Below are 54,843 nucleotides of genomic sequence, written 5' to 3'. Positions count from 1 at the left end.
TTCAAGAAACTCTCCCACCTGGATGGCCTGACCGCCATCTTCAACCGCCAGCATTTCATGGGCGAGGTCGGGCGTACCTTGCACCTGCTGGAGCGGCGTGCCGGTACGGCCTGCCTGGTTTTCATCGACCTGGACCACTTCAAGCGCATCAACGACACCTACGGCCACGCCATGGGCGACGAGGTGTTGCGCCAGGTGGTGGTGGCCAGCAGGCAGCACCTGCGCCAAGTCGACTTGTTCGGGCGGTTGGGCGGCGAGGAGTTCGGCATCCTGCTGGTCGAGTGCTCGCGCGGGCAGGGCATGGCCATTGCCGAGCGCATCCGGCTCGCGGTGGAGGCAATGGTGGTGGAGTGCGAAGGCGCCGTTATTGCGATATCCGCCAGCGTAGGCCTGGCTTTCACCGATGCCTGCGGCCACGACCTGCAGCGCCTGTGCCGCGAGGCTGACGCCGCGCTTTACCGGGCCAAGCGCAGCGGTCGTAACCGCGTTGTGGCTGACATTGAGAACAATGGCCTCATCGAAGCGTGAAGCGCATGGCTTGCCTGGAAGCGCATGATGCGCGCTCAGTGCACCCCGACCAGCTCCACGTCGAACACCAGCGTGGCGTTCGGTGGGATGTCGTCACCGGCGCCGCGGCCGCCGTAGGCAAGCCGGGCGGGGATGACCAGGGTGCGCTTGCCGCCCACGCGCATGCCGCCGATGCCCTGGTCCCAGCCGGCGATCACCTCGCCCGCGCCCAGCGTGAAGCTGATCGGCTCGCCACTGTCCACCGAGCTGTCGAATTCCTTGCCGTGGTGGTTCTTCGTGTTCGCGTCGTACAGCCAGCCGGTGTAGTTCACCTGCACCACGTCACCGTCGTTCGCCACCGTGCCGCTGCCGACCACGTGATCGATCTTCTGCAGCTGGGTGATTTTGTCCGCCGCCCATGCCGGCGACGTTGCAACGAAAGCGCCCAGCAGGATGGCGGCGAATGCGACGGAAAGATGGCGCATGCGGTGGGGTTCCCGGCAACGAGGTGCGCGCAGTCTAGGAGCCAGGGCGGCAGAAACCAAGCGAGCGAGGCGTAGCCGTCTGGGCATCTTCCGCGTCGCTTGGGTTTCGACCGCGCAGGCTCCCGGAACCTGCCATGCAGCTCAGTGATCCTGGTGGTCGTTCTTGTTCTTGGGTGCGGGCTTGCCATGCGCGGCCGCCGGCTTGCCGGCACCCTGACGGGCGGCGGGGGTGTGCGGCGGTGCGGCCGGACGCGCCGCGGCTGGCGACGCCATGTGCGGCCGCTGCGGCGTGGGCTGTGGGTTGCGGTTCGGCAGCGGGCGCGCCGGCCGTTGCGGCATGCCGCCGTGCGGCGGTGCCGGACGATGCGGTGGTGCCGGACGATGCGGCAGATTGCCATGCTGCGGTGGCCTCGGGCGTTGCGCGGGCGGCGGCGGCGGCCGGTGCGGCATGGGGCGTGCGTACCAGCGGGTCCGCTCGCGGTAGAACGGGCGATTGCGGTAGTAGGTATCCCAGTAGGTGCCGATCACGAAGGTGACGATGGGAATGCCTATCTGCGCACCGTACTGGGGCACCAGCACGTATTGGTTGTTGTAGTCGTACTGGATGAAGTTGCCGGCGATCCAGCCACGATTGCCCTGGAAAATCACGTCGCACCATTCCCAGCCGCTGGTGCAGCCCTGGACGCTAAGCGGTGCGCCGGCAGGAAGGGTCTCGATGAGCGGGTAACCGGTATCCGGGCCGGCGCGGAGGTTGACGTTGCCGGTGGTGTAGCCGTCCGCGGCCAGCGCGAGCGCGGACAAGGCAAGCAGCGGCAGCGTGGCGAGCCAGGCGATGCGTTTCATCGGAACTCCTCCTGTGATGTGGGGGCGTACCGCCCCGGGCGAAAGCCTGCGCCGGCCTGGGTGAACCCGGCGAGACGGGCGGGGTGCGTCAACCCGGCGGCGCGAGCTGTGCCTGCACCTCGTTGATCGAGTCGCGGATGCGCTTGGAGAACACCGAGTCGAGATGATGGATCAGCACCAGCCGCTCGGTGGCGCGGGTCATCGCCACGTAGAGCAGGCGGGCCTCGTCGACCTCGCGCTGGCCCTCGCGCGGCAGCGAGCCCAAGCCGGGCACGATCACGAACGGGAATTCCAGGCCTTTGCAGGAGTGCATGGTGAGCAGCTTCACGCTGTCCTTGACCACGAACAGCGCCTGCTTGCCGCGCTCGTCGGCGAGGCTGGAGGGGATGTCGAGGCGCTCCAGCACATCGTGCAGCTTCTCGCCTTCCCAGTTGGCGCGGTAGATCACCGCCATGTCGTCCCAGGGACGGCCGTTGGCGTGTTCTTCGCGCAGTTGTGCGATCAGCACGTCGAGCTGGTCGGCGGCGGTGTCGGTGCGGATCAGCTCGGGCAGCGGGCCGCGCCGGCCCGCGCTTTCCGGCGCCACCAGCGGCACGCCATCGTCATCATCGCCGCGCGCGGCGAGCAGCTCGCTGGCGAAGTTGCGCGCCACGGCGAGGATCTCCAGCGTGTTGCGGTAGTTGAGCCTGAGGATGGTGGTGCGGCCTTGCGCCTGCACGCCCAGGCTCTTCCAGCTCAGCTTGCGGCGACTGGCCTGCCCGTAGATGTTCTGCGCGTCGTCGTACAGCACCAGCAGCGAGTTGGTGGCCGGGTCGATCATCTGCACGATCAGCTTGTACCAGTCCGGCTCGAAGTCGTGGCCTTCGTCGATGAGCACGGCGCCGTACTGGAAGCGCGGGATCTGCCCCTTGTCGACGCCCTCGATCACCCTTTCCACCATCGCCTCGAAAAAATGCTCGCCCTTGGGCGGCAGTTCCACGTGGTAGCTGTCCAGCATGCGCCGGCACCAGCGATGGAAGTTGTAGACCTGCACCTTGTCGCTGAGGCCGCGCTCGCCGATCAGCTGTTCCAGCCGCGCCGCCAGCGTCTTGTTGTAGCAGAGCACCAGGATCGGCCGGCTCATCGCGCGCGCCAGCTGCATCGCGCGGAAGCCCAGGATCATGGTTTTCCCGGAGCCGGCCACGCCGTGGATGACGCGGTGCTCGTCGCCCAGCGAGCGCGCCAGCTGCTCCTGCTGGGCGTCCATCACCTTCACCAGATCGGGGATTTCCAGCGTGCGCGCATCCTTGCCCTCGGCGGCAAACAGGCCGAACTGGCCGCTGCCCGGTTCCACGCGGATCTCGGGAAACAGATGCCAGCGCACACGGTCGATCTGGGGCAGGGTGAGCGCCACCGGAAACACCTGCGGGAACATCGCCCACAGCCGTTCCTGGAATTCCCCGGCGTCCACCGTCTCGTACAGCTCGTCGCGGCAGATCACGAGATGGCCCGGGATCACTGCCTCCAATCCGCCTTCGTCGAACTGCCTGCGGGTGATGTTGGCCAGCACCACGCCCCAGGCCCAGGGCATCACCAGCTTGCCCGCATGACGGCTGCCCTCGGGCTGGCGCAGGGCCGGGTCGCGCTCCAGCACCACGCCGATTTCCAGCGCATAGGCGCGCGCCTGCAGCAGCGGGTTGGTTTCCTTGGCCAGGCCGCGTTCGGTGACCAGGGTGAACTGGGTCCTGTCGGCGTGGCGGATGGTGTCGGCCTTCCAGTCCTTCACCTCCAGCACCAGCAGGCCGCGGCGCGGGTGGAACACCACGAAATCCGGTTGGCGCTGCTTCAAGCCGACAGGCACGTCGTACCAGAGCAGGTAGTCGTCCTCCAGTTTCTGCTCCAATCGTTCGGAGACGCGCTTCTCGCCACCGGTCATCCGCGGCAGGCATTGGTTGCGTGTCGGAATGAGGGTGGCCATGCGGGGTCCGGGCAGTCGTATCGGGCGAAAGTAGCGGAACGCGGCCGGCTGTCAACGTTCAAGTCCCGGCCGCAATGGCCGATACTTCCCGGTCGACCGCCCGACTTGCCGACCGGTCCGCCTCAACCGGGGCGCCCCGGGCAGCGTGGAGTGCACTGATGTCCATCGACATGGCCACCCTGGCATTGATGGGGGCCGCGCAGGCCCTGCTGATGGCAGTGGTGCTGTGGACTTCCACCGGCAGCTATGCCGGCGTGGCGCGTGCCAGCCTGCGCCTGCGCGCCGGTGCGCAGGCGCTCGAGGCGGCGGCCTGGGGCCTGCTCGGCCTGCGCGGCCATGTGGCCGACTGGCTTTCGATCCCCGTGGCGAACGCGGTCATGCTGGTGTCCTACGCCATGACCGTGCACGCGTTGCGCATGCTGCTCGGCGCGCCGTCGCGGCTGCGAATGGTGGCGGTCGCCAGCGTGGCGGGCTGGCTGGCCATCGTCTGGTACACGTGGGGAGCGACGAGTTTCCAGGCCCGGATGGTGTGCGCCTCGCTGGTCATCATGCTGGACCTGGCGCTATTGATCGCGCCGTTGCTTGACAGCCTGCGCCGGGACGGTTCGGCGGCCAAGCGGGTCCTGCTGGCCACCCTGGCCATCGCGGTGGCGATCGTGCTCTGGCGCAACGCCGAGCCACTGCTTTCCAGCCGGCCGGCGACAGGTCTGCTCGTGCCCACGCCGATCAACGCGATCTACATGATGTTTTCCGCGATGCAACCCCTGTTCACCAGCGTCGGATTCCTGCTGCTCTACAACGAGACGATGCAGGCCGAGCTGAGGCTGCTGGCGCGAACCGATCCGCTGACCGGCGTGAACAACCGGCTGGCGCTCATCGAGACCATCGGGCGCCTGCTGGATGCCGCCGGGAGCAGTGGCCGGCCGCTCGGCGTGCTGATGCTCGATGTCGACCATTTCAAGGCGGTGAACGACCGCTTCGGGCACGGTGGCGGCGACCGCGTGCTGCTCTCGCTGGTGGAGCGCATCCAGCGTGCGCTGAGCCACGGCGACGTGATCGGCCGGGTCGGTGGAGAAGAGTTCGTGGTGCTGTCGCCTGGCAATGACCTGTGCCGGACGCGGGCGCTGGGCGAGCGGATCCGCACCGAGGTCGAGCGCGCGCAGCTGGTGTTCGACGGTCATGTGCTCGGCATGACCGTGTCGGTCGGCGTCACGGAAGCGGCGCCCGGCGAGAACGACGTGACGGCATTGCTGCAACGTGCCGATGCGGCGTTGTACGCAGCCAAGCATGCCGGCCGCAACCGCGTGGTGACGACCGGTGATGTCGCAGGAGTACCGCCGGCGTCGGCTTGAGCCGGGTCGCGGAATAGTCGACGGCTAGATGACGCTGCCCCATTGCCGCAGCTGCCCCGCTGTCACATCCATGCGCCGGCAGGCGCGGCTGGCGATGCCGTCCTTCAGGGCGGCGTGGAATATCGGTGCGATCGACCACAGCGCGTGTGCTGCCAGCCGGGCCTGGCGCTGCTGCCATGGCGTGTGGCCCAGCAACGCGAGCGCCCAGTCCGGCAGCAGGGCTTGGCCGGCGGACAGGAACAGGTCGCGCGACAGTCCGGCCACCGGCACCGGCAGGCGTACCTTTGCCAGCAGGTCGAGCACCACGCGCGAGCGCCCGGTGTACGCCAGTTCCGGCTGGATGCGGCGAAAGTATTCGGTCACCGCGCGCTCGGACGAAGGCACTTCGCGTGCGCCCAGCGCCTCGGCGATCCGCCGCACCTCGCCGTAGTAGCGGTCGGCGGCGCCGGCCGGCATCGACACGTGGCCGTAGCGGCGGTAGCCCTGCAGGAAGCAGTACGCCTCGCTGACGTGCACCCAGGTCAGCAGGCCGGGGTCGTTCGCCGCATAGGGGCGCCCGTCCTCGCCGTGCCCGGTGATCTGCAGGTGGATCAGCCGCACGCGCTCGATCAGGGCCTCGGCCTGCGCGCGCGGCGCGTAGGTGGTGCCGCCCACGAAGGCGGTGGTGCGGCGCAGCCGGCCGACCAGGTCGTCGCGGAAGCCGGAGTGGTCCCATACCCCGGCCAGCGCCAGCGGATGCAGGGTCTGCAGGGTCAGCGCGGCGAGGCCGCCGGCCAGCATGCCGGGGAAGTCCGCGTGCACCCGCCAGGTGGCGCTGTGCGGCCCGAACAGGCCCGGATCGCCATGCGGATGGTCGTAGTCGAGGCTGCCGGTATCGGCGCGGGGGAAGGCGCGCAACACCCAGTGGCGGATCGGCTGGCACAACAGATCGAGGGGCGAAGGCATGCGTGCAGTCTATCGCCGGCCGAGCGAGGGGTTTGATTTGGACGTCCATTGTGCTATCAATGGCGCCATGACCCTTGCCGCCGCCCGCCAGTATTTTTGGTTTTATGGCTATCCGAAGCCGCTGGCGGAGGCATGGGTGCGATCGTCCTGACGAAACACTGAAACCCCATCCCGAAAGCCGCCAGCAACACCGAGGCGGCTTTTTTCATGGCCGCCGCACCCCACACGAGGAGCCGCCGCCATGCCCCAGTCAGCCACCGACGATCTGCGCATCCGCACGATCAACCCGCTCGCCACGCCCGCCGAAGTGATGGACGAGTGCCCTGCCATGCCCGCCGCGCTCGCCACCGTGGGCAACGCGCGCGCGGCCTTGCATCGCATCCTTGAGGGCATGGACGACCGTCTCGCGGTGGTGATCGGTCCGTGCTCCATCCACGACCCCCGCGCCGCGCTGGAGTATGCGCAGCGGCTGGTGGCGCAGCGCGAACGCTTCGGCGGCGAACTGGAGATCGTGATGCGGGTGTATTTCGAGAAGCCGCGCACGACGGTGGGCTGGAAGGGGCTGATCAACGACCCGGATCTGGATGGCAGCTTCCGCATCAACCAGGGCCTGCGCATCGCGCGCGGCCTGCTGCGCGACATCAACGAGCTGGGCGTGCCGGCCGGCAGCGAATTCCTCGACATCATTTCGCCGCAGTACCTCGCCGACCTGGTGGCCTGGGGCGCGATCGGCGCGCGCACCACCGAGAGCCAGGTGCATCGCGAGCTGGCCTCGGGACTGTCCTGCCCGGTGGGTTTCAAGAACGGCACCGACGGCAACGTGAAGCTGGCGGTGGACGCGGTGCAGGCGGCCTCGCATCCGCACCACTTCCTCGCGGTGACCAAGCAGGGCCAGGCCGCCATCGCCGCCACCAGCGGCAACCGCGACTGCCACGTGATCCTGCGTGGCGGCAAGGTGCCGAACTACGACGCGGCCAGCGTCGAGGCCGCCTGTGCCGCGATCGGCAAGGCCGGCCTGCCGCCGCGGGTGATGATCGACGCCAGCCATGCCAACAGCGGCAAGAACCCGGAGAACCAGCCGCACGTGATCGCCGACATCGCCGCCCAGCTCGAAGCGGGCGAGTCGCGCATCGTGGGCGCGATGGTGGAAAGCCATCTCGTCGGCGGCCGCCAGGAGCTGCTGCCCGATCGCCCGCTGGTCTACGGCCAGAGCATCACCGACGGCTGCATCGGCTGGGACGATTCGGTGCGCGTGCTGGAGCGGCTGGCCGCGGCGGTGCGCCGGCGCCGCGAAGTGGCGCGGGACGAGCTGGCGGCCTGAGCATCGACGGCTGCTGCGCCGTATGCTTGGCGGCATCGTCCATGGAGACCGCCATGTCGCTCGACATCCAGCACAACCGCGCCGCGCAACGTTTCGAGGTGGAGGCGGAAGGCACGCTGTGCGTGCTCGACTACACACTCGCGGAGGGCGGCATGGCGATCACCCGCACCCTGGTGCCGCCGCCGGCGGGCGGCCGCGGTGTGGCCGGTGAACTGGTGCGCACGGCGCTGGATTTCGCCCGCGCGAAAGGCTGGAAGGTGGCGCCGCTCTGCTCGTACGCCGAGGCCTGGATGGCGCGGCACCCCGACTACGCGGACCTGCGCGCTTGAACAGCGGCACGACGAAACAGCGGCGCTGGCGGCCATTCCGCTACGTGACGGCGCGACCGCGGCTCAGCGTGTCGTTCGCGATCTTCGTGGTCACCGGCGCCGTGCTGATGGCGCTGGGCCTGCGCGTGGCCACCGCGATCCTGCTCGGTTTCGACCTGGCCGCGGTGGTCTACCTGATCGCGTTGGCGCGGCTGTTCAACCAATCCACGCCCGCGCACATGCGCCTGCAGGCGAAGGCACAGGACACCGGGCGCTGGGGCGTCCTGTGGAGCGCGGTGGTGCTCTCCGGGGTAGTGCTGGTGGCACTGGGTACCGAGCTGCACGCGGCCAAGGGCGGCGGCCTGCCCGCGCTGGGCGTGGGCGCGCTCAGCGTGGTGCTGAGCTGGCTGTTCCTCAACATCATGTTCGCGCTGCACTACGCGCATGGTTTCTACGGCGATTTCGGCGAGAAGCATTCCGGGCTGGAGTTTCCCGACACCCCCAAGCCCGACTACTGGGATTTCGCCTATTTCGCCATCGTGATCGGCATGACCTTCCAGGTCTCCGACGTGCAGATCAGCAGCCGCTACCTGCGCCGCGTGGCGCTGCTGCACAGCGTGATCGCGTTCTTCTTCAACGTGTTCATCATCGCGATCACGGTGAACATCGTGGCTGGTATGAGCGGCTGACGGTTCGCCGCGTAGGAGCGCACCCTGTGCGCGAATGCTCTGGCGCATGATCGAAGCCAAAAGCCATCGCGCACAGGGTGCGCTCCTACGCGTGCCCGGTAGCGTCAATCGCGCAGGTTGTCGAACTGCAGCGGCAGTTCCACGTCGGCCTTGCGCAGCACCGCCATCGCGGCCTGGAGGCCGTCGCGCTTCTTGCTGGTGACGCGCAGCTTGTCGCCGTTGATCTGCGCCTCGACCTTGAGCTTGGCTTCCTTCAGCGTGGCCACCAGCTTCTTGGCGATCGGCTGCTCGATGCCCTGTTTCACGGTGATCTTCTGGCGCGCGCCGGCGAGGTTGGTCTCGACCTCGCCGATGTCCAGCGCGCGGGCGTCGATCTTCCGCGAGATGAGCCGGCCGCGCAGGATGTCCAGCATCTGCTGCAACTGGAAATCGCTGGGCGCGCTCTGCGTGATCACGAACTCGTCCAGCTCGAACTTCGCATCCGTGCCCTTGAAGTCGAAGCGGTTAGCCAGCTCGCGGTTGGCCTGATCCACGGCATTGGTCAGTTCGTGCTTGTCGACTTCGGAGACTACGTCGAAGGAGGGCATGGCGGCGGCTCGCGGATGAATGGGACGAAAAGTGTAAGCGATGCAGCTGGGCGATAATGCGCACTTTCACGCTCGTCATCCCGGCGCAGGCCGGGATCCAGTGACTTTTGCGCAGGTGGCACTGAATGACCAGACATTCGTCTGTTAGAAACCCGGCTTTCGCCGGAATGACGTTGCTGGCGAGACGTCGATCGATGGTGAGACCTTGAAGACGGATGTACTGATCATCGGCGCAGGCGCCGCGGGTCTGATGTGCGCGATCACGGCGGGCCGGCGTGGCCGCAGCGTGCTGGTGGTCGACCATGCGAACCGGGTCGGCAAGAAGATCCTGATGTCCGGCGGCGGCCGCTGCAACTTCACCAACCTTGGCGCGACGCCGGCGAACTACCTCAGCGCGAATCCGCATTTCGCCAAATCTGCGCTGGCACGCTACACGCCGGCGGATTTCATCGCGCTGGTGGAGAAGCACGGCATCGCATACCACGAGAAGGAGCTGGGCCAGCTGTTCTGCGACGACTCGTCGAAGCAGATCGTGCGCATGCTGCTGGACGAGTGCGCCGCCGCCGGCGTACGCATCGAGACCGGTTGCGGCATCGAACGCGTGCGCAGGACCGACGAGGGTTTCGCCGTGCTCACCGCGCATGGCGAGGTGCATGCCGAATCGCTGGTGGTGGCCAGCGGCGGGCTGTCGATCCCCAGCATGGGTGCCAGCGGCTTCGGCTACGAACTGGCGCGCCAGTTCGGGCATGCGGTGTTGCCTGTGCGCGCGGCACTGGTGCCGCTGACCCTGAGCGGCAAGCATCAGGAGCATTATCAGGATCTTGCCGGCGTGGCCTTGCCGCAAGCGGAGGCAAGGGCAGGCAAGCGTGCATTCCGTGCGGGTCTGCTGTTCACCCATCGCGGGCTCAGCGGGCCGGCGATCCTGCAGATTTCCTCGTACTGGCAACCGGGCGACGAACTGCGCCTCGACCTCGCACCGGATGCGGAGCTGGGCGACTGGTTGCTGGCGCAGCGCGCAGCGCGCCCGGCGGCCGAGCTGAAGAACGTGCTGGCCGATGCCTTGCCCAAGCGCCTCGCCCACCGCCTGTGCGAATTGTGGTTCCAGAGCCGTCCCATGCGCCAGTACCGTGACGCCGAGTTGCGCGAGGTCGGCCGGCAACTGCACGACTGGCCCATGGTTGCCAGCGGTACCGAGGGCTATCGCACGGCCGAGGTCACCCTGGGCGGGGTGGACACCGACGGTCTTTCCTCCAGCACGATGCAGTCGAAACTGGTGCCCGGCCTGTACTTCATCGGCGAAGTGGTCGACGTCACCGGCTGGCTGGGTGGCTACAACTTCCAGTGGGCCTGGGCCTCGGGGCATGCGGCGGGCGGAGTGGCGTGATGCCGCGGTTTCGCGGCAGCTGAACGCCGGGAATGCTTCACTGCGCGAATTGGATCCATCCCGGGAGTGCAGCACATGAAAGTCGGTTTCCTCGGTCTCGGCGCGATGGGCGCCGCGATGGCGACGAACCTGCTCAAGGCAGGCCATGAAGTGACGGTATGGAACCGTTCGCCGGCAGCGGCGCAGCCGCTGGCGGCGCTGGGTGCCGTGGTTGCGCCGGTACCTGCCGATGCAGCGCACGGCGACGCCGTGCTGAGCATGCTGGCGAACGATGATGTGGTGCGCGGGGTGATCCTCGACGGCGGCGTGCTCGGCACCATGGCACCCGGCACGGTGCATGTGAACCACGCCACGGTGTCGGTGGCGCTGGCGAAGGAGCTGGCGCAAAGGCATGCCGCACGCGGCGTGGACTACGTCGCCGCGCCGGTGTTCGGCCGACCGGACGTGGCCGCCGCCGGCAAGCTCAATATCCTCGTCGCGGGCGAAGTTCGGGCGATCGAGCGCGTGCGTCCGCTGCTGGATGCGATGGGCAGCCGCGTGTGGCCGCTGGGCGAGGCGCCGGAGCGCGCCAACGTGGCGAAGATCGCGGGCAACTTCATGCTGGCGGCGGCGATCGAGAGCATGGCCGAGGCGTCCGCGCTGGTGCGCGCACATGGCATCGGCGCGGCGGATTTCCTCGAGGTGATGACTGGCACGCTGTTCGCCTCGCCGGCCTACCAGGGCTATGCGGCGCTGATCGCCGCGCAGCGCTTCAAGCCGGCTGGCTTCGCGCTGCCGCTGGGCTACAAGGACGTGGGGCTGGCGTTGAGCGCCGGCGCGGCGGCGCGGGTGCCGCTGCCGTTTGCCGGCGTGCTGCGCGACAGCCTGCTGGAGGCGCTGGCCGCAGGCGACGAGGATGTGGACTGGTCGGTGTTGTCGCAGGTGGCGGCGCGGCGCGCGCGGCTCGATGAGCGCGGTTGTTAGGCACGCTGGTGCAGCCAGCGGTCGAGCTGGTTGGCGAAGGCCTGCTTGTCGCGCGGATGGAACGGCGCATGGCCGCCAGTGTCGACGCCGGTGCCACGCAACTCCTCCATGAAATTGCGCAGGCCGAGGCGCTGGGCAATGGTCTCGGGCGTGAACAGCTCGCCACGCGGGTGCAGCGCCAGCGCGCCTTTTTCGATCACCGCCGCGGCCAGCGGAATGTCCTGCGTCACCACCAGGTCGCCGGCGGCGACGCGGCGCACGATCTCGTGGTCGGCCACGTCGAAGCCGCCGGGCACCTGTATGGCGCGCACGAAGCGCGAAGGCGGCGTGCGCAGGTACTGGTTCGCCACCAGGGTCACCATCACCTGTTCGCGCTCGGCGGCGCGGAACAGGATCTCCTTGATAGCGACCGGGCAGGCGTCGGCATCCACCAGGATCTGCGCGTCGGTACTCACGCGTCGTTCCAGTCCAGCGTGCCGTCGATGATGGTGTGGGTACGGCCGCCGATCCACACGGTGCCATCGGCGATACGGGCGACGAGCTGGGCGTCGTGGCCGATCTCGCGGCCCTGGCTCACCGTGTAGCCGCTGGCCAGCGGGCCCTGCGGTTCGGCCTGCGCGATGTACGCGGCGATCAGGCCGTTGGCGGCGCCGGAGGCGGGGTCCTCGATGATGCCCACGCCGGCGGGGAAGGCGCGCACCACCAGCTGGTAATCGGGATGGGCGCTGCGCGCGAAGGCGCACAGGCCCATGCTGTCGCTGGCGTGGGCCAGCGCGCCGATCGCGCTGTGGTCGGGCTGCCAGGCGCGCAGTGCCGCCTCGCTTTCCACCTCGGCCAGCCACCAGCGGCGGCCACCGTCGACCAGGGCAGGCGGCAGTGCGCCGGTGCCGATGCCGCCCAGTGCGGCAGCGAGCAGCGGATGTGCATGGCGGCCCGTGTGCAGCACGCGCTCGCCGGGGGATTTCAGCAGCAGCCGGCGATCCGCGCCGTCGCCTTCCACCCGGATCGGCAGCACGCCGGCGCCGCATTCCTGCCACAGCAGGCCGTCGACGGGGTGAGCCAGGCCGCATGCCAGCGCCGCGTGTGCACTGCCCACGCTGGGGTGGCCGGCGAACGGGATTTCCTTGTGCGGGGTGAAGATGCGCACGCGGTAGCTGGCGTCGCTGGCGACGGGCGGCAACAGGAAGGTGGTTTCGACGAGGTCGGTCCAGCGTGCGAAACGCTGCATTGCCGCGCCGCTCCAGTGTTCCGCGCCGATCACCACACCGAGGTGATTGCCGCCGCCGTGAGTGGCGGCAAAGACGTCCAAATGCAGGTAATGCAGCGCAGGCATGATGGCGGGATTCGTGGGGGAACGCGCATGATAGCCGCGTTGGCTGGTGGCGGCGCGGATGGAACCTGGAAACTCCGGGGCGCGGCATACGGATGTACCGCTCGCGATCAAGCACGCAAGTGCTTGATCGGCGGAAGCGAGTCCGGACATGTGCCGGACTCGCTGACTCGAATAACCGTCAGGAAGACGGTTGTTCGAGATTTCCGGATTCGACAAGCGGCCGCGCTGCCGCCAAGATTCCGCCACCTCATCGCCCGGGCGCGGAACCGTTCATGCCGATCACCCTCATCATCCTCGCAGTCACCTGCATCGTCTCGTTCATGGCGCTCAGCAACGGACGGTTGATGAACGACCTGATCCTGTGGCCGCCGGCGATCAGCCGCCGGCGCGAATACCACCGGCTGGTGACCTACGGCCTGGTGCATGCGGATTTCGGCCACCTGCTGTTCAACATGATCACGCTGTTCTTCTTCGGGCGGGTGATGGAGGGCTTCTACGCCGGCGAGCTGGGCACGTTCGGTTTCGCGTTGTTCTACATCGGCGCCCTGGTGGTCTCGATCCTGCCCACCTACCTGAAGAACCGCGACAACCCGAACTACCGCAGCCTCGGTGCCTCGGGGGCGGTGTCGGCGGTGCTGTTCGGCTACGTGCTGCTGGCGCCTTGGCAGCGCATCATCGTGTTCGTGATACCGATGCCGGCGATTGTCTACGCCATGCTGTACACCGCTTATTCGATCTACATGGATCGGCGTGGGCAGGACAACGTCAACCACAGCGCGCACCTGTGGGGCGCGGCTTATGGCGTGGTGTTCACCCTGCTGGTGAACCCGCGCGTATTGCCGCATTTCCTGAACGCGCTGCTGCAGCCCAGTTTCTGAATTCCGGGCCGGTACGGGCATCAGCACCGGTTCAAGCGGACAGGCGTAAGCTAGCGCCATCGTCTCCCATGGAGGCCGTGTCATGAAACGCCTGTTTAGCGGTTTCGTTCTCGTCACGCTGGCCGCGCTGCTGTCGGGTTGCTACTACGATCCGGGTTACAGCTACGTGCGGGCCACCCCGTATGCCGGTCCGGCGTATTACGGCAGCAACGTGGTGTACGGCGACGGTTATTACGCGGCACCTGGCTGGTATGACGGTTGGTACGACGGCTGGTACGGGTATGGCTGCTGCTATGCGCCGGGTGTGGCTATCGGCGGCGCGTGGTACGGCCGCGGCGGCGGGTATCGCCATTACCGGGGTGGCGGCAGCTGGCACGGTGGCAGCCATGGCCACGTGAGCAGCCATGGCGGCAGCAGCCATCACCACTGAGCCCTTGAACCGGCCTTGAGTATCCCGCCGGCCGCTGCGGCATCATGGCGGCATGATCCGGCTGCCGGCGAACGTGCATCGTGACCTGCCCAGGCTCATCGCATTCGCGGCGATGAGCCTGGTGTTGTGTGCCTGCGGCAGCATCCGCTATTACGCGCAGGCGGTGCACGGGCAAGGCGAGCTGGTGTTCAAGCGGCAGCCGGTACGCAAGCTGCTGCGCGATCCGGCCACCGATCCGAAACTGGCCACGCGGTTGTCGCGGGCGCTGGCTGCGCGCGGTTTCGCCAGCCGCCGGCTGGACCTGCCTGACAACCGCAGCTACACCGGCTACGTGGCGCTGGACCGGCCCTACGTGGTGTGGAACGTGTTCGCCACGCCGCGCTATTCGGTGGAGGCAATCCGCCACTGCTTTCCCGTCGCCGGCTGCGTGGCCTATCGCGGCTGGTTCAGCGAGGCTGCGGCCGAGGCCGATGCGGCGCGCATGCGGAGCCGGGGCGATGACGTGTGGGTGGGCGGCGTGCCGGCGTATTCCACGCTGGGCTGGTTCGCCGACCCCATCCTCTCCAGCATGCTGCGCTGGGACGACGACGAACTGGCCAGCACGATCTTCCACGAACTGGCACACCAGCTGATCTACGTGAAGGGCGACACCGCGTTCAACGAATCCTTCGCGACCTTCGTGCAGACCGAGGGCCTGCGCGAGTGGCGCGCTTCGCGCGGCCTGCCGTCTGACGAGGATGATGCGCAGGCGATGGCCGACGGCTTCACGAAACTGGTGCTGGACCTGCGTGATCGCCTGAAGACGCTGTACGCCAGCGGTGCGGATGCCGGGACGATGGAGACGGGCAAGCAGCGCGAGATCGCCGCGTTCCGCGCACGGTATGCCGACTGGCGCGACACGCACTGGCCGCACGACCACCGCTACGACGCCTGGGTGGCCAGGCCGATCAACAACGCGCGGCTGCTGCCGTTCGGCCTGTACGACCAGTGGATGCCGGCTTTCGGCATGCTGTTTCGCGAGAGCGGTGGGCAATGGCCGGCGTTCTACGCGCGGGTGCGGGCGCTGGCGCGCGAGCCGAAGGCGAAGCGGGATGCCGCGCTGCAGGCTTTGTCGCCGCTGCCGTAGGAGCGGCTTTAGCCGCGATTCCCCAGCCGGTCGCGGCTGAAGCCGCTCCTACGGCGTTGGTGTCTTGTGCTTTGCCATGTAGCGCAGGTAGGCCAGCACGGCATCGAGGTCGGCATCGGACAGCGTCTGCTGCGTGGGGAAACCCTGCATCCTGGCCTCCGGCCAATGTCGTAGCGACTGCGGGTTGCGGATGAAACCGCGCAGCAGGTCGGCGCGCAGGTACTCGGTGGGGCTGTACGGAATGTTGAGGTCCGGCCCCAGTCGCGCGTCGCCTTCGCCGTTCATCGTGTGGCAGGCGAAGCAGCTGCGCTTGAACGCCGTGAAGCCCTGGCGCACTTCGGCGCTGGCGTCGGCTTGCGGGACGATGGCGGGAAAGCGCGCGTCAACCCCGGAGAGTGCGCGGATCGAGGCCAGCTGGTAGGGCCATTGCTCGGGGCTGATGTGCGCGGCCTGCGGGTCGGTCCACACCAGGTAGAACGGGCCGGAGCCCTTGCCGCCCTCGGCCAGTGCGGGCCAGGGATGCGCGGGGTCCTCGATCGCCAGCCACGCCTGCGCGCCCTGGCGGTTGAGGATCACGTCGGCGGGAATCTCGGCGGCGAAGCCGTCCGCGGCCACGAACTGCAGGTGCTGGTCCGGACGCAGGCCGGGCAACAGCGCGCGCAGCGGCACGGCGCGGTAGCGCATGCGGTGGCGAAAGGCCACGTCGTCCGGGATCGTCACCGTGGCCGCATCGGCGCGGGCGAGCAGTTGCGCGGTGGTCCAGGTCTTCGTGCCGTGGCCCAGGTCGATGTGCAGCACGGCCGCACGGGCAAGGAGTGGCGGCAGGCACAGCCAGAGCACGCAGCAGCACAGTAGCGTTTTCATGGAACTTCCTCGGGGGCGGCATTGCAATCGTGCACAGCCGCCCCCACGTCTTGGACAGGCGCGGTGCGTGGCTGGCTGGAAACTGAATCGTTTCGTGCGGTTTCCTTGAACTTCCACCATAGCGGCTACACTAAGCACATGTATCGCCGTGAGGCGACAGGAGACGGGGCAGGACATCGCACCGTCGGGGGGTCGGCCCCTCTCTCTCCCCTCTTGACGCGCCGACCTGACGGATCCCGATAGCTACTCCCCTGGCTATCGGGATTTTTTATGCCCGCGATTTGCCGCAGGCATGGATAATCGCGTATTCGGCGCCGTCTGGCGCCGCCGCGCCGAACGGCCGACGCATGATCATCGAATCGCTGCTGGACACCGACCTCTACAAGTTCTCGATGATGCAGGTGGTGCTGCATCACTATCCGGCGGCGCAGGTCGAGTACCGCTTCAAGTGCCGCAATCCCGGCATCGATCTCGTGCCCTACATCGATGAGATCCGCGCCGAGCTGGCGGCGCTGTGCACGCTGCGCTTCAGCGCGGAGGAGCTTGACTACCTGCGCGCGATGCGCTTCATCAAGAGCGACTTCGTGGACTTCCTGGGCCTGTTCCAGCTCAACGCGAAGTACGTGACGATCGCGCCGGCGGAAGCGGGCAACGGCGAGATCGAGATCCGCCTCAAGGGACCATGGCTGCACACCATCCTGTTCGAGGTGCCGCTGCTGGCCATCGTCAACGAGGTGTACTTCCGCAACACGCAGCCGGACCACGACCTTGCCGAGGGGCGGCGGCGCCTGCAGGCCAAGATCGCACTCCTGCACGGCACGCCGGGCTACGAGCATTGCCGCATTGCCGACTACGGCACACGCCGGCGTTTCTCGCGGATCTGGCACGAAGAAGTGCTGGTTGCCCTGCGCGACGGTCTGGGCACGCAGCTCGCCGGCACCAGCAACGTGTGGTACGCATGGAAGCTGGGTCTCACCCCGCTGGGTACTCTGGCGCACGAGTACCTGCAGGCGCACCAGGCGCTGGGGCCGCGCCTGCGCGATTCGCAGGTGGCGGCGTTGGAGGCCTGGGCGAAGGAATACCGCGGCGACCTCGGCATCGCGCTCTCCGACGTCTACGGACTGGACGCCTTCCTGCGCGACTTCGACATGTACTTCTGCAAGTTGTTCGACGGTGCGCGTCACGATTCCGGCGACCCGTTCCACTGGGGCGAACGCATGCTGGCGCACTACCGCGCCAACCGTGTCGACCCGCGCAGCAAGGTGCTGGTGTTCAGCGACGGGCTGGACATCCCCAAGGTGATGCAGCTCTACGAGCACTTCCGCGGCCGCTGCCTGCTGGCCTTCGGCGTGGGCACCAACCTCAGCAACGACACCGGACCGGAGCCGCTCAACATCGTGATCAAGATGATCCGCTGCAATGGCCAGCCGGTGGCCAAGCTCAGCGACTCGCCGGGCAAGAACATGTGCGAGGACGAGGCCTACGTGACCTACCTGCGGCAGGTGTTCGGGATACCGGCCACGCAGGGCTGAGGTTTCAGTCCGCCTGCCGCGCCAGCGCCCAGGCCACGTGTTCGCGCACCACGGGCGAGGGATGGCCGGCGCGGGCGTTGAGCGCGTCGCGGACCGCCGCCGACTTCGGCGCATTGCCCAGCGCAACTGCGATGTTGCGCAGCCAGCCCTCGTAGCCGGTGCGACGGATCGCCATGCCTTCGGTGCGTTTCAGGAACTCGTCCTCGCTCCATGCGAACAGTTCGACCAGTTTCGCGCCGTCGAGGCTGTGGCGTGGCGCGAAGTCGGGTTCGGCGGCGTCCTGCGCGAACTTGTTCCAGGGGCAGACCAGCTGGCAGTCGTCGCAGCCGAAGATGCGGTTGCCCATCGGCGCGCGCAGTTCCTCGGGGATCGATCCGCGCAGTTCGATCGTGAGATAGGAGATGCAGCGGCGCGCGTCGAGCCTGTACGGCCCGAGGATCGCCTGCGTCGGGCAGATCTCGATGCAGCGCGCGCAGCTGCCGCAGTGCGCGCTGGCCGGCTCGTCCACCGGCAACGGCAGGTCGGTGTACAGCTCGCCGAGGAAGAAGTACGAGCCGGCGCGGCGGTTGATCAGCACGGTGTGCTTGCCGATCCAGCCCAGTCCCGCGTTGCGCGCCAGCGCCTTTTCCAGCACGGGTGCGGAATCGACGTAGGCGCGGTAGCCGAAGTCGCCCACTGCGCCGTGGATGCGTTCGGCCAGCTTCTGCAGGCGGTTGCGCATCAGCTTGTGGTAGTCGCGGCCCAGCGCATAGCGCGCCACGTAGCCTGCCCCGCCGTCATGGATCACTTCCCAGGCGTTGCGCGTGCCGGGTGGCACATAGTCCATGCGCACCGAGATCACCCGTTGCGTGCCCGGCTCCAGTTCGGCCGGGCGCGCGCGCTTCGCGCCGTGCCGTGCCATGTAGTCCATCTCGCCGTGGTGGCCGTCGGCCAGCCAGCGTTCCAGGTGCTGCTCGTCCTCGCCCAGCGCCACGCCGCTGATGCCGGCGTCGGCGAAGCCCAGCTCGCGCGCCCATTGCTTGATGTCGCGGGCGAGGGTGGCGTAGTCGATGGCGGCGCTGGCGGGCATGTGCGCATTGTAGGCGGGCAGCGCAGGCGGCATGCCTATAATCCGCGCATGCCCCATCCGTCGCACCGCCACGAGCTCTACACCGTCGCCCAGGTGCGTGCGCTGGATCGCCGCGCGATCGAGGTGCTGGGCGTGCCGGGTTTCGAACTGATGCGTCGCGCGGCATGGGCGGCGCTGTCCAGCCTGCGCCGGCATTGGCCGCAGGCGCGGCGCATCGCGGTGCATTGCGGGCCCGGCAACAACGGCGGCGACGGTTTCCTGCTGGCGGCACTGGCACGCGAGTCCGGCCTGCAGGTGGAGGTGCTCGCGCTCGGCGACGCGTCCACGGGCGATGCGGTCCTGGCGCGGCAGGCATGGAAGGATGCCGGGGGCGCCGCGCGGCTGTGGCAGGTTGGCGGTGCCTTGCCCGAGGCCGACGTACATGTCGATGCACTGTACGGCACCGGTCTGCGTCGTGCGCCGGAAGCGCCGGCGGCGGCGCTGATCGAGGCGATCCATGCGAGCGGCGTGCCGGTGCTGGCGCTGGACGTGCCCTCGGGACTGGATGCCGATACCGGCCAGGTGCCGGGCGCGGCGATATGCGCCGCTGTCACCGTGAGTTTCATCGCGCCCAAGCGCGGCCTGTATACCGGGCATGCCGCCGAACGGGTGGGCGTGCTGGAACTCGACGCGCTGGGCCTGCCCGATACGCTATGGCAGGACACGTCGCCCGATGCCCATCTGTTGACCGCCGCGCAACTGCCGCCGCGCCCGCGCGACGCGCACAAGGGCACGAACGGCCATGTGCTGGCGGTCGGTGGTGAGCACGGCATGGCCGGTGCCATCCGCCTTTGCGGCGAAGCCGCGCTGCGCGCCGGCGCCGGCCTGGTCAGCGTGGCCACGCGCGCAGGGCACCTGTTCGCCCTGAATGCCGCGCGGCCGGAATTGATGGCGCATGGCGTGGATGGCCCGCAGGCGCTGGAGCCGCTGCTGGCCCGTGCCAGCGTGCTGGCCGTGGGGCCGGGTCTGGGGCAGGGCGCGTGGAGCCACGCGCTTTGGCTCACCGCGCTGGACAGCGGCAAGCCGCTGGTGCTCGATGCCGACGGGCTCAATCTGCTGTCGTGCGAGCCGCGCCGCTTCACCCAGCCGGCCGTGCTGACGCCGCACCCCGGCGAGGCCGCGCGGCTGCTCGGCGGCACGGTGGCCGAGGTGGAGGCGGACCGCTTCGCCGCCGCCCGCACGCTGGCGGATCGCCATCGCGCCGTGGTGGTGCTGAAGGGGGCGGGCAGCCTGATCGCTGCGCCGGATGGACGTCTGGACGTCTGTCCGTGGGGCAACCCCGGCATGGCCACGGGCGGCATGGGCGACCTGCTCACCGGTGTCATCGCCGGCTTGCTGGCGCAGGGCTGCGATGCGTGGCAGGCGGCCTGCCTCGGTACGGGACTGCATGCGCGTGCCGGCGATCGTGCGGCGCGGCTGGGCGAGCGCGGCCTGCTCGCCGGTGACCTGCTGGCGCCGCTGCGCGCGCTGGGCAATGGGCTCGACGAATGACCGGACATCTCTGGACGCTGGCCAACGAGGCAGCCACGCACGACCTGGGCCGCCGCGTCGCCATGGCGCTGGATGGCGGCGGCATGGTGATCTACCTGCACGGCGAACTGGGCGCGGGCAAGACCACGTTCGCCCGCGCGCTGCTGGGCGCGCTCGCGGTGGGCGAGCGCATCAAGAGTCCCACCTACAGCCTGGTCGAACGCTACGACGCCCAGGGCCGGCCGGCCTGGCACCTGGACCTGTACCGCATCGCCGACCCGGGCGAACTCGAATGGCTGGGGCTGGACGCGCTGGCCGATCCGGCCGCGCTGGTGCTGGTGGAATGGCCCGAGCGTGGCCGGGGCGCGCTGCCCGCGGCGGATCTCACCCTGGATCTGGCCTACGCCGATGGCGGCCGGCAGGCGCGACTGCAGGCGCATACCGCACGGGGAAGCGGCCTGCTGACACGGCTTGGCTGAGCTTCTTCGCCAAGTTGCTGTTTCCATTTGGAAAAATTTCGATGGCCTGGTGGTGCACACCGGGTCTGCATCGATCGCGGCATGTGCAACTTGCGGCCTCTAGCTAGACAAGGGCTAATGAATGACCTGCAGGTTATGGATATTCAAGGGAAAACTTCTTGCAATCCACGGATGCCTGCGATTCAATGCGCCTCATGCGCGCTTACCTGAACAGCCTGGGTGGAGTACTGATCGTTGCGCTGGCGTCCGTCCTGGCGCCTGGCGGCGCGCGCGCGGCCGACGTGACGGCGGTGCGGGTCTGGGCCGATGCCAGCCATACCCGGCTGGTGTTCGACCTGGCCGGTGCGCCGGACTACCGCATCGATCGCGGCAACGGCCAGGTGACCGTGGATTTCGCGAGCGGCAAGCTGGCCGCCGGTTTCACCAACCCGGCCGCGCAGGGTCTGTACCGCGGCATGAGCCAGGGCCGGCAGGGCGATCGCCTGCAGCTCACCACGCGGATGGCAGCCGGCAGCAAGGTGCGCAGCTTCGTGCTCAAGCCGAGTACGGGCGACCATTACCGGCTGGTGCTGGACCTGCTGCCGGGCAGCAGTGACATGGTGGCCGACACCGCACCTGTCGCCGCCACGAAGCCGGCCAGCGTGCCGGCGGCTGCGCCGCGCCAGATGGCGGTCACGGTCGCACCGGCAAGCAGCCGCCATGGCAGCAAGACCATCGGCGTCAGCCGCCAGATCACCGAACAGGCCGCCGCGTTGCTGGACGGCCAGCGCAAGGTGGTGGTGTGCATCGACGCCGGGCACGGCGGCAAGGACTCGGGCGCGATCGGTCCCGATGGCACGATGGAGAAGAACGTCACCCTGGCGGTGGCACGCGACCTCGCGGCGCAGATCGACAAGCAGCCAGGCATGAAGGCCATCCTCACCCGCGACGGCGACTACTTCATTCCACTGGCGCGTCGCTACCAGATCGCGCGCGAGCACGACGCCGACCTGTTCGTGTCCATCCACGCCGACTCCTACGCCAGCGGCGACGCGCGCGGTTCCTCGGTATGGGTGCTGTCCTCGCGCGGCAAGAGCTCGGTGGCGGCGCGCATGCTGGCCGATCGTGAAAACAGTTCCGACCTGATCGGCGGCGTGTCGCTGGCTTCCGAGGACGACAGTCTCGCCAAGGTGTTGCTGGACATGCAGCAGGGCTGGGCGGTGCAGGCCAGTGACATGGTGGCCGGCAACGTGCTGAAGGCACTGGGGCAACTCGGCCCCACCCATCGCGGCTACGTCGAGCGCGCGAACTTCGTGGTGCTGCGCTCGCCCGACGTGCCCTCGATCCTGGTCGAGACCGCCTTCATCAGCAATCCGGCCGAGGAGCGCAAGCTGCGCGATCCCACGCACCAGAAGGCGCTGGCCGAGGCGGTGATGGGCGGCGTGAGGGGCTATTTCGAATCCACGCCGCCGAAGGGCACCTGGTTCGCGGCCCAGGCCGCGCGCCGCAACGGCACCGAACTGGCTTCGGTCGAGCCGGGCGCGCCGCAAGACGCCGACGCGCTGGCCGACGACGCGTCTTCTGCCGCCGACGCCAACGTGCGCGACCTGCACCGCGTGGGCGCGGGCGAAAGCCTGCGCAGCATCGCGCAGCAATACGGCATCAGCATCAGCGCGCTGAAGAGCGCCAACCACCTCGACGGCAACACGGTGCGTGCCGGCACCATGCTGGCGATTCCCGCGGGCTGAACCCGCGGCGTCAGCTGTTAAAGTGCGCGGATGCCCGTCATCCGTCCGCTGCCCCCCGAGCTCGTCAACCAGATCGCCGCCGGCGAGGTGATCGAGCGTCCCTCGTCCGTGGTCAAGGAGCTGGTCGAGAACAGTCTCGACGCCGGTGCCACCCGCATCGAGGTGGAGATCGAGGCCGGCGGCGCGCGGCTGATCCGCGTGCGCGACGACGGCGGCGGCATCGCGCCGGACGAACTGCCGCTGGCGGTGGCCTCGCACGCCACCAGCAAGATCGGCAGTTTCGACGACCTGGAGCACGTCGCCAGCATGGGTTTCCGCGGCGAGGCGCTGGCCTCGGTGTCCTCGGTGGCGCGGTTCGCGCTCACTTCGCGCCAGCGCGACGCCGATGCCGCGTTCCGCATCGAGGTGGACGGCGGCAAGCTGCAGGCGGCGCGTCCCGCGCAGCATCCCCAGGGCACCAGCGTGGAGGTGCGCGACCTGTTCTACAACGTGCCGGCGCGCAAGAAGTTCATGCGCGCCGAGCGCACCGAATTCGCCCACATCGACGATTTGCTGAAGTCGCTCGCGCTGGCGCGCGGCGGCGTGGAGTTCCGGCTCGTCCACAACGGCAAGCCGGTGCGTATCTGGAAGGCCGCGCGCGACGAGCAGGCGCAGCTGCAGCGCGTGGCCGAGGTGCTGGGCGAGGATTTTCCGGCGCAAAGCCTGCGCGTGGACCATGCCGCCGCGGGCATGCGCCTGTCCGGCTGGGTGGGCCTGCCCACCGCCTCGCGCAGCCAGGCCGATCAGCAGTATTTCTACGTCAACGGACGGCTGGTGCGCGATCGCGTGGTGGCCCATGCGGTGCGCCAGGCCTATGCCGACGTGCTGTTCCATGGTCGTCATCCGGCCTTCGTGCTGTATCTCGAACTCGATCCGGCCGGCGTGGACGTGAACGTGCACCCGGCCAAGCACGAGGTGCGTTTCCGCGAGCAGCGGCTGGTGCACGACTTCCTGTTCCGCACCCTGCACGAGGCGCTGGCGCAGACCCGCGCGGGGCAGGTGGAGTCGCACGCGCAGGCCGACGATGGCCGTCTGCACATGAGCACGGCGAATGCGGGCGTCGCGCATGCATCCGCCCCCGGTCTGCCGGCCGTCGCCCGCACTGCATCCTGGCCTGTGCGCGCCGAGCAGAGCCGACTGGCGCTCGGCGTGCGCGACGAGCCGCTGGCGGACTATGCCGCGCTGCTGGGCGAATCGCCGCGTGCGGCCATTGCGGTTGCCCCGATGCCTGCCGCCGAGGAAGGCGAGGCGCCGCCGCTGGGTTACGCCATCGCCCAGCTCAAGAGCATCTACATCCTCGCCGAGAATGCGCAGGGCCTCGTGCTGGTGGATATGCATGCCGCGCACGAGCGCATCACCTACGAGAAGCTCAAGGCCGGCCGCGCCTGCAGCAACCTGCGTTCGCAACTGCTGCTGGTGCCGCTCAACATCGCGGTGAGCGCCAGGGAGGCCGCTGCCGCCGAGGAGCATGCCGAGGCGCTGGCCGACTGGGGCCTGGAGTTGTCGCGCAGCGGTCCGTCAGGCGTGGTGGTGCGACGCATCCCGGCCCTGCTGGAAGGTGCTGACGTGAGCCGGCTCACCCGCGACGTGCTGGCGGAGCTGGCCCAGCACGGCAGTTCGCGTCGGCTGCAGGAGCTGGAGAACGAGCTGCTCTCGACCATGGCCTGCCACGGCTCGGTGCGCGCCGGGCGGCGCCTGACGGTTCCCGAGATGAACGCGCTGCTGCGCGAGATGGAAGCCACCGAGCGCTCCGGCCAGTGCAACCACGGCCGTCCCACCTGGACGCAATTGTCCCTGTCCGAGCTGGACCGGCTGTTCATGCGCGGCCGCTGACGACTTGCCTGTCTTGCGTTTGGACGTCCATACTCGGGCTTCCATCGCCGCGGATCGTCCCCATGTTGCGAGTCGCCGCTTTCCTGCTTGCCCTGATTTCCGGAGTTGCCACCGTGTCTGCCGCCGAAGCCCCGTCGACCTATGTCCATGAGATCGAACAGTGGCGTGCCGCCCGCGTGGCGCGGCTCACCGCGCCGGACGGCTGGCTCAGCCTGATCGGGCTGGAATGGCTGCACGAGGGTGCGAGCCGCGTGGGCAGCGCAGCCGACAACGACATCGTGCTGAAGGCCGGCCCCGCGCACCTGGGCACGGTGACGGTGGCGACGGACGGCACGACGAGCATCGCGCTGGCGAAGGACAGCGGTGCCACCGTCGACGGCAAGCCAGTCGCCGAGGCCACGCTGGTCGACGACATGCACGTTGCGGAAGGTGCCGCGCCCACCACGGTGCGCTTCGGCAACGCGAACTTCTACGTGATCGACCGCGATGGCCGCAAGGCGTTGCGCGTGAAGGACAGCGACGCCGAGGCGCGCCGCGACTTTCTCGGCATCGACTACTTCCCGGTCGATCCGTCCTGGCGCATCGAGGCGGAATGGGTGCCGTTCGTGCCGCCGCACGACCTGCAGATGGGCTCGGTGATCGGCACCATCGACACGGTGAAGGTGCCCGGCAAGGCGGTGTTCCATCGCGACGGCCACACCTTCGAGCTGCTGCCCTACCAGGAGGAACCGGGCGGCGAGCTGTTCTTCGTGCTGGCCGACCGCACCTCGGGCAAGGAGACCTACGGCGCCGCGCGCTTCCTCTACGCGGTGCTGCCTGCCGGCGGCATCGACAAGCCGGGCAAGCTGATCCTCGATTTCAACAAGGCCTACAACCCGCCCTGCGCCTTCACGCCGTTCGCCACCTGCCCGCTGGCGCCGCCGGAGAACCGGCTGGACCTGGCGGTCACCGCGGGCGAGAAGAAGTACGCCGGCGGCCACCACTGAAAACCTCCTCTCCCCCTTGGGGAGAGGATTGAGGTGAGGGGTGGGTGCTCGCGGAGCGGCTTCGATGAAAGTTTGCCGCGAGTGTGTCCCCTCACCCCGACCCTCTCCCCGGAGGGGAGAGGGAGAATGCCCGGCTCAGGCGCCCTTGAACGTCGCCTTGCGTTTCTCCAGGAATGCGCCCGTGCCTTCACGCATGTCTTCGGTGGAGAACATCAGCGCGAAGCCCTGGGTTTCGAATTCCAGACCCTGGTCGAGTGCGGTCTCGCCGCCCTGCAGCACCGCGTCGAGGATGCCGGCGGCGGCCAGCGGCGCCGCGGCGGCGAGCTGGTCGGCCAGCGCGTTCACCGTCTCATCCACTGCCTCGGGCGCCACCACGCGGTTGACGATGCCCAGCTCGTAGGCGCGTTGCGCGTTGATCGGTGCTCCGGTGAGGCACAGCTCCAGCGCGGCGCTGCGGCCGGCGAGGCGCAACAGGCGCTGGGTGCCGCCGAAGCCCGGGATCAGGCCGAGGTTGATCTCGGGCTGGCCGAATTTCGCCTTCTCGCTGGCCACGCGCAGGTGGCAGGCCATCGCCAGCTCCATGCCGCCACCTAGCGCGAAGCCCTGGATGCGCGCGACCACCGGCTTGCCCAGCCGCTCGATGCCGGTCATCAGACGCTGGCCGGCGCGCGAGAAGCTTTGCGCCTGCACCGGGGTGTAGCCGTTCATCTCGGCGATGTCGGCGCCGGCCACGAAGGCCTTCTCGCCCGCGCCGGCCAGCACCACCGTGCGCACGGCGTCGTCCTGCGCGGCCTGGGCGAAGGCGATGGTGAGCTCGTTGAGCGTGTCGCGGTTCAGCGCGTTGAGCTTGTCGGGACGATTCACCGTGATGGTTCGCACCGCGCCGCGGTTGCCGATCTCTAGGTTGCGGTAGGCCATGCTGGAAACTCCGACTGTGCCGAAACGCGAATGGTAGCGCGGGAACCTTTGTCGCCGCCGGGTTTCTCATGCGTGAACGCTGCACGCATGGCGCGAAACCCTTACGATGTGGTATCCCGGAGCGGCCGCAGCGTGCGGCACGAGGCAAGAGTCGCGATGGAAAACGGCATGACACGACTGCGTTGGCTGCTGCCCTGCCTGCTGCTGGTCGGCGTGGTCCATGCGCAGACCGCTCCGCAGCCACCGGCCTCGGTGAAGCTGGACAAGACCAAGCTCTCCTATGCGATCGGCTACCAGATCGGCAGCCAGTTCGTGGACGGCCGCAATCAGGCCGGCATCCCGGAGATCGACATCGCCACCTTGCAGCGCGCGATCCAGGATGCCTACACCAAGCGGCCGCCGACGGTATCGATGCAGGCGATGCACCAGCAGCTGAGCGCCTTCAACCAGCAGTTGCGCACCGACGCGCAGGCCGAGTTCGAGCAGCTCGCGGAGGCCAATGCGCGCAAGAGCGCTGCGTTCATGGCGAGCAACGCCAAGCAGCCCGGCGTGGTCCAGCTCCCCTCCGGTATCCAGTATTCCGTGATCAAGCGTGGCGACGGCACGGCCAACCCCTCGGTCACCAGTACGGTGGTGGTGAACTACCGTGGCATGCTGGTGGACGGCACCGAGTTCGACAGCACCTGGGCGCATGGTGCGCCGGTGAGCTTCACCGTGGACCACGTGATCCCGGGTTGGCGCGACGTGATTCCACGGATGCACGTGGGCGATCGCTGGAAGGTGGTGATCCCGCCCCAGCTGGCCTACGGCAAGGAGGGCGCGCTGCCGCGCATCGGTCCGAACGAGGCGCTGGTGTTCGAGATCGAACTGCTGGCGATCAAGCCGTCCACGCCGGACCAGGACGGCCGCTGAGCCGGCAAGCAGGTGCCGCCCTGCTGTTAACATGGCGGGGCATGTCGAACGAACCTCCCTCTGCACCGCCGTCCCCGGCCACGCCGTGCATCGGCGTCTGCCAGCTGGATTCCCAAGGCTACTGCATCGGTTGCCGCCGCACGATCGAGGAAATCGGTCGCTGGCGCGGCATGAGCGAGGCCGAGCGTCTGCGCGTCATGCGCGAAGTGCTGCCTGCGCGTGCCCAGCCATGAACGACGATTTGCTGCGGGCGCTGCGACCACTTTCTTCGCCGCCCGGCCCGCCGGGCTGGAACCACGCCGACATCAGCGAACTGCTGGGCAACACGCAACGCCGGCCCGCTGCGGTGCTGCTGGGCTTGCGCGAGGGCGTGCAGCCGCGCCTGGTGTTCACCGTGCGCACCGATCACTTGCAGTCGCACGCGGGGCAGGTGGCGTTTCCCGGTGGTGGCACCGATCCGGGCGACGCCGACGCACTGGCCACCGCGCTGCGCGAGAGCGAGGAGGAGATCGGCCTCGACCGCACGCTGGTGACGCCGCTGGGCTACCTGGACTCTTTCGAGACGATCAGCGGCTACTGCATCACGCCGGTGGTGGCGTGCATCACCGCGAATGCGCAGCTGCACGCCGCGCCGGCGGAAGTGGCCGAGGTGTTCGAAGTGCCGCTGGCGTTCTTCCTTGAACCGGCCAACCTGCGCCGTTATGTCATGGAATACCGCGGCCACCGGCGCGACATGGTGGAATTCGTGCACGGCGGCCATCGCATCTGGGGCGCCACCGCGGCGATCCTGCTGAATCTGCTGAAGAGGATGGGACGCGCATGAGGACCACGCTGATTACGGCCACCGAACTGGCCGCGTTGCCGCCGGACGAGGTGCTGGTCGTCGACTGCCGCAAGGATCTCGCCGATCCGGCGAAGGGTCGGCACGATTACCTTGCCGGCCACATCCCGGGGGCCGTGTACGCCGAGCTCGACACGGACCTCTCCGACCTCTCGCTGCAGCTGCAAGGACTGGGCCGGCATCCGCTGCCTTCGGCGGAAGCGTTTTCCGCCGTGCTGGGTCGCTGGGGCTGGCGGCCACGCCTGCAGGTGGTGGCCTACGACGCCACCAGCGGCGCGCTGGCCGCGGCGCGGCTGTGGTGGCTGCTGCGCTACGCCGGCGAGCGTGCCGTGGCGGTGCTCGATGGCGGTTTTGCCGCGTGGCAGGCGGCGGGCTTGCCCGTGGAAACCGCCGTGCCGCAACGTACTGCGACCACAGTCGCACTGCAGTTCGATCCTGCCCGGGTGGTACTCGACCACGGTGCACTGCACGCCGCGCCTGCCCCACTGCTGCTCGATGCGCGCGCCGTGCCGCGTTACCGCGGCGACACCGAGCCGCTCGATCCCGTCGCCGGCCATGTGCCCGGCGCACTGAACCGCCCGTTCGCCGACAACCTCGCCGCCGATGGCCGGTTCAAGGGCGCGGCGGAACTCCAGCGCGACTTCCTAGCCGTGCTCGGCACGCGCGCGCCATCCGAAGTCGTGCACATGTGCGGCTCCGGCGTCACCGCCTGCCACAACCTGCTGGCGATGGAACATGCCGGGCTCGCCGGCTCGCGCCTGTACGCACCGTCGTGGAGCGGCTGGGTCAGCGACCGTTCGCGGCCGGTGGCGACGGACGGGCAGTGAGTGCCGTGTTTTGCTGGACGGGCAGCGGGCAGGAAGAATCGGAAAAACCATGGACGGCTGATCCCCGGAATGTACGGATGAACACACTCACCCGATCGCATGGCATCCGTATCGTCGGCTTCGACCCGCGCTGGCGCGAGGCGTTCGCCACGCTCAACATCGAATGGCTGGAGCACTGGTTCGTGGTCGAAGCGTACGATCGCGAAGTGCTGGGGAATCCCGAGAAATACATACTTGCGAATGGCGGCCACATCCTGTTCGCCATCGACGAAACCGGGCGCGCACTCGGTACCGTCGCGTTGAAGAACGAAGGCGACGGCGTCTACGAACTCACCAAGATGGCGGTAGCGCCTGAAGCGCGTGGCCGCGGCGCGGGCCGCCAGCTGATGGACGCAGCGCTGGACCTGTACCGCACGCTCGGCGCGCGCGAACTGTTCCTGGAATCCAGCAGCCTGCTCGCACCCGCGCTGGCGCTGTATGAAAGCGTGGGCTTTCGCCACCATCCTGCACCGCGCGCGGGGTCGCACTACGCGCGGGCCGACGTGCACATGATCTGGGAGCCTTGAAAGCCTGTCTGCGGTTTCCGCATGGCTCGCGTTGTCATGCGGAGGCCGCGCAGGCTCTGGGTCAGCTCTCGAGCCGTGCTACCAGTGACTGTACAGCGTGGCCTGTGTCTGCGGGCGGAAGTGGCTGTCGAGGAAGTCGTCCAGCGGCAGGGCGACGCGCAGTGCGGCATCTTTCGATAAGCTGGCCGGCGTTCCCGATACCGAGAGGCGCCGCATGCGCAGACTGCTGCCTAAGACTGCCTTCGCCCTGAGCCTGTTCGCCGGCACCGCGCTGGCCGCGGCTGCGCCTGTTCCGCCCGCTGCGGCGACCGCACAGGTCACGGCCGAGCGGATCGGCGACGGCATCGCCGCCTTCCTGCCGCCTGGCATGACCGCCTATCCCCACTCGCTGGCGCTGCTGCGTACGCCGGAAGCCGAGGGGACGTTGCCCGCGGATTGGCAGATCCGCCCGCGCTTCGACCGCCACGTCGGCAAGACCCGCGTCACCGTGGCGGTGCCGCAGGGCGCCGACCTGTACGGCACCGGCGAGGTCACCGGCCCGCTGCGCCGCAACGGCGAAAGCATCACGCTGTGGAACACCGACAACTTCGAGTATGCGAAGGACGGCGGCAAGCAGCTCTACCAGTCGCACCCGTGGGTGCTGGGCGTGCGGCCGGACGGCAGCGCGTTCGGCGTGCTGTTCGATTCCACCTGGCGCGCCACGCTGGCCACCGGCAGCGACATCGTGTTCGAGTCCAGCGGGCCGGCGATGCCGGTGATCGTGATCGACCGTGCCTCGCCGCAGGCCGTGCTGGAAGGACTGGCGACACTCACCGGCACGATGCCGCTGCCGCCACGCTGGGCGCTGGGCTACCAGCAGTCGCGCTGGTCGTACACGCCCGACACGCGCGTGCTGCAGATCGCCGACGAATTCCGCAAGCGCCGCATCCCGGCCGACGTGATCTGGATGGACATCGACTACATGGACGGCTTCCGCGTGTTCACCTTCGACCCGAAGACTTTCCCCGACCCGAAGCGGCTCAACCGCGAACTGCACGCGCGCGGCTTCCACAGCGTGTGGATGATCGATCCGGGCGTGAAGATCGATCCCGGCTACAAGGTCTACGACAGCGGCACCGTGCAGGACGTGTGGGTGAGGGACGCGCAGGGCCACGACTACCACGGCACGGTGTGGCCGGGCGCGGTGGTCTTTCCCGACTTCACCCGGCCGCAGACGCGGCAGTGGTGGTCGGCGTTGTACAAGGATTTCATGGCGCAGGGCGCGGACGGCGTGTGGAACGACATGAACGAGCCCTCGGTGTTCAATGTGGAGGGCCAGACCATGCCGGACGACAACCGGCATCGCGGCGGCGGCGAGCTGGCGCCGGGACCGCACCTGGAATACCACAACGTGTACGGCATGCTGATGGTGCGCGCCACGCGCGAAGGCATCCAGGCGGCGAACCCGGACAAGCGGCCGTTCGTGCTGACGCGCTCCAACTTCCTCGGCGGCCAGCGCTACGCGGCCACCTGGACCGGCGACAACGCCTCGACCTGGGACGATCTCAAGCTGTCGATCCCGATGTCGATCAACCTCGGCCTGTCCGGCCAGCCGTTCAGCGGGCCGGACATCGGCGGCTTCAGTGGCGTGGCCACGCCGCAGCTTTGGGCGAACTGGATCGCGGTGGGCGCGTTCTATCCGTTCTCGCGCGGGCACACCATCAAGGCGCCGCAGCAGAAGGAGCCGTGGGCGTTCGGGCCGGCGGTGGAAAAGACCGCGCGCATCGCCATCGAGCGCCGCTACCGATTGCTGCCTTACCTCTACACGCTGTTCCGGGAAAGCTCGGTGGACGGCCTGCCGGTGATGCGGCCGGTGTTCTTCGCCGATCCGCGCGATCCGCACTTGCGCGCGGAGCAGCAGGCCTTCCTGCTCGGCAGCGACCTGCTGGTGGTGCCGGCGTTCGCGCAGCACCCCGCCTTGCCGCAGGGCATCTGGCGCACGGTGTCGCTGGTCGACGGCGACCGCGCCGATCCGCTGCAGGCCACGCTGAAAGTGCGCGGCGGCGCGATCGTGCCGCTGGGGCGGATCGTGCAGGACACCAACGAGGATTCGCTCAAGCCGCTGACCCTGCTGGTGAGCCTGGACGCGCATGGCCAGGCGCAAGGCCGGCTGTACGAGGACGCGGGCGACGGCTACGGCTATCGCCGCGGCGAATACCGCCTCACTACCTATCGTGCCGAGCGGCAGGGCGACACGGTGAAAGTGGGCATTGCCGGCCGCGAGGGCCACTGGCCGGCCGCCGCGCGCCCGGTGGTGGTGCAGCTGGTCACCGACGCGGGCGTGGTCACCGCGCACGGCATGGACGGCAACGTCACGTTGCACCTGCCGCGCACGCACTGACGCGCGCGGCAGACACGAAGGGCATCAGCCCTTCTTGGTCAGCCGTGCCACCAGGGCCTGCAGCGTGGCTTGCGTCTGCGGGTGGTAGAAGCCCTCGACGAAGTCGTCGATCGGCAGCGCGTCCACGTCGGCCCACGCCGCGACCAGATCGGCGCGGGCAATGCGGCGCGTGCCGAGCATGGAGTGCACGGGGCGGGCCAGCAGCTCGTCCAGCCAGACGCGGGCACGGGTGACCACCTGGTCGATGCCGGTGGTCTCGTCGACGAAACCGCAGGCCAGCGCTTCCTGTGCATTGACCATCGCGCCGGCCACCAGCAGCCGCTCGGCGCGGTAGGCGCCCACCACGCGACGCAGCGCGAACTGGATGCAGTTGGGCACGACCAGGCCTACCTGCACCTCGTTGAGGCCGATCTTGTACGGGCCTTCGGCCATCACGCGGTAGTCGCAGAACAGCGACAACACCGCGCCGCCGGCTGGGCTGTGGCCAGTGATCGCGGCCACCAGTGGTACGGGCGAACGCGCCAGCGCGCAGCCCATGTCGAAGAATTCGCGCCAGAACGCGCGCACACCGGCGCGGTCGAGCTTGAGCAGCGCCGGCACGTCCACGCCGGCGCTGAACATGCCGGGCGCGCCGGACAGCATGATGCCGCCTGCGCCGCCTGCGACGGCGCCGTCCAGCGCGCTGCGCAGCGTCTGCAGCAGTTCCAGGTTCAACGCGTTGACCGGCGGGCGCGCCAGCCGGATCTCGGCGATGGCGTCGTGCTGGATGACTTCGAGCATGGGCGATTCCTCGGGGGTTACTGCTGCGGATGCTGGTCCGCAGTCCAGCTGTAATGCACGGCGTAGTCCAGCACGGCCTTGCCGTTCGCAGGCACGTTCACGCGGAACTCCAGCGTGTCGCTGGTCTGCCTGTCGGGCTTCTGGCTGGACGAGGCCAGCTTCCACTCGCGCCAGCGGTTGGGGTGTTCGCGCACGGTGACGGTGCGTGCGCTGTCGCCGGCATTGCTGAGCGTGATGCGGAAGGCCTCGTCCAGCTTGCGGCCGGCCTGGTCCACGTGGAAGGCGGTGCGCTCGCGCTCGGCATGCAGGTCGAACGCGCTGCCCAGGGTGATGGTGGCGTCGCCACCCTTGGGTGTGTCCTCGATGCGGCCCTCGCCGATGAATTGCGGCGTGCCGTGGCTGTCCTGCGCAAGCACGCGCAGGTAGCCTGCGGGCAGGCTGTCGAAGGCGGCGAGCTTGAGCGTGCTGACGATGTTGCCGGTGCCCGATCCGCCGTTGAAGTCGCGGCCCAGCATCGGTTGCGGGGGCAGCCAGGTGCCGCCGTTTTCGTCGAGGTTGGTGCGTTCGCAGCTCATGCCGCGCGTGGCATACAGCGGCACCTGGCTGACGCTGCCATCGGGCAGGTTCACCGGCGCGGGCAGGGTGTAGCTGCGGTAGTTGTCCATCTGCGCCTGCTGCGGCATCGGCGCGGCGGCGAAACTGTCGGCCTTTGCCATCATCATCACCAGGCGCGGGCCGGAGGCCTTGGCGAAATTCGGCTCGCCGGCGATCAGGGTGAGCCTGGCATCGTGCCAGTCGCGGCCGCTGCGGTTGGCGATGCTGGCGCGCGACTCGAACTGCATGCGGCAGCCGTCGCCTGGCTGCAGCGTGGCCACGTAGGCGGCGCGCCAGCCTAGTCCGCTGGTGGGATAGCTGAGCACGGCCTCGCTGTTGCCGCCGCGCGCGGCGTCGACGCGCAGGCGCAGGCTGGAGCCGGTGGGGAAGTCGCCGCTGCTGACGCGCACGCCGGCGTACTGGCGGATCCAGCTGGTACCCGTGGCGCCGCCGACCATCAGGCCGTCGTCGCCGGCACGCAGCAGGGTGCCGGCGACGATCGTCTGGCCGCTGTCGCCCAGCACTGTGACCTCGCGGCCGACCAGCCCGGTCAGCGCGGCGCTGGCGCCCTGGCCCAGCAGCAGGCGCTGCGAGACTACCCTGGCACCGCCATCGGGAAAGCCCAGCGCCAGCGCCTCGGCATCGAGATGCTCGGGCAGGTCGCCCAGGGTGATGTCCTGCAGGCCGGGCTTGAGCGTGAGCGTGCGTTGCTCGCGGATCACCGCGTAGCCGTCGTCGACATTGCCGTCGCCGCTGCTCGCATACAGCGTGGGGCTGTCGCTGCGGTACAGCGTGATGTCGGCGCCGCTCGCGGTGGGCGCCGCGGCGGCGGGCACGACGAGGGCCAGTCCGGCGACGCAGGCCAGCGCGAGGGCGGACAGGGCAGGCTGGTTCATGGCGAAGCTCCTGATGGGGACAGGGGTGCTGCAGCGCTTGGGGGACGCATTGGATGCATGGCCGATGGCGGTTTCCGTTGCGTCCGCTCGTGGCAGGGCAACCTATTCATCCGTGCGCATGTGCGTGGTGCCGCCAGGCTATGGATTCCGCTCGTGCCGAGCGTAGCTTGCGCAAGCAAGCGAAGTCGAAGCGTCTGTCGTCGCAACCCTTTGACTTCGGCCAAGCGGACCGTGCCAGGGCGAGCGGAGGCCATGCTGGACAGACCTGCTCGCCAATCGGATCCGCTCATCGCCGCTGCGTGACGACGCCATACTGCAGGATGTCGGATATCTCGGTCGTGGCCTTGCACAGCGACTCGACGGTGCGCTGCCGTGTCTGCGCCGAGGCCCGCTGCTCGATGAACGGCACGGTGAGCGCGCACACGGCGCGTCCGTGGTGGAGCACCGGGGCCGAGATGTCGGTGACCGCATCCACCACGTGGCTGCGCGCGCAGGCATAACCCTGGCTGCGCACCTGCGCCAGCTGGCGGGTCAGTTTCTTGCGGTCGAGGTCGGCCTCCTGGCTGGCGATGATGTCGAGCCAGTGCTCGCGCATCTGCTCGTCCTGGAAGGCGAGCAGCACGTGTCCGGAAGTAGCCTGGGACATCGGGCGGCGGTGGCCGATGCGCACCACCAGGGCGATCTCGCCCGGCGGATCGGCGCGTGCGATCACCACGATCTGGTCGCGCGAAGGCACCACCAGGTGGCAGGCCTGCTCGGTGGTCTCGGCGAGCCGGTGCATCACCGGCAGGGTCGCCTCGATGGCGCTTTTCACCGGTGGCTGCTCCATCGCCAGGCGGAACAGCCGCGGGGTGATGCAGTAGCCGCCGTCGCCTTCGGCGCGGGCGAGGTAGTCGCGCTCCTCCAGCACCTGCAGCATGCGGAAGATCTCGCCGCGCGAGCGGCCCACGCCCTCGGAGATTTCCACGATGCTCAGCGGCTTGTGGGCACTGGCCAGCAGTTCGAGGATGTCCAGGCCCTTGTCGAGCGCGGGGGCGCGGTATTTGGGAGCAGGCTTCGTCATGATCTTGCTAGCTTGCCGCATGTGGCGTGTGACTGCCATGCAGGGCGGCATGCTGCAGTGCGTCTTTGCGCTGGTGAATAACTGTTTCATATTTGCACTGCCGTGTCCGGCATGCGCGGGCAGCAACGGGAGACCGGGGTGGATGCACGAATGACGACGGAATACCCGGCCACGCCGGCAACCACTGCACCGCAGGGCATCCGGCGCTGGCTACCGCTGTTCCTGATCGTGGGCCTGTTCTTCCTGTGGGGCGCCGCGAACAACCTCAACGACGTGCTGATCGCGCAGTTCAAGATGGCCTTCGTGCTGGACGATTTCCAGGCGGGCCTGGTGCAGAGCGCGTTCTACCTTGGCTACTTCCTGGTGGCGATGCCCGCGGCGATGTTCATGCGCCGCTTCGGCTACAAGGAGGCGGTGGTGGTGGGCCTGGTGCTGTACGGCGCGGGCGCGCTGCTGTTCTGGCCGGCGGCGCAGCTGCGCACCTACGGCATGTTCCTGTTCGCACTGTTCGTGATCGCCACCGGGCTGGCCTTCCTGGAAACCTCGGCCAACCCACTGATGACCGTGCTGGGGCCGCGCGAGGGCGCGGCGCGCCGGCTCAACTTCGCGCAGGCGTTCAACCCGCTGGGCTCGATCGCCGGCGTGCTGATCGGCAAGCATTTCATCCTGGCGGGCGTGGAGCACACCCCGCAGCAACTGGCCGCGATGGGCGCTGCCGAGCGCACCGCGTACTACGCGGCGGCGACGCATGCGGTGCAAGGGCCCTACCTGTGCATCGGCCTGGTGGTGCTGGCCTGGGCCGTGCTGGTGCTGGTGATGCGCTTCCCCGCGGTGGCCGCGCCGCACGCGCTGACCACGCGCGCCACCGGGCGCGCCGGCGCGCTGGCCCGGCTGCTGCGCGACCGCGGCTTCACCAGCGCGATGGCGGCGCAGTTCTTCTACGTGGGCGCGCAGGTCGGGGTGTGGAGCTACACCATACGCTACGTGCAATCGGGCATGCCGGGCACCACGGCGCATGCGGCCGCCAGCTTTCTGCTGGCCTCGCTGGTGTGCTTCATGGCCGGTCGCTTCGTCGGCACGGCATTGATGAATTACCTGGCGCCGGTGCGCCTGCTGCTGGCGTTCGCCGCGATCAACGTGGCGCTTACCCTGTTCGCGCTGCTGCAGCCGGGGCTGGTCGGCGCCTGCGCGCTGGTGGCCTGCAGCTTCTTCATGTCGGTGATGTACCCGACCATCTTCGCGCTGGGCGTGGAGGGCATGGACGACGACGAGCGCAAGCTGGGTTCGGCCTTGCTGGTAATGACCATCATCGGCGGCGCGGTGCTCACCGCGGCGATGGGTGCGGTGTCCGACCACGCCGGCATCGCGCGCGCGCTGGGCGTGCCGGCGCTGAGTTTCGCCGTGGTGGCGTGGTTCGCCTGGCGACGCCTGTCGCATGCAGGCAGGGCGGGCGCCTGATGCCGCGCCTCTACTACGCCCTGGATCTGCGCGACGACGCGGCGGCCATCGCCGAGTACGAGAACTGGCACCGGCCCGGGGTGATCTGGCCGGAAATCGTCGCCTCGATCCGCGCCGCGGGCATCGAGGACATGGAAATCTTCCGTACCGGCAACCGGCTGGTGATGGTGATGCAGGTGCCCGACGACTACGACGCTGCCGGCAAGCAGGCCGCCGATGCGGCCGATCCGCGCGTGCAGGAATGGGAGCAGCTGATGGATGGTTACCAGCAGCGCCTGCCGTGGGCGAAAGCGGGCGAAAAGTGGGTGGCGATGCGCGGGATCTTCTCGCTCAAGGAAGCACTGGCCGCCAGCAACATGGCGGGGCGGGGCACGCATCGATAGTGGCTTGATCGTGCCTTGTCATCCGCGCCCGCCGGAGGGGCGGACGCAGGCGGCAAGGGCAGCCGGACTCAGCCCTTGGTCGTGACGACCAGCACCGTGTCGATCGGGTCGAGCGGCTTGGCCGGCAGCTGCACGTCGAGCTGCGTGCCGTGCTGCGCGAACTTCAGTGGCGTGTGCTGCGGATCGGCCAGCAGGTAGGCGCCGGTGGCGTGGATGGTCGCGTCGGCGATGCGGAACGAGCTTCCGGGCCATTCGAGCAGGTGGATGTAGACCTTGCCGGGCCGGCTGGTGGCTCGCCAATCCCAGGTGGGTACCCACACGGGCTTGCCGTCGGAGTCCTTCTGCGTGGCGGAGTAGCCGCCGTGCGGATCGGCGAATGGCGAAGGGCCGGTGCCGTAGATCGATTCGCCGTTGAGTTTGAGCCACTTACCGATGGCGCGCAGGCGTTCGGCCTCGGGGGCCGGGATCACGCCGTGCGAGTCGGGTCCGACGTTGAGCAGGTAATTGCCGCCCTTGCTGGCGATGTCGACCAGGTTGTGCAGCAGCACGGTGGTCGGTTTGAAATCGGTGTCGGCGGACTTGTAGCCCCAGGTGTCGTTGATCGTCATGCAGGTTTCCCAGTCCTTGCCGGGAAAGCCCTGCGGCGGGATGTGCTGCTCGGGTGTTTCGGTGTCGCCTGGATAGCCGCCGCCCAGCCGGTTGTTCCAGATCAGCTGCGGGTACTGGTCGAGCAGCTTCACGATTTCCGCGGCGAGTTGTGGCGTCATCTCGCGGGTAGGTGTGTCGAACCACAGTACCGCGGGGTGGTACTTCGCCAGCAGTTCCTTGATCTGCGGGATCGCCTTGGTGTGCAGGTAGGTGGCGAAGTCGCCGTCCTGCGCCTTGTCCCAGTGACCGCCGATCGCGGCGCCGCCCGGCGCGGTCCAGTCCTGGTCCTGCGAGTAGTAGACGCCGAACTTGATGCCCTGCCGTTTGGCCTCGTCAGCCAGTTCGCGTAGCGGGTCGCGCTTGAACGGCGTGGCGTCGACGATGTTGAACGCGTTCGCCTTCGAGTCGAACATCGCGAAGCCATCGTGGTGCTTGGCGGTGATCACGATGTACTTCATGCCTGCGGCCTTGGCCAGCGAGACCCAGGTATGCGCGTCGAATTGTGTCGGGTCGAAGTGCGCGGGCAGCTGTTTGTATTCGGCCACTGGGATGCGCGCGTCGTGCATGATCCATTCGCCTGCGCCATCCACCGGCTTGCCGTGCCACACGCCGGCCGGCACCGAATACACGCCCCAGTGGATGAACATGCCGTAGCGCGCCGCGCGCCACCAGGCCATGCGCGCGTCGCGCTGCGCCGGGGTTTCGGTGTACTGGATCGCCGCCACCGGATGCATGCCTGTGTTTGCCGGCGTCACGGCGTGCGCCATCGCGCAGGCGGAGGCGAGCGCGCAGGCGAGGGCGGATTTCACGAGGCGATACGGCAGGTTCATCACGTGGCTCCGTTGGTCTGACTCAGCTTGAAGTCCTCCCCTCAGGGAGGATGGAGTTGTCATGTGTCTGGGCGGCGAACCGAGATGGTTGTCAGTGAGTCCTTCTCCCTTCGGGAGAAGGTGGCCCGAAGGGCCGGATGAGGGTTCGGGCAGGGCGCGATGTTGGTAACTTGCGCAGGACGTCGGTAACACGCTTCGGCCGAACCCTCCCCCCCAGCCTCTCTTCCTCGCTCCTCCACGCGGATAGGGCACAGGGATGTGCTCTGCTTTGGGGAGCGAGGAAAGCGCGGCCATCCATGGCCGTTCCCCGCGTCCGGAGGGAGAGGGGAGCAGGCGTGCTCACGCGCCGGAATCTGTTTGCCACGCCACGCCCTGCGGGAAGGCGTAATCGCGCAGCGAGGTTTGCTTCATCTCCGCGGAAAAGCCTGGTGCCGTGGGCGCGATGTAACGGCCTTCGCGTATCACCACCGGATCGATGAAGTGTTCGTGCAGGTGGTCGACGAACTCGATGGCGCGGTCTTCCTTCCGGCCGGTGATCGCCACGAAGTCGGCCATCGCCAGGTGCTGCACCAGTTCGCACAGGCCCACGCCGCCGGCGTGCGGAAACACGCGCACGCCGAACTTGGCGGCCAGCAGCAGGATCGCCAGGTTCTCGTTGACGCCGCCCACGCGGGCCGCGTCGATCTGCACCAGGTCCACCGCGCCGGCCTGGAACAGCTGCTTGAACATCACGCGATTATGGGTGTGCTCGCCGGTGGAGATCGGCATGGGCGCGACGGCGCGGCGGATCGCCGCGTGGCCGAGGATGTCGTCGGGGCTGGTCGGCTCCTCGATCCACGCGATGTCGAAGGCGATGAGCTGTTTCAGCCAGGCGATGGCGTCGGGCACGTCCCAGCGCTGGTTGGCGTCGATGGCGATGGCGATGTCCGGGCCGACCGTTTCGCGGGCGAGGCGGCAGCGCCGCACGTCGTCCGCCGCGTCGAGGCCCACCTTGAGCTTGATCGTGCGGAAGCCGTCGGCGACCGCTTCGCGCGCCAGCCGCTGCATCTTCTCGTCGCTGTAGCCCAGCCAGCCGGGCGACGTGGTGTAGGCGGGATAGCCTTCGGCCAGCAGCTGTTCGATGCGTTGCTGCCGATGCGGAACCGCCGCGCGCAGGATGGCCAGCGCCTCGTCGCGTGTGAGCGCGTCGCTGAGATAGCGGAAGTCGATGGCGGCGACGATTTCCTCCGGCGACAACTCGGCGATGTAGCGCCACAGCGGCTTGCCGGCGAGGCGCGCGGCGAGATCCCACGCGGCGTTGACCACCGCGCCGATCGCCATGTGCATCACGCCCTTCTCGGGGCCGAGCCAGCGCAGCTGCGAGTCGCCGGTGAGGCGGCGGGCGAAGCCGCCGAGATCGTTGACCACCGCATCGACGGAGAGGCCTGCCACGTGCTCGGATAGCGCATCCAGCGCGGCCTTCTGTACGTCGTTGCCACGGCCGATGGTGAACACGAAGCCGTGGCCGCACAGGTCCGGATGATTGGTGCGCAGCGTCACGCAGGCGGCCGAGTAGTCCGGGTCGGGGTTCATCGCGTCCGAACCGTCCAGCTCGCGCGAGGTGGGGAAGCGCACGTCGAGCGTGTCCAGCGCCACGATGCGCGCGGCGCGCGTGTCGAGGGACGGGGCCGACTGGTTCATGCGGGCACCGCGGCATCGTAGGCGATGGTGCGCTGGCGTTGCCGGCCCAAGCCGTCGATGCCCAGCTCCATCACGTCGCCGGGGCGAAGATACAGCGGCGGCTTCTGGCCGAGGCCCACGCCCGCCGGCGTGCCGGTGCTGATGATGTCGCCCGGCTGCAGGGTCATGTAGCGGCTGATGTAGCTCACCAGCTCGGCCACGCCGAAGATCATGTTGCGCGTGTTGCCGTTCTGGTAGCGATGGCCGTTGACCTCCAGCCACAGCGCCAGATTCTGCGGGTCGGTCACTTCGTCGGCGGTGAGCAGCCAAGGGCCGATCGGGCCGAAGGTGTCGCAGCTCTTGCCCTTCACCCACTGGCCGCCGTGTTCGAGCTGGAAGGCGCGCTCGGACAGGTCGTTCACCACCAGGTAGCCTGCGACATGCTTGAGCGCGTCTTCGACGCGCACGTGGCGCGCGGTGTCGCCTATCACCACGCCCAGCTCCACTTCCCAGTCGGTTTTCACCGAATCCTTCGGGATGATGACGTCGTCGTTCGCGCCCATGATGGTGTTGGTGGCCTTCATGAAAAGGATGGGCTGCTCGGGCGGCGTCGCGCCGGTTTCGGCAGCGTGGTCGGTGTAGTTCAGGCCCACGCAGATCATCTTGCCGGTATGCGCCACCGGTGCACCGTAGCGTGGCGCGCCGGCCACTTCCGGCAGGCTGGCGGCATCGAGCACCGCGAGCCGCGCGCGGCCGGTGCGCACGAGTGCGCCGGCATCGATGTCGCCGACGTGGGCGGAGAGGTCGCGCAGCTTGCCCTGCGCGTCGATCAGGCCGGGCCGCTCCTGGCCGGGCGCGCCGTAACGAACGAGTTTCATGGTGATGTATCCGTGTTCAGTTGGACCAGCCGCCATCCACGACGTGGGTGGTGCCGGTGGTGAAGGAGGATTCGTCGGAGGCGAGATACAGCGCGAGCGTGGCGATCTCCTCCGGCGTGCCGAGGCGGCCCATCGGCTGGCGGTCGGTGAAGCTGCGCCACACCGCCTGCTCGTCGCCGCCGAGCGCACGCACGCGCTCGCCCAGCGACGGCGTCTTCACCGTGCCGGGGCAGATCGCGTTGCAGCGCACGCCGCGCGCCACGTAGTCGGCGGCGATGGAGCGGGTCAGGCCGATCACCGCCGCCTTGGTGGTGCCGTAGGCGAAGCGATTGGGCACGCCCTTGATGCTGGACGCTACCGAGGACATGTTGATGATGCTGCCGCGGCCGCGCTCCAGCATGCCCGGCAGTACCGCGCGGCACAGCCAGTACATGCCGTCCACGTTGATGCGGAACGAGCGCTGCCAGGCGTCGTCGTCGGTGTCGAGGATGGTGCCCGCATGCACGTAGCCGGCGCAGTTGAACAGCACGTCGATCGCGTCCTGGCCTTCGATCAGGGCGCGGATGTCCTCGGCGCGGGTGACATCCAGCCGCTGCGTGGTGATGGCCGGCTGTTCCTGCGCGAGGCTGGCCAGCGCCGCGGCGTCGATGTCGGTGGCCAGCACCTGCGCGCCTTCGCGCGCGAAGGCGAGCGCGGTGGCGCGACCGATGCCGGCGCCGGCCGCGGTGACGAGGGCGTGCTTGCCTTGCAATCGGCCGTTCATGGTCTTGGTCCCTGACAGATGGAAGGGGTCATGGAATGTCTCCTGCGGCATCGAGGAAGTCGGGTGCGCGTCGCGGCCGGTAGAACGCCAGCGCGTTGCGGCTGAAGATGCGCTCCAGTGCGTGGGGTGCGTGCCGATGCGCGAAGGCGCGGGCGAGTTCCAGCCAGTGCGCGTAGCTGCTGCGCAGCGTGAGTACCGGCCAGTCGCTGCCCCAGATCAGACGCCCGGGGCCGAAGCATGCGAACAGGTGGTCGACCCAGTGGTCGAGCGCCCTGGCCGGCATGCCGGGGGCGAGTTCGGTGAGCAGGCCGGAGAACTTGCAGCAGACCTTGGGCAGCTCGGCCAGTTCGCGGATCCGTGGCGCCCAGTCGTCGAAGCGGTCGTGCGCGATATCCGGCTTGCCCGCGTGATCGAGCACAACGCGAAGCTCGCGTTCGCGCCGCAGTCGCTGCTGCAGCGCGGGCAGCTGCGGCGGGCGCACCAGGGCGTCGAAGGCGAGGTCATGCTCCTGCAGGCAGTCGAAGGCCGCGTCCAGCGCCGGACGCGCCAGCCAGTCCGGATCCGGGTGGTCCTGCGCCATCGGCCGCAGGCCCAGCAGCAGGCCATCGCCGTCGCGGACCAGCGGGCGGATGCGTGCAGCCACATCGGGCGCCTCGAAATCGACCCAGCCCACCACGCCGAGGATGCTGCGGTCGGCGCGGGCCAGTTCGAACAGGTAGCGCGTTTCCGCTTCGGTCGCCGCCGCCTGCACCAGCACGCTGCCGGCCACGCCGGCGGCGATGCGTTGCGCCGCGAGGTCGGCAGGCAGGAAGTCGCGCTGCAGCGAGGCATCCGCGTCGCGCAGCCAGGCGTAATCGCCGCGATCGGTGCGCCAGTAGTGCTGATGGGCGTCGATCAGATGCATGGCGCGATCTTCATGGCGTGTTTGCGCTGGCGTCGAGCAGGCCGGCCTGGCGCAGTTCGTCCCACAGCGCAGGAGGCAAAGGCGTGTTCATGCGCTGCACGGCGCTGTCGACCTCGGCCGGCGAACGCAGGCCGCATACCACGGTGGCGACGGCGGGATGCGCCAGCGGGAACTGCAGCGCGGCGGCGCCGACCGCGATGCCGCGCCGGTCACAGAGATCGTAGAAGCGTTGGGCCCGCGCGCGGGTCGCGGCATCGGCCGGGGCGTAGTTGTAGGTGGAGCCGGGCGCATCATCGGCACCCAGCAGGCCGGAGTTGTAGGGGCCGGCCGCCATCACGGCGACGTTGCGCTGCACGGCCTCTGCCATCAGCTGCGCGCTGTCGCGCTGCTCGAACAGGGTGTAGCGGCCGGCCAGCATGACCACGTCCAGCGCGAACGCCGGCATCACCTGCAGGCACACTTCCTGTTCGTTGACGCCGAGGCCGATCGCGCCGCAGACGCCCTGGCTGCGCAGTTCGGCCATCGTCGGCAGGGCTTCGTTCAGGGCCTGGCGCAGGATGGCCGGATGTCGTGCGCCATGGGTCAGCGCGCCGATGTCGTGCAGCAGCAGGATCTCGACGTGGTCGGTGCCGAGCCGGCGCAGGCTGGATTCCACCGAGCGCTGGATGCCGTCGCGGCTGTAGTCGAACACGGCCTGCCGCCCGCTCACCGCGAAGCCGTCATCCGGCGCCGGCTGGCTGTCGTCGGCGTCCAGCAGCAGGCGGCCCACCTTGGTCGACAGGCTGTAGTCGGTGCGCGGAATGCCCGCCAGCGCCGTGCCGAGGCGGGATTCGCTGAGGCCGTAGCCGTAGTAGGGCGCCGTGTCGAAGTGGCGGATGCCCAGCCGCCAGGCGTGCTGCACGGTGTCGACGGCGTCGCCTTCCACCACGCCGGCATACAGATTGCCGATCGGTGCGCCGCCGAAGGACAGCCGCGGCAGCTGGCGGGTCGCCTCGCGTCCCGGTGTTCCCGTGGAGTGGGGCAATGCGGCGTCTGCGCTGGCATGCGTCATGTCTTCACCCTGCGCTGCGTGGTGTCGCCGGACACTACCTGCCGGCCAGTCGGCGGAATCGATGCTGCGTACTCGTGCGCGGTATTGCGCAGTCGGCCTTGCGCGTTAGTGTGCACATATGAAACGATGATTTACAAGTGAGTAAATGTGCCGGCGCCGTGAATTCCAGGCATCGGCAGGCGGCCGGGGATGTTCCGGTTTCCGATCGCTGCCATGCGCCAGACATGCGCCATGGCAGCCGGCTCTGTCCGAACGACGAGGGATGCATTGATGTCGAAGATCCTTGCACGGTGCCTGCTGGGCCTGTCCACACTGCTTCCGGCGCTGGTCATGGCGACCGGTGTCTCGATCATCCCCGAACCGCAGCGCCTGCAGCTGGAGCAGGGCAGCTACCGGCTGGATGCGCACACCCGCGTGGAGGCGCCGAAGGACGCCCGCGGCCGTGAGATCGCCGCCTTCCTGCGCGACGCGATCCGCGCGCAGACCGGAATCGCGGTGCGTGAGGGTGCCGGAGCGCACGCCATCGTGCTGAAGCTCGATCCCGCCGTGCAGGGCGACGAGGCTTACCGGCTCGCGGTGACGCCGGAGCAGGTCACGATCAGTGCTTCCACCGAAAAGGGCCTGTTCTGGGGTGTGCAGACGCTGCGTCAGCTGCTGCCACTGACGAAGGCCGCGCAGGTGGCGGTTCCCGCCGTGCGCATCGAGGACGCGCCGGCCTATCCGTGGCGCGGCGTGATGCTGGATGTCAGCCGGCATTTCTATCCGGTGAGCTTCGTCGAGAAGCAGCTCGACCTGCTCAGCTACTACAAGATCAACACCTTCCACTGGCATCTCACCGATGACCAGGGCTGGCGCGTCGAGATCAAGCGCTATCCGAAACTCACCAGCGTGGGCGCATGGCGCACCGAGGCGGACGGCACGCGCTACGGCGGCTTCTACACGCAGGCGCAGATCCGCGAAGTGGTGGACTACGCGCGCCGGCGCAACATCACCGTGATCCCCGAGATCGAGATGCCGGGCCACAGCGTGGCGGCGATCGCGGCCTATCCCGAACTGTCGTGCAGCAAGCAGCAGGTGGCCGTGACCACCGCCTGGGGCGTGCACAAGAACATCGACTGCGTCGGCGACGAGGGCACCTTCACCTTCCTGGAGAACGTGCTGGACGAGGTGCTGCCGCTGTTCCCGTCGAAGTACGTGCACATCGGCGGCGACGAGACGCCCAAGGTCGCCTGGCACGAGTGCGCTTCCTGCCAGGCACTGATGCACAAGCTGGGGCTGAAGGACGAAGACGGCCTGCAGAGCTACTTCATCAAGCGCATCCAGCATTATCTGGAAGGCAAGGGCAAGACCCTGGTCGGCTGGGACGAGATCCTCGAGGGCGGCGCCGACACGCAGGCCGTCATCGAAGCCTGGCGCGGCGCGGACGAGCAGGCCAAGGCGCTGGCGAACGGCAACCACGTGGTGGTCGCCGGGCCGTTCTACATCGACCGCGCGCTGGACTCGCTGACGGTGAAGGACGTGTTCCACACCGACATCGCCAACGACAGCAGCCCGGATGACGCGAAGACCGATGCCGCCGTGTTCGCGGCGCACCGTTCGCAGCTGCTGGGCGGCGAGGCGCCGCTGTGGAGCGAGCGCGCGAACCCGTACAACGCCGAGTCCAAGCTGTATCCGCGCGTGCTGGCGTTCGCCGAGAACCTGTGGCGCGGCAACGCGCACGACAACGCGGCCTGGGCGGATTTCCACCAGCGCCTGCAGGCGCAGTACCCGCGGCTGGATGCGTGGCACGTGGCCTACGGCCCCGAGGACCATGCGGTGGTCCAGTATTCGCTGGCGGCGGCTGCGTCGGGCGGCTGGCAGCTGCATGCGCAGCGTGGCTTCGATGATCTGGTGAACCGCTACACGCTGGACGGCAGCACGCCCACGGCCAGCTCGCCGTCGTTCACCGATGCGGTGACGCTGCACCATGCTGGCACGCTGCAGGTGGTGCCGTTCCGCAAGGGGCTGCGCTACGACAACCCGACCTGCTTCACACTGGTGGACAACCTCGCCACCGGCAAGCCGCTGAGCCTCGCCCAGCCGCCTTCGAAGCAGTACGCGCCCGCCGCCGCGCTGATCGACGGCGTGCTGGGCGGTGACGACTTCCACAACGGGCAATGGTCGGGCTGGAACGACGCTGACGTGGACGCCACCATCGACCTGCAGCATTCCACCGCGATCCATTCGATTGCCGTGGATTTCCTGCAGGACAGCGGCTCGCGCATCCTGCCTCCGCACCAGGTGAGCTTCCAGGTTTCGAGTGATGGCCGGCACTGGAGCACGGTCGATACCGAGCAGCCGCAGGCCGACCTGATGGACACCAGCCCGCACGTATTCCATGTGGCGTTCAAGGCGGGCAAGCCGGTGAGTGCACGCTACGTCCGTGTCGTCGCGAACCGCTACGCCACGGTGCCCGTGGCCTTCCCGAACGGTGCCGCGAACACCTGGCTGTTCTCGGACGAGATCCTGCTGAAGTAGCGCCAACACGCCTTTCCCCCTCTCCCCTTCGGGGAGAGGGTTGGGGTGAGGGGCGGGTGCTCGCGAGAACCTTTCACTTGCGAGGCTTGGCTTGCCGGCGGCACTTCGAAGATCATGGGGCCGGCGCAGTCCTTGCCCGACGTTGCTACCGAGACATCAAGTTCTCGACCAACCCCGCCGCGCGCCGGCAGACTCGGGCAGATCACTCCGTGCGGATCGCGACCACGGGTGGTACTTTGGCGGCCGAGCGTGCTGGCCCCCAGACGGCGAGCTGGCCGAGCAGCCACAGCACCAGCGCGCCCAGCAAGGGAGTGTAGGGCGGGATGCGCGGCAATTCGTAGAACTGCATCAGGCCGAGGTTTGCAAGGAACGCCAGCAAGGCGCCGAGCGCAACACCTCCGCTGACGATCAGGAAATTCTCGGCGTGGAAGTAGCGCAGGATGTCACCGGCCGTCGCGCCCAGCGAACGACGGATGCCGATCTGCCGACGCCGCTGGCTGACCCAGAAACTGCTCAATCCCACGATGCCGCCTGCGGTGGCCAACAGCAGCAGCGCGCTCAGGATGCTCATCAGCATCGCTACGCTGTGGTCATCGGCGTAGGCGCGTTTGCGTACATAAGCCATCGTGAAGACGTCTTTCTTCGGATTGATGATGCGCGCGCCGCTGCGTTCTCGCAGTGCTTTCAGTGCCGCCGTGATCACTGGCTGCATGGCCGTGGTGTCGGTGCGCACCAGATATACGACACCCGCTGGGTCGAGATAGTGCATCGGTACCAGCACCGTATAGCCGTCAAGAGCGTCGTCGCGGTTCCACAATGAGCACAATGAGCTTTGCAAGCTGGCGACGATGCCGATGATGGCGGTAGGCCCGTCCGGCAGGTAAACCGTCTTGCCCAGCGCCGAACCATCGGGGAACAGTTTGTCGGCAAGGCTGTGCGTGATGATGATGTCGGGCGGGGCCATCTTGTCGTTGGGGCCGATCCCGGCGATTTCATCAGGGCGGAAATTGCGCCCGGCGATCAGCGATATGCCAAACGTATGGATCGTGTGCTCGTCGGAAGCAAAGTACGGAGCCACTTGCGCGTCTGCTTTCTGATCCGGTTCGAGCTTGATGTGCGTGATGAGATCGGCGTTGTATCCACCCAGCGGAAACCCTTGGCTGGAAAATGCGTCACGCACGCCCGCGACATGGCGCAGGGTCTCCAGATCGGCGTTGATGTTCGCGTTGATCTGGGTCGCGTTCTGGCCCATCGTCCAGCCGTTGCGGATGATGAAGGTATGGGCTTCGTCCGTTCCGGTGGGGCGGGACAGATGCACGACGCGCGTTGCCGCGATGAACAGGGCATTGGATGCCACCGCCAGCGTCAACGCCACCTGCAGCACGATGAGCAGGGTCGCCACCTTGTGTCGGCGCAATGCCGTGATGATGGGCGACAGCTGCATGAAGGCTCGGGCGAGTGCCATGACGAATGCCTCAGTGGTTGATCTTGATCTGCCACGCGGGCTGCGTCTGCGCCGCGCGCCACGTCGGGTACAGGGCGGAAGCCATCGTGGCAAGCACGGCCAGCAGCACGGTCAGTGCGATCAGCGAGGCATCCACATGCACGAGGCGTGCAATGTTCGGCGCGAAAAGTTCGCTGGCACCCATCACGCCCAGCAACGTCAGCGCCACGCCGAGCAGACCGCCGACGAAGCCGATGGTGGCTGCCTCGGTCAGGAACTGTCGGTAGATGGCCGTACGTGAAGCACCCAAGGCACGACGTATGCCGATTTCTGGTGCGCGCCGCATGAATCGGGCCAGCATGAGTCCGACGACGTTGACCAGAATGATCAGCAGAAAACTCGCCGAGACCAGCATGGACAAGATGGATACGGCGGGTGTGCCCACCTCGTAGGCCAGCCAGTCCGTGAGGTTGCGCAGGCGTATGTTGGGTGCCCACGAGAAGCGCCCGAGGCGTTGCTGTTCTTCCGCATAGTTGTGCAGGTATTCGCGGAAGCGGTTCACCTCGGCGGGCGTATCCAGTTCCGCCCACGCATCGATCCGGTCGCATTCGCTGTGCAGGTAGGCATCCCAGTGGGTAGTGTCCGCTCGCCATGATGCAGTCGGGCAGAAGACGGCCTCGCTGTTCTTCTTCATGTCGGTGGCGCGGGTGAACGGGATGTAGATATCTCCTGTGTCCTCGAAGCCGAAGTTGTATGCCGAGTGATGACTGCCGAGGTCGAAAAAGCGCGGTCGCGGGTTCCAGTCCTGCAACACGCCACTGACCCGAAAGAGTTGGCCGTCCAACTGGATCTCTCGCCCGATGCTGTCTTGCCCGCCAAACAGCGTCTCGTTCAAGCTCTGGCTGATCACGGCCACATTGGCGTGACGGGCATCGTCATCCGCCGTCCAGCCACCGCCGAAGCGGAAAAGCACCTCGAACATCGGGAAGAAGTCAGCGGTCACCGCATCGCCACCCAGCGACATGGCAGGAACCGAAGAGTTGTCCGATTGCACTTGCCATGTCGTGGCATACAGCACGGTCAGCCGGCTTGCCTTGTGCGCCTGCCACAGCGCCATCGCATCGACGTAGCTCAGCGACCAATACGGTTCGCCACCATCGTTGTAATCCGGGCCGAGATTGTCGATCAACGGCACATACAGCCGCGAAGACTTATCGGGCAGGGGATTGCCCGTGGTCGCGCGGAACACCGCGTAGGACACCATGCAGGCCGACACGCCGAACGCCAGCAGCGCGATCACCAGCGCCGTCAAAGCCTTGTTTCGTGCACTACTCCGCAACGCCAGTGCGACGTAATACCTCCACATGACGCCCCCTGTGACCTTGCCTGATTATCGGTGGATACGTGGCCCGCCGATCCGGGAAACGAGGATGCTTCATTTGGCTGGCAAAGAACAGTTGCCCGGATGCCGGCAGGCGCCCGAAGCCTTCTGGAAAGCGATGGGAGGTCGGGTCTTTCGTTGAATCCCAGCGGGTGTGGCTGGTGCTCAGCCGACCGCGTCGCGGATCGCTTCGGGCAGTGGCACCGGCTTGCCGGTGGCCGGATCCATCCACACCATCACCACGTTGCCGTCGCAGTACAGGCGTTCGCCGTCGCGTGCGTCCACGATGCGGTGGGCGATGGTCATCGAGCTGTTGCCGATGCGCTCGCAGTAGAGCTCCACATGCAGCTGCGCGGGCCATTCGATCGGGCGGCGGTAGTTGAGCTGCACGGCGGCCATCACCGGCATGGCGTGTTCGCTGAACCACGGGCCGGGCACGTGGCTCAGCCACTGCAACCGCGCCTCTTCGAGGTAGGTGAGGTAGTTGGAGTTGTTGACGTGGTTGAAGGCGTCGAGGTCGCGCCAGCGCGCGGCGATGTCCGCGGTGAACAGCGCTTGCGGCGTGGCTGTTGCTACTTCAATGGTTGCCGATGTGGTGGCGACGGGTTCGGTTTTCTTGCCGCGGCGCCTGGGCTTGGGTGACTCGTTGTCGGTCTTGCTCATGGGGTCTTCTTTCTTCCGCGCATCGGCTTGTGCTTGTCGGCCGAGGCGATGTGCTTGAGTTCGTTCTTGGTCCGCTTCGCGACGGCGGGCTTGGCCGATTTCAGGTGCGGCGCGAGGAAGTGGCCGGTGTGCGAACCGGGCGTGGCGGCCACGGTTTCCGGCGTGCCGGCGACCAGGATGCGGCCGCCGCCGGCGCCGCCCTCGGGGCCGAGGTCGACCACCCAGTCGGCGGTCTTGATCACGTCGAGGTTGTGTTCGATCACCACCACGGTGTTGCCCTGGTCGACCAGCTGGTGCAGCACGTCGAGCAGTTGCTCGATGTCGTGGAAGTGCAGGCCGGTGGTGGGCTCGTCGAGGATGTACAGCGTGTTGCCGGTGTCGCGCTTGCTGAGCTCCTTGGACAGCTTCACGCGCTGCGCCTCGCCGCCGGACAGCGTGGTCGCGCTCTGGCCGAGCTTGATGTAGTCCAGGCCTACCGCGCGCAGCGTGTCCAGCTTGCGCGCGATGGTGGGCACGTTCTCGAACAGCTTCAGCGCGTCCTCCACCGTCATGTCGAGCACGTCGGCGATAGTGTGGCCCTTGTAGTGGATCTCCAGCGTCTCGCGGTTGTAGCGCTTGCCGTGGCAGACGTCGCAGGGCACGTAGACGTCGGGCAGGAAGTGCATTTCCACCTTCAGCATGCCGTCGCCTTCGCAGGCTTCGCAGCGGCCGCCGCGCACATTGAAGCTGAAACGGCCCGGCTCGTAGCCGCGCGCGCGCGCCTCCGGCACCTGCGCGAACAGCTCGCGCAGCGGGGTGAACAGGCCGGTATAGGTGGCCGGGTTGGAACGCGGCGTGCGGCCGATCGGCGACTGGTCGATGTCCACCACCTTGTCGAACAGCTGCAGGCCCTCCACCGACTTGAACGGCGCGGGCTGCGTGCCGGCGCCGTTGAGTTCGCTGGCGGCGAGGCGGAACAAGGTGTCGTTGACCAGGGTGGACTTGCCCGAGCCGGAGACGCCGGTGACGCAGGTGAACAGGCCGGCCGGAATCGCTAGGTCCACGTTCTTCAGGTTGTTGCCATTGGCGCCGCGCAGATGCAACCAGTACGAGTCGTCGTTGGGCTGGCGGCGCTGCTTCGGCACTTCGATGGCGCGCTCGCCGGTAAGGAATTGGCCGGTGACGGAGCGCTTCGAGGCAAGGATGTCCTTCACCGTGCCCTGCGCCACGATCTCGCCGCCGTGCACGCCGGCGCCGGGGCCGATGTCGAGCACGTGGTCGGCCATGCGGATGGCGTCCTCGTCGTGCTCGACCACGATCACCGTGTTGCCGAGATCGCGCAGGCGGGTGAGCGTGCCGAGCAGTCGTTCGTTGTCGCGCTGGTGCAGGCCGATCGAGGGTTCGTCCAGCACGTACATCACGCCGACCAGGCCGGCGCCGATCTGCGAGGCGAGGCGGATGCGTTGCGCCTCGCCGCCGGACAGCGTGTCGGCCTGGCGATCCAGCGTGAGGTAGTTGAGGCCCACGTCGTTGAGGAAGGTGAGGCGCTCGCGGATCTCCTTGACGATCTTCGCCGCGATCTCGCCGCGCCAGCCGGTGAGCGTCAGGTCGGCGAAGAACGCCAGCGCATCGTCGATGGAGCGGTTGGTCAGCGCGGGCAGGGCGTGGTCGGCCACGAACACGTTGCGGGCCGAGCGGTTCAGGCGCTGGCCTTCGCACTCGGGGCAGGGATGGTCGCTGATGTACTTGGCCAGCTCCTCGCGCACTGCGGTGGATTCGGTTTCCTTGTAGCGCCGTTCCAGGTTCGGCAGGATGCCTTCGAACGTGTGTTCGCGGGTCACCCGGCCGCCGCGCTCGGTGAGGTAGCGGAAGGCGATCTTCTCCTTGCCGCTGCCGTACAGGATCGCCTGCTGGGTGGCCTTGGGCAGATCCTGCCAGTGGGTGTCCACGTCGAAGCCGTAGTGCGCGGCCAGCGACTGCAGCATCTGGAAGTAGTGCGGATTGCGCCGGTCCCAGCCGCGGATCGCGCCGCCGGACAGCGGCAGCTCCGGGTGGCCCACCACGCGCGCGGGGTCGAACACCTGGGTCACGCCAAGGCCATCGCAACTCGGGCAGGCGCCGACCGGCGAGTTGAACGAGAACAGCCGCGGCTCCAGCTCCGGCAACGAGTAGTCGCAGACCGGGCAGGAGTAGCGCGAGGAGTAGAGCTGCTCCTTCGCGGACGGATCGTCCATGTCGGCCAGGATCACCAGCCCATCGCCCAGCCGCAGCGCGGTCTCGAAGGATTCGGCCAGGCGCTGCTTGATGTCGTCGCGCGGGCGGAAGCGGTCGATCACCGCCTCGATGGTGTGTTTGATGCGCAGGCCCAGCGGCGGCACCGCGTCGAGGTCGTACACCGCACCATCCACGCGGGCGCGCACGAAGCCCTGCGCGCGCAGCTGCTCGAACACCTGCACGTGCTCGCCCTTGCGCTCGCGCACCACCGGGGCCAGCAGCATCCAGCGCTTCCCGGGGTCCAGTGCGAGCGTGGCGTCCACCATCTGGCTCACCGTCTGCGCCTCCAGCGGGATGCCGTGGTCGGGGCAGCGCGGGGTGCCCACGCGGGCGTAGAGCAGGCGCAGGTAGTCGTAGACCTCGGTGATCGTGCCCACGGTGGAGCGCGGGTTGTGCGAGGTGGACTTCTGCTCGATCGAGATCGCCGGCGACAGACCCTCGATGTGGTCGACGTCGGGCTTCTCCATCATCGACAGGAACTGCCGTGCATAGGCCGACAGCGATTCCACGTAGCGCCGCTGGCCTTCCGCGTAGATGGTGTCGAAGGCCAGCGAGCTCTTGCCGGAGCCGGACAGGCCGGTGATCACGATCAGCTTGTCGCGCGGCAGGTCGAGGTCGATGTTCTTGAGGTTGTGCGTGCGCGCGCCGCGGATGCGGATGGTGTCCATGCGTGGGGTCGCGAGGGGAAAAGTGAACTATACCAAACCGGGCAGGTTACTTATTGCCTGCGGAGGTGGTGTTTCCAAGGGCTGGTCAGGAATTGACCAAGGTGCTGGCGGCTGGATACAATCCGCGGTTCGTCCGGCCCGAAAGGCCGTGACGGCACCCAAGAGAATAACGACAGAAGGGATAATCCCATGAGTTACGCAGTCATCAAGACCGGTGGCAAGCAGTACCGCGTGCAGCAGGGCGATGTCCTGCGCGTGGAGCTGCTGGACGCCGAAGAAGGCGCCGCCGTGAAGTTCGACCAGGTGCTGCTGGTCGGCGAAGGCGAGTCGATCACCGTTGGTGCGCCCACCGTGGCCGGCGCCACCGTGTCCGCCACCGTGCGCAAGCACGGCCGCGCCGACAAGATCCGCATCGTCAAGTTCCGCCGCCGCAAGCACTACAAGCGGCAGCAGGGCCACCGCCAGCACTTCACCGAAGTCGAGATCACGGGCATCAACGCCTGATACAGCCGGAGTAAACAGTCATGGCACACAAAAAAGGCGTAGGTTCGTCCCGCAACGGTCGCGACTCCAACCCGAAGTACCTGGGCGTGAAGGTGTACGGCGGCCAGGCCGTTGAGGCCGGCAACATCATCGTGCGCCAGCGCGGCACCCAGTTCCATGCCGGCACCGGCGTGGGCCTCGGCCGCGACCACACCCTGTTCGCCCTGGTGGACGGCAAGGTGGAGTTCAAGGTCCGCGGCGAGCAGAACCGTCGTTTCGTCAGCGTCGTCAAGGGCTGATCCTTCTCGAAGCTGCAGCGAAAGCCCCGCTTCGGCGGGGCTTTTGTTTTTGCGAGGCGGGGGCGGGATTTTCCCGAGTAAGCTTGTTCCCCCCGCTTCATCCGTTCCTCTCCGATTCCTCGTTCCCGGTTCCCATGTCATGAAATTCGTCGACGAAGCCATCATCAAGGTCCAAGCCGGCGACGGCGGCAACGGCTGCGCGAGTTTCCGCCGCGAGAAGTTCATCCCGTTCGGCGGCCCGGACGGCGGCGACGGCGGCAGCGGCGGTTCGGTGTGGCTGGCCGCCGACGAGGGCCTCAACACCCTGGTCGATTTCCGCCACCAGCGCAGCTACAAGGCACAGCGCGGCCAGAACGGCATGGGCAGCGACATGTACGGCAAGGGCGGCGAGGACACCACGATCCGCGTGCCGGTCGGCACCGTGGTCACCAACGTCGATACCGACGAGACCATCGGCGACCTCACCGCGCACGGCCAGCGCCTGCTGGTGGCGCAGGGCGGCAAGGGCGGCCTCGGCAACATCCATTTCAAGAGCTCGGTGAACCGTGCGCCGCGCCAGTTCACCCAGGGCACGCCGGGCGAAACGCGCGAGTTGAAGCTGGAACTGCGCCTGCTCGCCGACGTGGGCCTGCTCGGTTTTCCCAATGCGGGCAAGTCCACCTTCATCCGTGCGGTGTCGGCGGCCACGCCGCGGGTGGCGGATTACCCGTTCACCACCCTGCATCCGAACCTCGGCGTGGTGAGCCTGGGCACCGATCAGAGTTTCGTGATCGCCGACATCCCCGGACTGATCGAAGGCGCGGCCGACGGCGCCGGCCTTGGCATCCAGTTCCTGCGCCACGTGTCGCGCACCAGCCTGCTGCTGCACCTGGTCGACAGCGCGCCGATCGACGACACCGATCCGGTGGAACAGGTGCGCGCGATCGAGCACGAACTGGCGAAGTTCAATCCGGAACTGCTGGAACGGCCGCGCTGGCTGGTGCTGAACAAGTCCGACGCACTGCCCGAGGACGAGCGCCAGCAGGTGGCGGAGGACATCGTGCGTCGTCTCGACTGGAAGGCGCCGTGGTTCCTGGTTTCGGCACTGGCGCGCGAGAACACCATGGTGGTGTGCCAACAGGTGCAGCGCTTCTTCGAGGAACAGCGCATGGCGCGCGCGGAAGAACGCGCCGAAATCGCCCCCGGCGACGTGCGCCTGCGCGGCGAGCCGTAGGGGTCGTAGGAGCGGCTTCAGCCGCGATTGCCTTGCGCGTGGAAATCGCGGCTGAAGCCGCTCCTACACGCTGCGGTGCAGGATCAGCTCCAGCACCGCCTTGCTGCCGAAGAAGGCCAGCAGCAGCACGGCCATGCCGGCCAGGCACAGGTTCACCGCGCTGCGCCCGCGCCAGCCGTGCTTCCAGCGTCCCCACAGCAGCACGCCGAAGATCAGCCAGGCAAGCACGCTGAGCACCGTGGTGTGGATCAGGTGCTGGGCGCGGATGTTCTGGATGAACAGCGCGCCGCTCAGCAGGGTGAGCGTGAGCAGGGCGAAGCCGCCACCGATCAGGCGGAACAGCAGCGATTCGGTCTGGGTCAGCGGCGGCAGCGCGCGTACCAGCCGGATCGGGCGGTGCGTGCGCAGCGCGCGCTCCTGCACCG

General features: G+C 68.1%; 52 protein-coding genes and 1 pseudogene (2 of these 53 only partly in view). 28 read left to right on the top strand and 25 right to left on the bottom strand.

The window, feature by feature from the left end; genetic code table 11:
• Positions 1 to 528, top strand: partial view of a diguanylate cyclase gene (locus ABQJ54_RS04785; protein ID WP_367853120.1) — the final stretch only. Its footprint begins 1,137 nt before the window's first position; only the last 528 of its 1,665 coding nucleotides appear in the window; the start codon falls outside the window, past its left edge; the stop codon is at positions 526 to 528.
• 35 nt (positions 529 to 563) lie between these two features.
• Here ABQJ54_RS04785 and ABQJ54_RS04780 read toward each other — a convergent pair whose 3' ends face one another.
• The 3 genes from ABQJ54_RS04780 to ABQJ54_RS04770 form a co-directional block, all read right to left on the bottom strand.
• Complete coding sequence (locus tag ABQJ54_RS04780; RefSeq protein WP_367853119.1) at positions 564 to 992, bottom strand: FKBP-type peptidyl-prolyl cis-trans isomerase; 429 nt, start codon at positions 990 to 992, stop codon at positions 564 to 566.
• 141 nt (positions 993 to 1,133) lie between these two features.
• Positions 1,134 to 1,835 carry an SH3 domain-containing protein gene (locus ABQJ54_RS04775; RefSeq protein WP_367853118.1) on the bottom strand — a complete coding sequence of 234 codons (702 nt, stop codon included), beginning with the start codon at positions 1,833 to 1,835 and terminating at the stop codon, positions 1,134 to 1,136.
• Between the two features lie 88 nt (positions 1,836 to 1,923).
• Positions 1,924 to 3,792, bottom strand: coding sequence for a 3'-5' exonuclease (locus ABQJ54_RS04770; RefSeq protein ID WP_367853117.1), 1,869 nt, complete (start codon positions 3,790 to 3,792; stop codon positions 1,924 to 1,926).
• Between the two features lie 158 nt (positions 3,793 to 3,950).
• Here ABQJ54_RS04770 and ABQJ54_RS04765 point away from each other — a divergent pair, with 158 nt between their 5' ends.
• Positions 3,951 to 5,144: a GGDEF domain-containing protein gene (locus ABQJ54_RS04765; protein WP_367853116.1), complete on the top strand. Its 1,194-nt coding sequence runs from the start codon at positions 3,951 to 3,953 to the stop codon at positions 5,142 to 5,144.
• Positions 5,145 to 5,168: 24 nt separating this feature from the next.
• Here ABQJ54_RS04765 and ABQJ54_RS04760 read toward each other — a convergent pair whose 3' ends face one another.
• Positions 5,169 to 6,089, bottom strand: coding sequence for an oxygenase MpaB family protein (locus tag ABQJ54_RS04760; RefSeq protein ID WP_367853115.1), 921 nt, complete (start codon positions 6,087 to 6,089; stop codon positions 5,169 to 5,171).
• Here ABQJ54_RS04760 and ABQJ54_RS04755 point away from each other — a divergent pair.
• The 4 genes from ABQJ54_RS04755 to ABQJ54_RS04740 all read left to right on the top strand — a co-directional run bounded on the left by ABQJ54_RS04755 (position 6,088) and on the right by ABQJ54_RS04740 (position 8,407).
• Positions 6,088 to 6,240: a hypothetical protein gene (locus ABQJ54_RS04755; RefSeq protein ID WP_367853114.1), complete on the top strand. Its 153-nt coding sequence runs from the start codon at positions 6,088 to 6,090 to the stop codon at positions 6,238 to 6,240. The two genes, ABQJ54_RS04760 and ABQJ54_RS04755, sit on opposite strands and share 2 nt — an antisense overlap.
• A gap of 90 nt (positions 6,241 to 6,330) precedes the next feature.
• Complete coding sequence (locus tag ABQJ54_RS04750; protein WP_367853113.1) at positions 6,331 to 7,410, top strand: 3-deoxy-7-phosphoheptulonate synthase; 1,080 nt, start codon at positions 6,331 to 6,333, stop codon at positions 7,408 to 7,410.
• A gap of 53 nt (positions 7,411 to 7,463) precedes the next feature.
• On the top strand, positions 7,464 to 7,739 hold the full coding sequence (locus ABQJ54_RS04745) for a GNAT family N-acetyltransferase (protein WP_367853112.1): 276 nt from the start codon (positions 7,464 to 7,466) through the stop codon (positions 7,737 to 7,739).
• Entirely contained in the window at positions 7,736 to 8,407 is a 672-nt protein-coding gene (locus ABQJ54_RS04740; RefSeq protein WP_367853111.1) for a DUF1345 domain-containing protein, read from the top strand. The genes ABQJ54_RS04745 and ABQJ54_RS04740 overlap by 4 nt, the downstream gene beginning before the upstream one ends.
• 104 nt (positions 8,408 to 8,511) lie before the next feature.
• Here the strand turns inward: ABQJ54_RS04740 and ABQJ54_RS04735 are convergent, their stop codons facing one another.
• Positions 8,512 to 8,994: a YajQ family cyclic di-GMP-binding protein gene (locus ABQJ54_RS04735; RefSeq protein WP_367853110.1), complete on the bottom strand. Its 483-nt coding sequence runs from the start codon at positions 8,992 to 8,994 to the stop codon at positions 8,512 to 8,514.
• Positions 8,995 to 9,199: 205 nt separating this feature from the next.
• Here ABQJ54_RS04735 and ABQJ54_RS04730 point away from each other — a divergent pair, with 205 nt between their 5' ends.
• Positions 9,200 to 10,378, top strand: a complete 1,179-nt coding sequence (locus ABQJ54_RS04730; protein ID WP_367853109.1) for a BaiN/RdsA family NAD(P)/FAD-dependent oxidoreductase — start codon at positions 9,200 to 9,202, stop codon at positions 10,376 to 10,378.
• Positions 10,379 to 10,453: 75 nt separating this feature from the next.
• Positions 10,454 to 11,341 (top strand): NAD(P)-dependent oxidoreductase, encoded by an 888-nt coding sequence (locus ABQJ54_RS04725; RefSeq protein ID WP_437343315.1) that lies wholly within the window; start codon positions 10,454 to 10,456, stop codon positions 11,339 to 11,341.
• On the opposite strand, the gene ABQJ54_RS04720 is transcribed toward ABQJ54_RS04725, so the two are convergent.
• Together ABQJ54_RS04720 and ABQJ54_RS04715 are read right to left on the bottom strand one after the other, a co-directional pair.
• Positions 11,338 to 11,796 (bottom strand): YaiI/YqxD family protein, encoded by a 459-nt coding sequence (locus ABQJ54_RS04720; protein WP_367853108.1) that lies wholly within the window; start codon positions 11,794 to 11,796, stop codon positions 11,338 to 11,340. The genes ABQJ54_RS04725 and ABQJ54_RS04720 overlap by 4 nt on opposite strands.
• On the bottom strand, positions 11,793 to 12,674 hold the full coding sequence (locus ABQJ54_RS04715; protein WP_367853107.1) for a PhzF family phenazine biosynthesis protein: 882 nt from the start codon (positions 12,672 to 12,674) through the stop codon (positions 11,793 to 11,795). The genes ABQJ54_RS04720 and ABQJ54_RS04715 overlap by 4 nt, the downstream gene beginning before the upstream one ends.
• Before the next feature lie 272 nt (positions 12,675 to 12,946).
• Here ABQJ54_RS04715 and ABQJ54_RS04710 point away from each other — a divergent pair, with 272 nt between their 5' ends.
• The 3 genes from ABQJ54_RS04710 (at position 12,947) to ABQJ54_RS04700 (ending at position 15,108) form a co-directional block, all read left to right on the top strand.
• Positions 12,947 to 13,552, top strand: coding sequence for a rhomboid family intramembrane serine protease (locus ABQJ54_RS04710; RefSeq protein WP_367853106.1), 606 nt, complete (start codon positions 12,947 to 12,949; stop codon positions 13,550 to 13,552).
• An 82-nt stretch (positions 13,553 to 13,634) separates the two neighbouring features.
• Positions 13,635 to 13,982, top strand: coding sequence for a hypothetical protein (locus ABQJ54_RS04705; protein ID WP_367853105.1), 348 nt, complete (start codon positions 13,635 to 13,637; stop codon positions 13,980 to 13,982).
• A 112-nt stretch (positions 13,983 to 14,094) separates the two neighbouring features.
• Positions 14,095 to 15,108 (top strand): aminopeptidase, encoded by a 1,014-nt coding sequence (locus tag ABQJ54_RS04700; RefSeq protein WP_367853567.1) that lies wholly within the window; start codon positions 14,095 to 14,097, stop codon positions 15,106 to 15,108.
• A gap of 48 nt (positions 15,109 to 15,156) precedes the next feature.
• On the opposite strand, the gene ABQJ54_RS04695 is transcribed toward ABQJ54_RS04700, so the two are convergent.
• Complete coding sequence (locus tag ABQJ54_RS04695; protein ID WP_367853104.1) at positions 15,157 to 15,972, bottom strand: cytochrome c; 816 nt, start codon at positions 15,970 to 15,972, stop codon at positions 15,157 to 15,159.
• A gap of 347 nt (positions 15,973 to 16,319) precedes the next feature.
• On the opposite strand from ABQJ54_RS04695, the gene pncB reads away from it, so the two are divergent.
• Positions 16,320 to 17,504, top strand: a complete 1,185-nt coding sequence (gene pncB / locus ABQJ54_RS04690) for a nicotinate phosphoribosyltransferase (RefSeq protein WP_367853103.1) — start codon at positions 16,320 to 16,322, stop codon at positions 17,502 to 17,504.
• A gap of 4 nt (positions 17,505 to 17,508) precedes the next feature.
• On the opposite strand, the gene queG is transcribed toward pncB, so the two are convergent.
• Positions 17,509 to 18,606 (bottom strand): tRNA epoxyqueuosine(34) reductase QueG, encoded by a 1,098-nt coding sequence (gene queG, locus ABQJ54_RS04685; RefSeq protein ID WP_367853102.1) that lies wholly within the window; start codon positions 18,604 to 18,606, stop codon positions 17,509 to 17,511.
• 15 nt (positions 18,607 to 18,621) lie between these two features.
• Between queG and ABQJ54_RS04680 the strand changes: the two genes are divergently transcribed.
• The 5 genes from ABQJ54_RS04680 to ABQJ54_RS04660 all read left to right on the top strand — a co-directional run bounded on the left by ABQJ54_RS04680 (position 18,622) and on the right by ABQJ54_RS04660 (position 25,146).
• Entirely contained in the window at positions 18,622 to 20,103 is a 1,482-nt protein-coding gene (locus tag ABQJ54_RS04680) for an NAD(P)H-hydrate dehydratase (protein WP_367853101.1), read from the top strand.
• Positions 20,100 to 20,561 carry a tRNA (adenosine(37)-N6)-threonylcarbamoyltransferase complex ATPase subunit type 1 TsaE gene (gene tsaE, locus ABQJ54_RS04675; RefSeq protein WP_367853100.1) on the top strand — a complete coding sequence of 154 codons (462 nt, stop codon included), beginning with the start codon at positions 20,100 to 20,102 and terminating at the stop codon, positions 20,559 to 20,561. The genes ABQJ54_RS04680 and tsaE overlap by 4 nt, the downstream gene beginning before the upstream one ends.
• 194 nt (positions 20,562 to 20,755) lie before the next feature.
• On the top strand, positions 20,756 to 22,288 hold the full coding sequence (locus tag ABQJ54_RS04670) for an N-acetylmuramoyl-L-alanine amidase (protein WP_367853099.1): 1,533 nt from the start codon (positions 20,756 to 20,758) through the stop codon (positions 22,286 to 22,288).
• Between the two features lie 30 nt (positions 22,289 to 22,318).
• A complete protein-coding gene (gene mutL, locus ABQJ54_RS04665) occupies positions 22,319 to 24,160 on the top strand; it encodes a DNA mismatch repair endonuclease MutL (protein ID WP_367853098.1) in 1,842 nt (613 codons plus the stop codon).
• A gap of 62 nt (positions 24,161 to 24,222) precedes the next feature.
• Positions 24,223 to 25,146: a DUF1684 domain-containing protein gene (locus ABQJ54_RS04660; protein WP_367853097.1), complete on the top strand. Its 924-nt coding sequence runs from the start codon at positions 24,223 to 24,225 to the stop codon at positions 25,144 to 25,146.
• Between the two features lie 135 nt (positions 25,147 to 25,281).
• On the opposite strand, the gene ABQJ54_RS04655 is transcribed toward ABQJ54_RS04660, so the two are convergent.
• Positions 25,282 to 26,064 (bottom strand): enoyl-CoA hydratase-related protein, encoded by a 783-nt coding sequence (locus ABQJ54_RS04655; RefSeq protein WP_367853096.1) that lies wholly within the window; start codon positions 26,062 to 26,064, stop codon positions 25,282 to 25,284.
• Between the two features lie 168 nt (positions 26,065 to 26,232).
• Between ABQJ54_RS04655 and bamJ the strand changes: the two genes are divergently transcribed.
• The 4 genes and pseudogenes from bamJ to ABQJ54_RS04635 all read left to right on the top strand — a co-directional run bounded on the left by bamJ (position 26,233) and on the right by ABQJ54_RS04635 (position 29,210).
• Positions 26,233 to 26,976 (top strand): BamJ family beta-barrel-assembly machinery protein, encoded by a 744-nt coding sequence (gene bamJ, locus ABQJ54_RS04650; protein ID WP_367853095.1) that lies wholly within the window; start codon positions 26,233 to 26,235, stop codon positions 26,974 to 26,976.
• A 41-nt stretch (positions 26,977 to 27,017) separates the two neighbouring features.
• Positions 27,018 to 27,799 (top strand): annotated as a pseudogene (locus tag ABQJ54_RS04645) (CoA pyrophosphatase).
• Complete coding sequence (locus ABQJ54_RS04640; RefSeq protein ID WP_367853094.1) at positions 27,796 to 28,644, top strand: sulfurtransferase; 849 nt, start codon at positions 27,796 to 27,798, stop codon at positions 28,642 to 28,644. The pseudogene ABQJ54_RS04645 and the gene ABQJ54_RS04640 overlap by 4 nt, the downstream one beginning before the upstream one ends.
• A gap of 77 nt (positions 28,645 to 28,721) precedes the next feature.
• The gene (locus ABQJ54_RS04635; protein WP_367853092.1) at positions 28,722 to 29,210 is read left to right on the top strand and encodes a GNAT family N-acetyltransferase; all 489 of its coding nucleotides are present in this window, start codon (positions 28,722 to 28,724) and stop codon (positions 29,208 to 29,210) included.
• 78 nt (positions 29,211 to 29,288) lie between these two features.
• Here ABQJ54_RS04635 and ABQJ54_RS04630 read toward each other — a convergent pair whose 3' ends face one another.
• On the bottom strand, positions 29,289 to 29,426 hold the full coding sequence (locus tag ABQJ54_RS04630; protein ID WP_367853091.1) for a hypothetical protein: 138 nt from the start codon (positions 29,424 to 29,426) through the stop codon (positions 29,289 to 29,291).
• Here ABQJ54_RS04630 and ABQJ54_RS04625 point away from each other — a divergent pair.
• Entirely contained in the window at positions 29,425 to 31,590 is a 2,166-nt protein-coding gene (locus ABQJ54_RS04625) for a TIM-barrel domain-containing protein (RefSeq protein WP_367853090.1), read from the top strand. The two genes, ABQJ54_RS04630 and ABQJ54_RS04625, sit on opposite strands and share 2 nt — an antisense overlap.
• 24 nt (positions 31,591 to 31,614) lie before the next feature.
• On the opposite strand, the gene ABQJ54_RS04620 is transcribed toward ABQJ54_RS04625, so the two are convergent.
• The 3 genes from ABQJ54_RS04620 to ABQJ54_RS04610 form a co-directional block, all read right to left on the bottom strand.
• Positions 31,615 to 32,370 (bottom strand): enoyl-CoA hydratase/isomerase family protein, encoded by a 756-nt coding sequence (locus tag ABQJ54_RS04620; protein WP_367853089.1) that lies wholly within the window; start codon positions 32,368 to 32,370, stop codon positions 31,615 to 31,617.
• A gap of 17 nt (positions 32,371 to 32,387) precedes the next feature.
• Positions 32,388 to 33,860, bottom strand: a complete 1,473-nt coding sequence (locus ABQJ54_RS04615) for a DUF4139 domain-containing protein (RefSeq protein ID WP_367853088.1) — start codon at positions 33,858 to 33,860, stop codon at positions 32,388 to 32,390.
• Between the two features lie 286 nt (positions 33,861 to 34,146).
• On the bottom strand, positions 34,147 to 34,923 hold the full coding sequence (locus tag ABQJ54_RS04610; protein WP_437343314.1) for an IclR family transcriptional regulator: 777 nt from the start codon (positions 34,921 to 34,923) through the stop codon (positions 34,147 to 34,149).
• Between the two features lie 150 nt (positions 34,924 to 35,073).
• On the opposite strand from ABQJ54_RS04610, the gene fucP reads away from it, so the two are divergent.
• Positions 35,074 to 36,381 carry an L-fucose:H+ symporter permease gene (fucP, locus tag ABQJ54_RS04605; protein WP_367853087.1) on the top strand — a complete coding sequence of 436 codons (1,308 nt, stop codon included), beginning with the start codon at positions 35,074 to 35,076 and terminating at the stop codon, positions 36,379 to 36,381.
• Positions 36,381 to 36,764 carry an L-rhamnose mutarotase gene (locus ABQJ54_RS04600; protein WP_367853086.1) on the top strand — a complete coding sequence of 128 codons (384 nt, stop codon included), beginning with the start codon at positions 36,381 to 36,383 and terminating at the stop codon, positions 36,762 to 36,764. Before fucP ends, ABQJ54_RS04600 begins: the two co-directional genes overlap by 1 nt.
• 68 nt (positions 36,765 to 36,832) lie before the next feature.
• Here the strand turns inward: ABQJ54_RS04600 and ABQJ54_RS04595 are convergent, their stop codons facing one another.
• The 6 genes from ABQJ54_RS04595 to ABQJ54_RS04570 form a co-directional block, all read right to left on the bottom strand.
• The gene (locus ABQJ54_RS04595; protein WP_367853085.1) at positions 36,833 to 38,242 is read right to left on the bottom strand and encodes an alpha-L-fucosidase; all 1,410 of its coding nucleotides are present in this window, start codon (positions 38,240 to 38,242) and stop codon (positions 36,833 to 36,835) included.
• 339 nt (positions 38,243 to 38,581) lie between these two features.
• Positions 38,582 to 39,922, bottom strand: coding sequence for an L-fuconate dehydratase (locus ABQJ54_RS04590; protein WP_367853084.1), 1,341 nt, complete (start codon positions 39,920 to 39,922; stop codon positions 38,582 to 38,584).
• The gene (locus ABQJ54_RS04585; RefSeq protein WP_367853083.1) at positions 39,919 to 40,779 is read right to left on the bottom strand and encodes a fumarylacetoacetate hydrolase family protein; all 861 of its coding nucleotides are present in this window, start codon (positions 40,777 to 40,779) and stop codon (positions 39,919 to 39,921) included. Before ABQJ54_RS04585 ends, ABQJ54_RS04590 begins: the two co-directional genes overlap by 4 nt.
• 16 nt (positions 40,780 to 40,795) lie before the next feature.
• Positions 40,796 to 41,542 (bottom strand): SDR family oxidoreductase, encoded by a 747-nt coding sequence (locus ABQJ54_RS04580; RefSeq protein ID WP_367853082.1) that lies wholly within the window; start codon positions 41,540 to 41,542, stop codon positions 40,796 to 40,798.
• 28 nt (positions 41,543 to 41,570) lie between these two features.
• Entirely contained in the window at positions 41,571 to 42,446 is an 876-nt protein-coding gene (locus ABQJ54_RS04575) for an amidohydrolase family protein (RefSeq protein ID WP_367853081.1), read from the bottom strand.
• Positions 42,447 to 42,456: 10 nt separating this feature from the next.
• Positions 42,457 to 43,497, bottom strand: coding sequence for an aldo/keto reductase (locus ABQJ54_RS04570; protein ID WP_367853080.1), 1,041 nt, complete (start codon positions 43,495 to 43,497; stop codon positions 42,457 to 42,459).
• Between the two features lie 270 nt (positions 43,498 to 43,767).
• Here ABQJ54_RS04570 and ABQJ54_RS04565 point away from each other — a divergent pair, with 270 nt between their 5' ends.
• Positions 43,768 to 46,014, top strand: a complete 2,247-nt coding sequence (locus tag ABQJ54_RS04565) for a glycoside hydrolase family 20 protein (RefSeq protein WP_367853079.1) — start codon at positions 43,768 to 43,770, stop codon at positions 46,012 to 46,014.
• A gap of 202 nt (positions 46,015 to 46,216) precedes the next feature.
• On the opposite strand, the gene ABQJ54_RS04560 is transcribed toward ABQJ54_RS04565, so the two are convergent.
• The 4 genes from ABQJ54_RS04560 to uvrA all read right to left on the bottom strand — a co-directional run bounded on the left by ABQJ54_RS04560 (position 46,217) and on the right by uvrA (position 52,423).
• Complete coding sequence (locus ABQJ54_RS04560) at positions 46,217 to 47,479, bottom strand: ABC transporter permease (RefSeq protein WP_367853078.1); 1,263 nt, start codon at positions 47,477 to 47,479, stop codon at positions 46,217 to 46,219.
• 10 nt (positions 47,480 to 47,489) lie between these two features.
• Complete coding sequence (locus tag ABQJ54_RS04555; RefSeq protein WP_367853077.1) at positions 47,490 to 48,824, bottom strand: ABC transporter permease; 1,335 nt, start codon at positions 48,822 to 48,824, stop codon at positions 47,490 to 47,492.
• Between the two features lie 180 nt (positions 48,825 to 49,004).
• Complete coding sequence (locus tag ABQJ54_RS04550; protein ID WP_367853076.1) at positions 49,005 to 49,502, bottom strand: thioesterase family protein; 498 nt, start codon at positions 49,500 to 49,502, stop codon at positions 49,005 to 49,007.
• Positions 49,499 to 52,423: an excinuclease ABC subunit UvrA gene (uvrA, locus tag ABQJ54_RS04545; RefSeq protein WP_367853075.1), complete on the bottom strand. Its 2,925-nt coding sequence runs from the start codon at positions 52,421 to 52,423 to the stop codon at positions 49,499 to 49,501. Before uvrA ends, ABQJ54_RS04550 begins: the two co-directional genes overlap by 4 nt.
• 189 nt (positions 52,424 to 52,612) lie before the next feature.
• Between uvrA and rplU the strand changes: the two genes are divergently transcribed.
• The 3 genes from rplU (at position 52,613) to cgtA (ending at position 54,418) form a co-directional block, all read left to right on the top strand.
• A complete protein-coding gene (gene rplU, locus ABQJ54_RS04540; protein WP_367853074.1) occupies positions 52,613 to 52,927 on the top strand; it encodes a 50S ribosomal protein L21 in 315 nt (104 codons plus the stop codon).
• A 20-nt stretch (positions 52,928 to 52,947) separates the two neighbouring features.
• Positions 52,948 to 53,205: a 50S ribosomal protein L27 gene (gene rpmA, locus ABQJ54_RS04535; RefSeq protein ID WP_367853073.1), complete on the top strand. Its 258-nt coding sequence runs from the start codon at positions 52,948 to 52,950 to the stop codon at positions 53,203 to 53,205.
• A gap of 139 nt (positions 53,206 to 53,344) precedes the next feature.
• Positions 53,345 to 54,418: an Obg family GTPase CgtA gene (gene cgtA / locus ABQJ54_RS04530; RefSeq protein WP_367853072.1), complete on the top strand. Its 1,074-nt coding sequence runs from the start codon at positions 53,345 to 53,347 to the stop codon at positions 54,416 to 54,418.
• A 63-nt stretch (positions 54,419 to 54,481) separates the two neighbouring features.
• Here cgtA and ABQJ54_RS04525 read toward each other — a convergent pair whose 3' ends face one another.
• On the bottom strand, positions 54,482 to 54,843 hold the final stretch of the coding sequence (locus tag ABQJ54_RS04525) for a cytochrome C assembly family protein (RefSeq protein WP_367853071.1). The gene runs 436 nt beyond the window's last position; only the last 362 of its 798 coding nucleotides appear in the window; the start codon falls outside the window, past its right edge; its stop codon occupies positions 54,482 to 54,484.

The organism is Rhodanobacter lycopersici (assembly GCF_040812335.1).
Taxonomy (GTDB): domain Bacteria; phylum Pseudomonadota; class Gammaproteobacteria; order Xanthomonadales; family Rhodanobacteraceae; genus Rhodanobacter_A; species Rhodanobacter_A lycopersici.
The sequence above is the reverse complement of the archived record's forward strand: the minus strand, read 5'-3'. Positions and strand labels throughout refer to the sequence as shown.

Bases quoted from the DNA above. Each gene is read 5' to 3' on its own strand.
- ABQJ54_RS04780 (WP_367853119.1), bottom strand. From the start codon at position 992: ATGCGCCATCTTTCCGTCGCATTCGCCGCCATCCTGCTGGGCGCTTTC.
- ABQJ54_RS04775 (WP_367853118.1), bottom strand. From the start codon at position 1,835: ATGAAACGCATCGCCTGGCTCGCCACGCTGCCGCTGCTTGCCTTGTCC.
- ABQJ54_RS04770 (WP_367853117.1), bottom strand. From the start codon at position 3,792: ATGGCCACCCTCATTCCGACACGCAACCAATGCCTGCCGCGGATGACC.
- ABQJ54_RS04765 (WP_367853116.1), top strand. From the start codon at position 3,951: ATGTCCATCGACATGGCCACCCTGGCATTGATGGGGGCCGCGCAGGCC.
- ABQJ54_RS04755 (WP_367853114.1), top strand. From the start codon at position 6,088: ATGCGTGCAGTCTATCGCCGGCCGAGCGAGGGGTTTGATTTGGACGTC.
- ABQJ54_RS04760 (WP_367853115.1), bottom strand. From the start codon at position 6,089: ATGCCTTCGCCCCTCGATCTGTTGTGCCAGCCGATCCGCCACTGGGTG.
- ABQJ54_RS04750 (WP_367853113.1), top strand. From the start codon at position 6,331: ATGCCCCAGTCAGCCACCGACGATCTGCGCATCCGCACGATCAACCCG.
- ABQJ54_RS04745 (WP_367853112.1), top strand. From the start codon at position 7,464: ATGTCGCTCGACATCCAGCACAACCGCGCCGCGCAACGTTTCGAGGTG.
- ABQJ54_RS04735 (WP_367853110.1), bottom strand. From the start codon at position 8,994: ATGCCCTCCTTCGACGTAGTCTCCGAAGTCGACAAGCACGAACTGACC.
- ABQJ54_RS04725 (WP_437343315.1), top strand. From the start codon at position 10,454: ATGAAAGTCGGTTTCCTCGGTCTCGGCGCGATGGGCGCCGCGATGGCG.
- ABQJ54_RS04715 (WP_367853107.1), bottom strand. From the start codon at position 12,674: ATGCCTGCGCTGCATTACCTGCATTTGGACGTCTTTGCCGCCACTCAC.
- ABQJ54_RS04710 (WP_367853106.1), top strand. From the start codon at position 12,947: ATGCCGATCACCCTCATCATCCTCGCAGTCACCTGCATCGTCTCGTTC.
- ABQJ54_RS04705 (WP_367853105.1), top strand. From the start codon at position 13,635: ATGAAACGCCTGTTTAGCGGTTTCGTTCTCGTCACGCTGGCCGCGCTG.
- ABQJ54_RS04700 (WP_367853567.1), top strand. From the start codon at position 14,095: ATGAGCCTGGTGTTGTGTGCCTGCGGCAGCATCCGCTATTACGCGCAG.
- ABQJ54_RS04695 (WP_367853104.1), bottom strand. From the start codon at position 15,972: ATGAAAACGCTACTGTGCTGCTGCGTGCTCTGGCTGTGCCTGCCGCCA.
- pncB (WP_367853103.1), top strand. From the start codon at position 16,320: ATGATCATCGAATCGCTGCTGGACACCGACCTCTACAAGTTCTCGATG.
- queG (WP_367853102.1), bottom strand. From the start codon at position 18,606: ATGCCGCCTGCGCTGCCCGCCTACAATGCGCACATGCCCGCCAGCGCC.
- ABQJ54_RS04680 (WP_367853101.1), top strand. From the start codon at position 18,622: ATGCCCCATCCGTCGCACCGCCACGAGCTCTACACCGTCGCCCAGGTG.
- tsaE (WP_367853100.1), top strand. From the start codon at position 20,100: ATGACCGGACATCTCTGGACGCTGGCCAACGAGGCAGCCACGCACGAC.
- ABQJ54_RS04670 (WP_367853099.1), top strand. From the start codon at position 20,756: ATGCGCGCTTACCTGAACAGCCTGGGTGGAGTACTGATCGTTGCGCTG.
- mutL (WP_367853098.1), top strand. From the start codon at position 22,319: ATGCCCGTCATCCGTCCGCTGCCCCCCGAGCTCGTCAACCAGATCGCC.
- ABQJ54_RS04660 (WP_367853097.1), top strand. From the start codon at position 24,223: ATGTTGCGAGTCGCCGCTTTCCTGCTTGCCCTGATTTCCGGAGTTGCC.
- ABQJ54_RS04655 (WP_367853096.1), bottom strand. From the start codon at position 26,064: ATGGCCTACCGCAACCTAGAGATCGGCAACCGCGGCGCGGTGCGAACC.
- bamJ (WP_367853095.1), top strand. From the start codon at position 26,233: ATGACACGACTGCGTTGGCTGCTGCCCTGCCTGCTGCTGGTCGGCGTG.
- ABQJ54_RS04640 (WP_367853094.1), top strand. From the start codon at position 27,796: ATGAGGACCACGCTGATTACGGCCACCGAACTGGCCGCGTTGCCGCCG.
- ABQJ54_RS04635 (WP_367853092.1), top strand. From the start codon at position 28,722: ATGAACACACTCACCCGATCGCATGGCATCCGTATCGTCGGCTTCGAC.
- ABQJ54_RS04625 (WP_367853090.1), top strand. From the start codon at position 29,425: ATGCGCAGACTGCTGCCTAAGACTGCCTTCGCCCTGAGCCTGTTCGCC.
- ABQJ54_RS04630 (WP_367853091.1), bottom strand. From the start codon at position 29,426: ATGCGGCGCCTCTCGGTATCGGGAACGCCGGCCAGCTTATCGAAAGAT.
- ABQJ54_RS04620 (WP_367853089.1), bottom strand. From the start codon at position 32,370: ATGCTCGAAGTCATCCAGCACGACGCCATCGCCGAGATCCGGCTGGCG.
- ABQJ54_RS04615 (WP_367853088.1), bottom strand. From the start codon at position 33,860: ATGAACCAGCCTGCCCTGTCCGCCCTCGCGCTGGCCTGCGTCGCCGGA.
- ABQJ54_RS04610 (WP_437343314.1), bottom strand. From the start codon at position 34,923: ATGACGAAGCCTGCTCCCAAATACCGCGCCCCCGCGCTCGACAAGGGC.
- fucP (WP_367853087.1), top strand. From the start codon at position 35,074: ATGACGACGGAATACCCGGCCACGCCGGCAACCACTGCACCGCAGGGC.
- ABQJ54_RS04600 (WP_367853086.1), top strand. From the start codon at position 36,381: ATGCCGCGCCTCTACTACGCCCTGGATCTGCGCGACGACGCGGCGGCC.
- ABQJ54_RS04595 (WP_367853085.1), bottom strand. From the start codon at position 38,242: ATGAACCTGCCGTATCGCCTCGTGAAATCCGCCCTCGCCTGCGCGCTC.
- ABQJ54_RS04590 (WP_367853084.1), bottom strand. From the start codon at position 39,922: ATGAACCAGTCGGCCCCGTCCCTCGACACGCGCGCCGCGCGCATCGTG.
- ABQJ54_RS04585 (WP_367853083.1), bottom strand. From the start codon at position 40,779: ATGAAACTCGTTCGTTACGGCGCGCCCGGCCAGGAGCGGCCCGGCCTG.
- ABQJ54_RS04580 (WP_367853082.1), bottom strand. From the start codon at position 41,542: ATGAACGGCCGATTGCAAGGCAAGCACGCCCTCGTCACCGCGGCCGGC.
- ABQJ54_RS04575 (WP_367853081.1), bottom strand. From the start codon at position 42,446: ATGCATCTGATCGACGCCCATCAGCACTACTGGCGCACCGATCGCGGC.
- ABQJ54_RS04570 (WP_367853080.1), bottom strand. From the start codon at position 43,497: ATGACGCATGCCAGCGCAGACGCCGCATTGCCCCACTCCACGGGAACA.
- ABQJ54_RS04565 (WP_367853079.1), top strand. From the start codon at position 43,768: ATGTCGAAGATCCTTGCACGGTGCCTGCTGGGCCTGTCCACACTGCTT.
- ABQJ54_RS04560 (WP_367853078.1), bottom strand. From the start codon at position 47,479: ATGGCACTCGCCCGAGCCTTCATGCAGCTGTCGCCCATCATCACGGCA.
- ABQJ54_RS04555 (WP_367853077.1), bottom strand. From the start codon at position 48,824: ATGTGGAGGTATTACGTCGCACTGGCGTTGCGGAGTAGTGCACGAAAC.
- ABQJ54_RS04550 (WP_367853076.1), bottom strand. From the start codon at position 49,502: ATGAGCAAGACCGACAACGAGTCACCCAAGCCCAGGCGCCGCGGCAAG.
- uvrA (WP_367853075.1), bottom strand. From the start codon at position 52,423: ATGGACACCATCCGCATCCGCGGCGCGCGCACGCACAACCTCAAGAAC.
- rplU (WP_367853074.1), top strand. From the start codon at position 52,613: ATGAGTTACGCAGTCATCAAGACCGGTGGCAAGCAGTACCGCGTGCAG.
- rpmA (WP_367853073.1), top strand. From the start codon at position 52,948: ATGGCACACAAAAAAGGCGTAGGTTCGTCCCGCAACGGTCGCGACTCC.
- cgtA (WP_367853072.1), top strand. From the start codon at position 53,345: ATGAAATTCGTCGACGAAGCCATCATCAAGGTCCAAGCCGGCGACGGC.